This is a genomic window from Bradyrhizobium sp. SRS-191, from assembly GCF_024586915.1.
GTDB lineage: Bacteria > Pseudomonadota > Alphaproteobacteria > Rhizobiales > Xanthobacteraceae > Bradyrhizobium.
In genome coordinates this window covers 1-57523 of sequence record NZ_JANBVS010000009.1, presented here as the reverse complement: position 1 = coordinate 57523, position 57523 = coordinate 1, and the positions used below count along the sequence as shown (strand labels likewise).

At 66.6% G+C, this 57523-nt stretch carries 47 protein-coding genes; 18 read left to right on the top strand and 29 right to left on the bottom strand.

Annotated elements, in window-relative coordinates; all coding sequences use genetic code 11:
- Positions 1-207: 207 nt before the first annotated feature.
- From NLR35_RS17755 to NLR35_RS17730, 6 genes are all read right to left on the bottom strand, one after another.
- Complete coding sequence (locus NLR35_RS17755; RefSeq protein ID WP_257167819.1) at positions 208-1509, bottom strand: AAA-associated domain-containing protein; 1302 nt, start codon at positions 1507-1509, stop codon at positions 208-210.
- 15 nt (positions 1510-1524) lie between these two features.
- Complete coding sequence (locus NLR35_RS17750; RefSeq protein ID WP_257167818.1) at positions 1525-3258, bottom strand: ABC transporter permease subunit; 1734 nt, start codon at positions 3256-3258, stop codon at positions 1525-1527.
- Positions 3259-4338: 1080 nt separating this feature from the next.
- A complete protein-coding gene (locus NLR35_RS17745; RefSeq protein ID WP_257167817.1) occupies positions 4339-5649 on the bottom strand; it encodes a hemolysin family protein in 1311 nt (436 codons plus the stop codon).
- A 349-nt stretch (positions 5650-5998) separates the two neighbouring features.
- The gene (locus tag NLR35_RS17740; RefSeq protein WP_257167816.1) at positions 5999-7981 is read right to left on the bottom strand and encodes a carbohydrate porin; all 1983 of its coding nucleotides are present in this window, start codon (positions 7979-7981) and stop codon (positions 5999-6001) included.
- 352 nt (positions 7982-8333) lie between these two features.
- Positions 8334-8612, bottom strand: coding sequence for a hypothetical protein (locus NLR35_RS17735; protein ID WP_257167815.1), 279 nt, complete (start codon positions 8610-8612; stop codon positions 8334-8336).
- Positions 8613-8757: 145 nt separating this feature from the next.
- Positions 8758-9573 (bottom strand): creatininase family protein, encoded by an 816-nt coding sequence (locus NLR35_RS17730; RefSeq protein ID WP_257167814.1) that lies wholly within the window; start codon positions 9571-9573, stop codon positions 8758-8760.
- Between the two features lie 91 nt (positions 9574-9664).
- Here NLR35_RS17730 and NLR35_RS17725 point away from each other — a divergent pair, with 91 nt between their 5' ends.
- The 8 genes from NLR35_RS17725 to NLR35_RS17690 all read left to right on the top strand — a co-directional run bounded on the left by NLR35_RS17725 (position 9665) and on the right by NLR35_RS17690 (position 18032).
- Entirely contained in the window at positions 9665-10696 is a 1032-nt protein-coding gene (locus NLR35_RS17725; protein WP_257167813.1) for an ABC transporter substrate-binding protein, read from the top strand.
- 25 nt (positions 10697-10721) lie between these two features.
- The gene (locus NLR35_RS17720) at positions 10722-11519 is read left to right on the top strand and encodes an ABC transporter ATP-binding protein (protein ID WP_257167812.1); all 798 of its coding nucleotides are present in this window, start codon (positions 10722-10724) and stop codon (positions 11517-11519) included.
- Positions 11516-12331 carry an ABC transporter permease gene (locus tag NLR35_RS17715; RefSeq protein WP_257167811.1) on the top strand — a complete coding sequence of 272 codons (816 nt, stop codon included), beginning with the start codon at positions 11516-11518 and terminating at the stop codon, positions 12329-12331. The genes NLR35_RS17720 and NLR35_RS17715 overlap by 4 nt, the downstream gene beginning before the upstream one ends.
- The gene (locus tag NLR35_RS17710) at positions 12331-13314 is read left to right on the top strand and encodes a 2-hydroxyacid dehydrogenase (protein ID WP_257167810.1); all 984 of its coding nucleotides are present in this window, start codon (positions 12331-12333) and stop codon (positions 13312-13314) included. Before NLR35_RS17715 ends, NLR35_RS17710 begins: the two co-directional genes overlap by 1 nt.
- An 89-nt stretch (positions 13315-13403) precedes the next feature.
- Positions 13404-14003: a protease inhibitor Inh/omp19 family protein gene (locus NLR35_RS17705; RefSeq protein ID WP_257168019.1), complete on the top strand. Its 600-nt coding sequence runs from the start codon at positions 13404-13406 to the stop codon at positions 14001-14003.
- A 139-nt stretch (positions 14004-14142) separates the two neighbouring features.
- Positions 14143-15795, top strand: coding sequence for a PAS-domain containing protein (locus tag NLR35_RS17700; RefSeq protein WP_257167809.1), 1653 nt, complete (start codon positions 14143-14145; stop codon positions 15793-15795).
- Between the two features lie 148 nt (positions 15796-15943).
- Entirely contained in the window at positions 15944-17596 is a 1653-nt protein-coding gene (locus tag NLR35_RS17695; RefSeq protein WP_257167808.1) for a PAS-domain containing protein, read from the top strand.
- Between the two features lie 106 nt (positions 17597-17702).
- Positions 17703-18032, top strand: coding sequence for a glycine zipper domain-containing protein (locus tag NLR35_RS17690; RefSeq protein ID WP_257167807.1), 330 nt, complete (start codon positions 17703-17705; stop codon positions 18030-18032).
- Here the strand turns inward: NLR35_RS17690 and NLR35_RS17685 are convergent.
- On the bottom strand, positions 18026-19495 hold the full coding sequence (locus NLR35_RS17685; protein ID WP_257167806.1) for a PLP-dependent aminotransferase family protein: 1470 nt from the start codon (positions 19493-19495) through the stop codon (positions 18026-18028). The genes NLR35_RS17690 and NLR35_RS17685 overlap by 7 nt on opposite strands.
- A 97-nt stretch (positions 19496-19592) precedes the next feature.
- Between NLR35_RS17685 and NLR35_RS17680 the strand changes: the two genes are divergently transcribed.
- Positions 19593-20453, top strand: coding sequence for a DMT family transporter (locus NLR35_RS17680; RefSeq protein ID WP_257167805.1), 861 nt, complete (start codon positions 19593-19595; stop codon positions 20451-20453).
- Between the two features lie 4 nt (positions 20454-20457).
- Here the strand turns inward: NLR35_RS17680 and NLR35_RS17675 are convergent, their stop codons facing one another.
- A complete protein-coding gene (locus tag NLR35_RS17675; RefSeq protein WP_257167804.1) occupies positions 20458-21171 on the bottom strand; it encodes a hypothetical protein in 714 nt (237 codons plus the stop codon).
- Between the two features lie 75 nt (positions 21172-21246).
- On the bottom strand, positions 21247-22920 hold the full coding sequence (locus NLR35_RS17670) for a PAS domain-containing methyl-accepting chemotaxis protein (protein WP_257167803.1): 1674 nt from the start codon (positions 22918-22920) through the stop codon (positions 21247-21249).
- 429 nt (positions 22921-23349) lie between these two features.
- On the opposite strand from NLR35_RS17670, the gene NLR35_RS17665 reads away from it, so the two are divergent.
- A complete protein-coding gene (locus tag NLR35_RS17665) occupies positions 23350-23958 on the top strand; it encodes a Crp/Fnr family transcriptional regulator (RefSeq protein ID WP_257167802.1) in 609 nt (202 codons plus the stop codon).
- A 43-nt stretch (positions 23959-24001) separates the two neighbouring features.
- Here NLR35_RS17665 and radC read toward each other — a convergent pair whose 3' ends face one another.
- The 3 genes from radC to NLR35_RS17650 form a co-directional block, all read right to left on the bottom strand.
- On the bottom strand, positions 24002-24715 hold the full coding sequence (gene radC / locus NLR35_RS17660) for a DNA repair protein RadC (protein ID WP_257168018.1): 714 nt from the start codon (positions 24713-24715) through the stop codon (positions 24002-24004).
- A gap of 62 nt (positions 24716-24777) precedes the next feature.
- On the bottom strand, positions 24778-25326 hold the full coding sequence (locus tag NLR35_RS17655) for an MAPEG family protein (protein WP_257167801.1): 549 nt from the start codon (positions 25324-25326) through the stop codon (positions 24778-24780).
- Between the two features lie 44 nt (positions 25327-25370).
- Positions 25371-26924 carry an alpha/beta hydrolase gene (locus tag NLR35_RS17650; protein WP_257167800.1) on the bottom strand — a complete coding sequence of 518 codons (1554 nt, stop codon included), beginning with the start codon at positions 26922-26924 and terminating at the stop codon, positions 25371-25373.
- 194 nt (positions 26925-27118) lie between these two features.
- Here NLR35_RS17650 and mddA point away from each other — a divergent pair, with 194 nt between their 5' ends.
- Together mddA and NLR35_RS17640 are read left to right on the top strand one after the other, a co-directional pair.
- Positions 27119-27898 (top strand): methanethiol S-methyltransferase, encoded by a 780-nt coding sequence (gene mddA, locus NLR35_RS17645; RefSeq protein ID WP_257167799.1) that lies wholly within the window; start codon positions 27119-27121, stop codon positions 27896-27898.
- Positions 27899-28114: 216 nt separating this feature from the next.
- Complete coding sequence (locus tag NLR35_RS17640; protein WP_257167798.1) at positions 28115-29305, top strand: MFS transporter; 1191 nt, start codon at positions 28115-28117, stop codon at positions 29303-29305.
- On the opposite strand, the gene NLR35_RS17635 is transcribed toward NLR35_RS17640, so the two are convergent.
- Together NLR35_RS17635 and map are read right to left on the bottom strand one after the other, a co-directional pair.
- On the bottom strand, positions 29306-30109 hold the full coding sequence (locus NLR35_RS17635; RefSeq protein ID WP_257167797.1) for an intradiol ring-cleavage dioxygenase: 804 nt from the start codon (positions 30107-30109) through the stop codon (positions 29306-29308). It lies immediately after the preceding gene.
- A 93-nt stretch (positions 30110-30202) separates the two neighbouring features.
- Positions 30203-31027 (bottom strand): type I methionyl aminopeptidase, encoded by an 825-nt coding sequence (map, locus tag NLR35_RS17630; RefSeq protein WP_006613595.1) that lies wholly within the window; start codon positions 31025-31027, stop codon positions 30203-30205.
- Positions 31028-31448: 421 nt separating this feature from the next.
- Here map and NLR35_RS17625 point away from each other — a divergent pair, with 421 nt between their 5' ends.
- The gene (locus NLR35_RS17625; RefSeq protein ID WP_257167796.1) at positions 31449-32168 is read left to right on the top strand and encodes a response regulator transcription factor; all 720 of its coding nucleotides are present in this window, start codon (positions 31449-31451) and stop codon (positions 32166-32168) included.
- Between the two features lie 70 nt (positions 32169-32238).
- Here NLR35_RS17625 and NLR35_RS17620 read toward each other — a convergent pair whose 3' ends face one another.
- The 4 genes from NLR35_RS17620 to NLR35_RS17605 form a co-directional block, all read right to left on the bottom strand.
- Positions 32239-34053 carry a S8 family serine peptidase gene (locus NLR35_RS17620; protein ID WP_257167795.1) on the bottom strand — a complete coding sequence of 605 codons (1815 nt, stop codon included), beginning with the start codon at positions 34051-34053 and terminating at the stop codon, positions 32239-32241.
- Between the two features lie 57 nt (positions 34054-34110).
- On the bottom strand, positions 34111-34368 hold the full coding sequence (locus NLR35_RS17615; RefSeq protein WP_257167794.1) for a hypothetical protein: 258 nt from the start codon (positions 34366-34368) through the stop codon (positions 34111-34113).
- A 116-nt stretch (positions 34369-34484) separates the two neighbouring features.
- The gene (locus NLR35_RS17610) at positions 34485-36092 is read right to left on the bottom strand and encodes a hypothetical protein (RefSeq protein ID WP_257167793.1); all 1608 of its coding nucleotides are present in this window, start codon (positions 36090-36092) and stop codon (positions 34485-34487) included.
- 268 nt (positions 36093-36360) lie between these two features.
- Positions 36361-37677 carry a mechanosensitive ion channel family protein gene (locus NLR35_RS17605; protein WP_257167792.1) on the bottom strand — a complete coding sequence of 439 codons (1317 nt, stop codon included), beginning with the start codon at positions 37675-37677 and terminating at the stop codon, positions 36361-36363.
- A 208-nt stretch (positions 37678-37885) separates the two neighbouring features.
- Between NLR35_RS17605 and NLR35_RS17600 the strand changes: the two genes are divergently transcribed.
- Entirely contained in the window at positions 37886-39679 is a 1794-nt protein-coding gene (locus NLR35_RS17600) for a potassium/proton antiporter (RefSeq protein WP_257167791.1), read from the top strand.
- A 283-nt stretch (positions 39680-39962) separates the two neighbouring features.
- On the opposite strand, the gene NLR35_RS17595 is transcribed toward NLR35_RS17600, so the two are convergent.
- Entirely contained in the window at positions 39963-40475 is a 513-nt protein-coding gene (locus tag NLR35_RS17595) for a hypothetical protein (RefSeq protein ID WP_257167790.1), read from the bottom strand.
- 182 nt (positions 40476-40657) lie between these two features.
- Entirely contained in the window at positions 40658-41599 is a 942-nt protein-coding gene (mepA, locus tag NLR35_RS17590) for a penicillin-insensitive murein endopeptidase (RefSeq protein WP_257167789.1), read from the bottom strand.
- A 410-nt stretch (positions 41600-42009) separates the two neighbouring features.
- Between mepA and NLR35_RS17585 the strand changes: the two genes are divergently transcribed.
- Positions 42010-44238, top strand: coding sequence for an EAL domain-containing protein (locus NLR35_RS17585; RefSeq protein WP_257167788.1), 2229 nt, complete (start codon positions 42010-42012; stop codon positions 44236-44238).
- A 112-nt stretch (positions 44239-44350) separates the two neighbouring features.
- On the opposite strand, the gene ftrA is transcribed toward NLR35_RS17585, so the two are convergent.
- Positions 44351-45334: a transcriptional regulator FtrA gene (gene ftrA, locus NLR35_RS17580; RefSeq protein WP_257167787.1), complete on the bottom strand. Its 984-nt coding sequence runs from the start codon at positions 45332-45334 to the stop codon at positions 44351-44353.
- 99 nt (positions 45335-45433) lie between these two features.
- Here ftrA and NLR35_RS17575 point away from each other — a divergent pair, with 99 nt between their 5' ends.
- Complete coding sequence (locus NLR35_RS17575) at positions 45434-45835, top strand: rhodanese-like domain-containing protein (protein WP_257167786.1); 402 nt, start codon at positions 45434-45436, stop codon at positions 45833-45835.
- A 61-nt stretch (positions 45836-45896) separates the two neighbouring features.
- On the opposite strand, the gene NLR35_RS17570 is transcribed toward NLR35_RS17575, so the two are convergent.
- The 3 genes from NLR35_RS17570 to lepA form a co-directional block, all read right to left on the bottom strand.
- Positions 45897-46358 (bottom strand): DUF1801 domain-containing protein, encoded by a 462-nt coding sequence (locus tag NLR35_RS17570; protein ID WP_257167785.1) that lies wholly within the window; start codon positions 46356-46358, stop codon positions 45897-45899.
- Between the two features lie 115 nt (positions 46359-46473).
- On the bottom strand, positions 46474-48441 hold the full coding sequence (locus NLR35_RS17565) for a methyl-accepting chemotaxis protein (protein ID WP_257167784.1): 1968 nt from the start codon (positions 48439-48441) through the stop codon (positions 46474-46476).
- Positions 48442-48595: 154 nt separating this feature from the next.
- Positions 48596-50407: a translation elongation factor 4 gene (lepA, locus tag NLR35_RS17560; protein WP_257167783.1), complete on the bottom strand. Its 1812-nt coding sequence runs from the start codon at positions 50405-50407 to the stop codon at positions 48596-48598.
- A 116-nt stretch (positions 50408-50523) separates the two neighbouring features.
- On the opposite strand from lepA, the gene NLR35_RS17555 reads away from it, so the two are divergent.
- The gene (locus tag NLR35_RS17555; RefSeq protein WP_257167782.1) at positions 50524-52128 is read left to right on the top strand and encodes a glycosyltransferase family 39 protein; all 1605 of its coding nucleotides are present in this window, start codon (positions 50524-50526) and stop codon (positions 52126-52128) included.
- 225 nt (positions 52129-52353) lie between these two features.
- On the opposite strand, the gene NLR35_RS17550 is transcribed toward NLR35_RS17555, so the two are convergent.
- From NLR35_RS17550 to NLR35_RS17530, 5 genes are all read right to left on the bottom strand, one after another.
- The gene (locus NLR35_RS17550) at positions 52354-52683 is read right to left on the bottom strand and encodes an HPr family phosphocarrier protein (RefSeq protein ID WP_257167781.1); all 330 of its coding nucleotides are present in this window, start codon (positions 52681-52683) and stop codon (positions 52354-52356) included.
- Positions 52680-53081, bottom strand: a complete 402-nt coding sequence (locus tag NLR35_RS17545) for a PTS sugar transporter subunit IIA (RefSeq protein WP_006611446.1) — start codon at positions 53079-53081, stop codon at positions 52680-52682. The genes NLR35_RS17550 and NLR35_RS17545 overlap by 4 nt, the downstream gene beginning before the upstream one ends.
- A gap of 203 nt (positions 53082-53284) precedes the next feature.
- Positions 53285-53737 carry an HPr kinase/phosphatase C-terminal domain-containing protein gene (locus NLR35_RS17540; protein ID WP_257167780.1) on the bottom strand — a complete coding sequence of 151 codons (453 nt, stop codon included), beginning with the start codon at positions 53735-53737 and terminating at the stop codon, positions 53285-53287.
- Positions 53734-55542, bottom strand: a complete 1809-nt coding sequence (locus tag NLR35_RS17535; RefSeq protein ID WP_257167778.1) for a sensor histidine kinase — start codon at positions 55540-55542, stop codon at positions 53734-53736. The genes NLR35_RS17540 and NLR35_RS17535 overlap by 4 nt, the downstream gene beginning before the upstream one ends.
- 226 nt (positions 55543-55768) lie before the next feature.
- On the bottom strand, positions 55769-56470 hold the full coding sequence (locus tag NLR35_RS17530; RefSeq protein ID WP_006611449.1) for a response regulator transcription factor: 702 nt from the start codon (positions 56468-56470) through the stop codon (positions 55769-55771).
- Between the two features lie 217 nt (positions 56471-56687).
- On the opposite strand from NLR35_RS17530, the gene NLR35_RS17525 reads away from it, so the two are divergent.
- Positions 56688-57416, top strand: a complete 729-nt coding sequence (locus NLR35_RS17525; RefSeq protein WP_257168017.1) for a HugZ family protein — start codon at positions 56688-56690, stop codon at positions 57414-57416.
- The last annotated feature ends 107 nt before the right edge of the window (positions 57417-57523 follow it).

Below are 57523 nucleotides of genomic sequence, written 5' to 3'. Positions count from 1 at the left end.
AGTTGGTACGCCGCGTCCGCACCCTCAGTGTCATCCCCGCGCACGCGGGGATCCATAACCACAGGCATCAGTTCGTTACGCTGAAGGTTCAACGCGCCGCCTGCCTCAAGCGAGATCACGCGGTATGGGTCCCGGGTCGGCGTCCGCCAACGCTTCGCGTTGCCGGGCTTGCCCGGGACGACAGCGGAGGGCGGGGCGGTCAGTGAACTAATGCGGGTTCTCCAGGCTGAAGGTCTCGGACTGCTCGTCGTAGGAGAACAGCTCGGCGTAGCGGCCCCAGGAGACGATGGTGTGCAGCGTCTCGTCGGCGTAGTGCTCGGACATGTAGTCCTCAAGCTCGATGCGGAAGCGCGCGGCTGGCGCTGCGTGCGAGGGGCGGTCGTCGAGCACGCGGCGGATCAGGCCCATCAGCGGCACGTTCTCAATCAGATGCTGCGCAAACAGCTTCTTGCGCTCGTCGGTCTCCTGATGGGCGAACCTCCGTCCGTCCTCGGTCAAGGTCAGGTCGCCTTCGCTGAGATGCGCGAAGCGCAGCAGTTGCAGCGCCTCCGCCAACGGAAAGATCTCGTCGACCTCGAGCTGCAGATGGCCAGCCAGCACCGGAAGGTCGGCATGCCCGTTATACGGTTCGCCGGCGAGCGTCTCGATCAGGCCTGAGATCGAGTTGGAGGAGACGTGGCTGAGCACCATGCCGACGCCGGCGCTCGCGGTGCTCGGCAGCTTCGGCTCCGGCCGCTGCGTCATGCGCGCATAGAGGCTGTCGACGAGCTGGCGGAACGCGGGATCGAGCCGGTTGCGCGGATGGGCTAAGTCGATCTTGAACTCGGCGGCGACGCGGCCCGGATTGGACGAGAACACCAGGACGCGGTCGCACATCAGCACCGCCTCCTCGATGTTGTGCGTCACCATCAGCACCGACTTGATCGGCAGCCGGCCATCCGTCCAGAGGTCGACGAGGTCGGTGCGCAAGGTCTCCGCGGTGAGGACATCGAGCGCCGAGAACGGCTCGTCCATCAGCAGCAGGTCGGGATGCACCACCAGCGCGCGGGCGAAGCCGACGCGCTGGCGCATGCCACCGGAGAGCTCCTTGGGAAAAGCGGATTCGAAGCCGTCGAGGCCGATCAGGTCGATCGCCGCGAGCGCGCGCTTACGCCGCTCGGCGGCCTCGATGCCCAGCGCCTCCAGGCCGAGCTCGACGTTCTGCAGCACGGTCAGCCAGGGAAACAGCGCGAATGACTGGAACACCATGGCGACGCCAACAGGCGGGCCGGCGATGATCTCGCCGCGACACTTCGCTTCGCCCGACGATGGCGCCACCAGCCCGGCGATGATCCGCAGCAACGTCGACTTGCCGGAGCCCGAACGTCCCAGCAGGCCGACGATCTCGCCGGCGCGGATGGTGAGGTCGACCTTCTCCAGCACGACGAGATCCTCGCCGCTGCCCTTGGGAAACATCCGGCTGACGCTCTTGATCTCGATCAGCGAGGTGTCCTTGACCTGGTCGCGCATGATGATCTCTCCCGGTCAGCCGAGCCGCAGCCGGCGTTCGCCGAAGGCATAGAGCGGCCGCCACAGCAGCCGGTTGAACAGAGTGACGAGGATGCACATCACGGCAATGCCGAGCACGACGCGGGGGAAATCGCCGCGCTCCGTTGCTCCTGCGATGTAGGCGCCGAGGCCCGAGGCGGTCAGATGGGTGTCGCCCCAGCTCGCGACCTCGGCGACGATCGCCGCGTTCCACGAGCCGCCGGACGCGGTGATGGCACCGGTGATGTAATAGGGGAAGACGCCGGGCAGCACGACCTTGAACCACCAGCGCCAGCCTTTGAGATGCAGGCTCGCCGCCGCCTCGCGCAGGTCGGTCGGGAAGGCGCTGGCGCCGGCGATGACGTTGAACAGGATGTACCACTGCGTGCCCAGGATCATCAGCGGGCTGAGCCAGACATTGGCGTCGAGGCCGTAGCGCACGATCAGCACGACGAACACGGGGAAGGCGAGGTTGGCCGGGAAGGCGGCGAGGAATTGCGCGAGCGGCTGGATGCGCTCGGCGAGCTTCGGCCGCAGCCCGATCCAGACGCCGACCGGCACCCAGATCAACGAGGCCAGCGTGATCAGCACGACGACGCGGAGGAGCGTGATCAGGCCGTAGCCGATTGCGCTGAGCACGTCTGATGGTGCCAGGGTCGCCGAGAGATAGAGGTAGGTCTTCCAGCCGGCATAGGCGCAGCCGAGGATGACCACCGCGAGCCAGAGGCCGTCGACGAGCTGCGACGGCGGCGCATGACGCACCGGGCCGCTCCAGGCCTTGGGCCAGTTGATCCGCAGGTTGGAGAACGAGCGGTTGATCGCCGCGAACGGGATCGAAATCGACCGCAGGGCGCGCGTGCGCCGGAACAGGTCGAGCATCCACGAACCAGGCGGATCGCCCGACGCGGTCTGCTCGAAGCGGAATTTGTCGGCCCAGGCGACGATCGGGCGGAACAGCAGCTGGTCATAGGCGGTGATCACCAGCAGCATGGTCAGCAGCGCCGCGCCGATGGCGGCGAGATCCTTCTGCTGGATCGCCAGCGCCACATAGGAGCCGATGCCCGGCAAAGTGACCGTGGTGTTGCCGACGGTGATCGCTTCCGACGCGACGACGAAGAACCAGCCGCCGGACATCGACATCATCGCATTCCAGATCAGGCCGGGCATCGCATAGGGCACGTCGAGCCGCCAGAAGCGCTGCCAGCCGGAGAGGTGGAAGCTGCGCGTTGCCTCCTCCAGGTCCTTCGGCACGTTGCGCATCGACTGGTACATGCTGAAGGTCATGTTCCAGGCCTGGCTGGTGAAGATCGCGAACACGCAGGCGAGCTCGGCGCCCAGCACCTTGCCCGGGAACAGGTTCATGAAGAACACGACGGTGAAGGTCAGGAAGCCGAGGATCGGCACCGATTGCAGGATGTCGAGCAGCGGGATCAGCACGATCTCGGCGCGGCGGCTCTTGGCCGCGAGCGCGGCGTAGACGAAGGTGAAGACGAGCGAGCAGGCGATCGCGAGCAGCATGCGCAAGGTGGTGCGCAGCGCGTAGAGCGGCAGGTTGGACGGATCGAGCGACACCGGCGCGGTGTCGAGGGCCGACAGCGGCAGCGTGGTCTGCTCGCCGCCATAGACGATCAGCACCATCGCGCCGACCACGATGATGAGCGCCACGACGTCCCAGACGTTGGGGCGCACGGCCTCGCGCAGCACGGTCGTCCGGAGGTCCTGAAGCATCATTCGCGTGTCTCGTCTCGTCGGCCGCAGCCGTTGGCTGCGGACGGGTCCTCGTCATGGCCTTGAGGGCTGGTCGCGCCGGCTGCCGGCCGGCCGAATCCGCACCCTAAGTGCCCTCTGTGATGGTTTGATTTCAAGCGCCGACGGCCGGGAATTCCGGTCGCAACCCGGCCTATCAAAGGATACGCAAGCCGCGTCTTCACGTTCCCGCGACATGTGATGTCCGGGGTGTGCCTGTCGGTGGCCCTCGGGACTTGTGAGGGCGCAGGGAGAGCCGGACCTCGACTGAGGCCCGTGGCCCGCCTGCGAGAAAAATTGCAGGCGGCAGGTACCACAGGTTCAGCCGGACAGACCCGGCCCTCCCTGCGCGATCGGTTTTAACGGCTTATACGTGCTCTCCCCGGTGCACCGGCTCCTGGCCACCGTGGCGACGACGCGCGTCACGCGCGCTGCCGCGGACCTCAGCATCGGGAGGTCAGGACCACACGATTTCGCCGTCCGTGACGCCGGCGCTCGTCCAGCGCCGCCATCCCGTCCATCGCATTGCCGGCCCAACGTTCGTGACGACGCGTACGCCCCTCATCAGGACCGGAATGGGGGAAGGATAGAGCAGGAGTTATGATTTTCGGAAGTGATTTATTTTTGGCGGGGGATCTTGAAATGGGGCTTCTTGTTGGGCGCGCAACGGAAATGAGTGTTTTGGCGCAGGCTGTATGAGGGCTGCATCAGCCCTCAGCCGCCGTGTTGGAGATCGGCACTCCGCCCGACGGGCGAATCGGCCATCGAAAAGTTGTTGGTGGCACGCGACCCGCGGCGTGCATGGTGCAACCTCTCCCCGCCCTTTGCGGGGAGAGGTCGGATTGCGCAGCAATCCGGGTGAGGGGCATGCCACAAGCGGAGCCGCATTGGCGCTCCATCGGACGTGCAGGCCGGTGCTGATAGCGGCACTACCCGTGAGGTTGCCCCTCACCCCGACCCTCTCCCCGTGAAGAACGGGGAGAGGGAGCGCACCGTTCGTGCGGCGAATGGCCGTGGTCTCTTGCGACAGGGGGCAGCATTGTTGCTACTACCTTGGCACCCTAACTACCCCACATTCGGCTCGCCACCTTCGGGCGCGAGCTTGGTGGCCAGGATCTTGTCGATGCGGCGGCCGTCGAGGTCGATGATTTCGAAGCGCCAGCCTTCGAGCTCGAAGCTCTGGCCGACGTCGGGGACGCTGCCGAAGTGTTGCAGCACGAGGCCGGCGACGGTGTGGTAGCCGCGATGCGGCGGGACCTCGATGGCCAGCACGTCCGCGAACTCGTCGAGCGGCATCCAGCCGGAGACCAGCAGAGAGCCGTCGTCACGGCGCACGCAGGCCGGCTCCGGCGGACCTTCCTCCGATGAGAACGCGCCGACGATCGATTCGAGAATATCCGCCGCGGTCACGACGCCTTCGAAGGCGCCGTACTCGTCGTGCACGAGGCCCATATGCACCGGCGCCACTTTGAGGATCGCGATGACGTCGCGGGCGTCGACGGTGGAAGGAATGATCGGCACCTCGCGGACCAGGCCGCGCAGGTCCGGCGTCTCGTCGCGCAAGTAAGCCGCCAGCAGGTCCTTGGCCTGCAGCACGCCGATCGGGCGGTCGCGCTCGCCGTCGGACACCGGCAGACGCGAATGCGGGCTCTTGGCGAGCAGCTCCCGGATCGCCTTGGGATCATCGTTGAGATCGACGACGTCGACCTCCGGGCGCGGGGTCATGATGGCGCCGACCGGGCGGTCGCCGAGCCGCATCACGCCGGCGATCATCTCCTTCTCGCCGGGCTCGAGCACGCCAGCGGTCTCGGCCTCGCGGACCAGGTGATGGATCTCTGCTTCCGACACCTTTTCCTCGGCATTGCCGGAGCGGCCGAGCAGCGCCAGGATCAATTTGCCGGACACATCCAGCAGTACGACGAGCGGTAGCGACACTTTGGCCAGCAGCTGCATTGCCGGAGCGACGCGCACCGCGATCGCCTCGGGATCACGCAAGGCCACCTGCTTCGGCACGAGCTCGCCGACGATCAGGGTGGCATAGGTGATGATGGTGACGACCAGACCGACGCCGACGATGTCCGCGACCGAGGCCGACATGCCGAGCTCCAGCAGCCATTGCGTCAGGCGCTGGCCGAGCGTGGCGCCCGAAAACGCGCCTGAGAGCACGCCGACCAGGGTGATGCCGATCTGGACCGTCGACAAGAACCGGCCGGGATCGGCCGCCAGCGCCAATGCGCGGCGCGCGCCGCCGACACCCTTTTCGGCCAGCAGCGCCAGCCGGGCGGGCCGCGACGACACGATGGCGAGCTCGGACATCGACAACAGCCCGTTGACGACGATGAGGACGACGATGATCGAGAGTTCGACGGAGAGCATTGCGACCTGATGTGGCGCCCGGATGGGCGGGAATGGACACAGGTCCTAGCATATGGGGAGGGTAGCCGCCCATTGCCGTGTTGCGGTGCGCGCATGGCGGTTACGGTCGGATTGCTGGTCAATCTGGACCGCAGCGGCGCGTCATTCTCCGCGGTCGTCCCGGCCTCGAGCCGGGACCACCCGTAGCCACCGGCCCTGATGAGGCAGGCAACTGGCAGCGACGTTCCCTCGAGTGCGTCCGCGGTATGGGTCCCGGCTCAAGGCCGGGACGACACCGATTATGTTGCGCCAGTCGTGGCCACCACCGGCGTCCTGACCGGGGCGCAGTGCGCGTGCGACCTGACGTCCCTCAGAAATCGCCGTGCAGCCGGCCCGAGAAGATCGACACTGGGCCGCGGTCGGCGTTGTAGGCGGGGTTGTTGACGAACTGATAGTCCGCCGTGAACGTCAGGTATTTGTTGATCGAATAGGCGTAGTAGGCCTCGATGATGCTCTCGCGGCGATAGTTCAGCGCGCCGTCGCCGATCAGCGGGCCGAGCCCGCCGGCCGCGAGGAAGGCGCGGTGGTCGCCCGAGAGGCCGTTGGTTACGCCGGCAAGGCCGATCGTGTCGTCGGGGCGGCCCCAGCGATTGCCCTTGATCGAGGCGCCGAGCGACAGGCTGTTGTCGATGTCGGTGAACGCCATGATCTCGGTCTTGCCGTCGTTCCAGCTCCAGCGGCCGAACAGGCCGAGCTCATCCGACAGTGCCTGGTCGAAAGAGACGACGTAGCCATATTTGCTGCGGCCGCGGCGGGTCTGGGGGATGTCGGCATTCAGCGCGGGATTGTCGAGCGTCTCGCGATAGCTGCCGGAGAAGGTGTTGTTGAAGAAGCCGATGGTGCGCAGATGGCCGGGCTGCGAGAACAGCTGATAGCGCGTCTCCAACTCGATGACGTAGCTGCCGCGCTTGAAGAGGTTCATGTCGAAATTGTTCGAGTTCGAGGTGGCGTCGACCAGGAAATAGCCGGTGCGCAGCGCCCAGTTCTTCTGGTTCAATTCGGCGGTCGCGCCATAGGTCAGGCCGAGCTTGTCGGCGGCGTAGTCGAAGGCGCCCGGCGCCCAGATCGACCAGTTCATGAAGTCCTTGCGCGCGTCCTTGGCGTAGGCATTGCCGTCGAACACGTCGAGCACGGGGAACTTGCCGATCTGGAACGTCAGACGCGAGATGTCCTGCTTGCCGGAGAGCTGCAACTGGCCGCTGCCGAGCTGCTCCTGTTCGCCGCCGAAGCCGAAGGTCTGGCGCAGGAACAGCCGCGACGTGTTGTAGTGCGGGTAGGGGAAGTCGGACTTTTGCGCCTCGCCATTGGAGAAGCCGCCGAGACCGACGGTGTTGCTGAGGCCGAAGCCCTGCAGCAGCTCGGGATTGTAGTAGACCTCGCCGCCGTCCCACAGCCGCGCATTGATGAACAGGCTGTTGCTCCAGGTCTCCTGGAATTGACGCGCCGGCGTCAGGCTGTTGGTGCCGGTGTAGGCGGCGCGGAATGCCGGGTAGCCCTGGCCGATGACGGTGGCCTGGCCGTGGATTTCCCAGCGGTCCGACTCCGTGTCGGACGGATCGTTCTTGAGCTTGAGCTCGGGACCGTCAGCGAAATCGAGCTTGCGGTTGAGCCCGACGCGCAAGGTCTGGAAGTCGAGTGCGGAGGTGTAGCTGGCGCCGTTGGAGAAGTTGACGCCGCCATTCTCGAAGCGGTTGTAGAGATACTCCAGCCGCCAGCTCCAGTGCGGCGCAAAGCCGCGCTCGATACCGGCGCCCACCACCCAGCCAAGCCGCGTCGTGAGCAGCTTCTCGTTGCCGGCCGCCGTGGTGTTGATGAAGCGTCCGCCGGTCCAGGCGAGGCCGCCGGTGGCATAGACCAGCCAGTCGCCCCGGGCGTAGCCGACGCGGCCGCGCGCCGTGGCGACGTAGTCCCACAGCTCGGACACGTTGGAGCCGGGCGTGCCGAGCATCGCGACGGTGTGGTTGGAAGTCAGATAGTTCGGGAAGCTGAAGTCGCCTTCCAGGCCCAGCAGCAGGCCGGAGCGGGTGACCCAGTTGTAGCCGGCCTGCACGCCGCCGGTGAGCCCGCTGAAGGGGCTGCCGGCGCTGACGCTGCCGCTCGGATCGGTCAGGGTCGCCTGGGCGTGATCGCGGGTGTAGCCGGCATGGCCGCCGACATAGAGCCCGGTCCAGTCGAACACGGTCTGCGCCACCCGGGCCTTGACCGGCAGGTCAGCGGCCGTAGCGGGCGCCGCCAGCGCGACGATCATGGCGCCGGCCAGGATCATCTCCGGGGTGCAGTTCGAGCGGATCATGGCGGCAGTTTCCCCAAGGCAGAAGCACACGACACAAGCAACGTCACACCTGATTGCCCGCGCACAGTCACGAGAAGATTACGGAGGTGCCGAACTTCGATCGGAAATGTGGACGAGCTGCGGTAATTTGAGGATGATTTATATTGCGATTAAGTCGCAACAGCAAGATTGCCAGGGTCGGTGCGCATGTTCGTCATGAGGTGTGATATTCATGCAACAAACAGCCCGCCCGGGATGCCGGACGGGCTGTGGAGACGCGGATTGCGACGGTCGGACCGCCGCGGCGGCGAAGAGCGAGGCTGCCGTTCAGCGCGGCGGGCGTGGGCCGGCCGGCCGAGGCGAAGGCCAGGCATCAATACCCGCAGGCTCGGACACGGCCGACATACTGGCCGTAGATGTCGTATTGCGGCACCCAGCGGCAATAGCGATAGCCGCCGCCGTAGGAATAGCCGTCATTGCTGGCGGCGATGGCGCTGCCGACGACCGCGGCCCCGATGAGGCCGGCGCCGACGCCCCAGCCCCAGTGATGATGGTAGCCGCCGGCGGCGGCCGGCGTGGAGGTCGTGGCGACGCTGCCGGTGACGGCGAGCGCAGTCAGTGCAATGGCGGCAATCTTGCTCTTGATCGACATGTGAAGGCTCCTGTTGTGCGTTGGGGCGGCCGGTCCCGGCCGCTTGCCCAATTGGACGGAGCCTTTTCGAAAGCGGTTCGAATCGCCCCGGCGCGGTCCAGGGGTGCTTCGAATTTGTTAGTTGGTGCAGAGGCTTGCCGCCGAATCAAAGGCCTGGTAGCGGGCCTGCGCGCAGCGTGTTCACGTCGAAGTTATCGACATCCTCCAGCAGCGCACAGAAGGCGCGTGCGCCGTGGTCGAGCACGCGCTCGCCTTTCTCGGCCGAGGCCTGCGTGGCATCGCCGACGGCGCCGCTCGCGTTGAGATCCTGCGTCTGCCAGGCCAGCGGCGCGGGGCGCTGCGTCGACAGCACGCGATAAGTCTGCTCCATCGCGACCGCCGATGATGTGAAATCGGCGACGGCGTCGGTGCGCACCAGCGCGGGATGCCGGGCCAGCATGATCGAGGTCTCGACCGCGCCGCCATGAATCCCGTGGCGCAGCTCCTCCGCCGAGAAAAGGCCATCGGGCGCGCCGAAGCGCGACCACGATGTCGTCACCACCAGCATGCGATGCGCGGCGCGCAGATCCTGCGCGACCAGGGTCATCGCGGCGCTGTTGCCGCCATGGCTGGTGACGATCACGAGCTTGCGGATGCCCGCGCGCGCCACGCTGTCGCCGAGCGCGCGCCAGCTCTGCAGCGCGGTTTCGGTCGGCAGGGTGAGCGTGCCCGGAAAATCGATGTGCTCGGTGGAGATCCCGACCGGCTGCACCGGCAGGAAGGTCACCGGCAGGGCCGGCGGCAGCAGCGCGCGGACGCGGGCGAGATAGGCTTCGGCGATGTAGACGTCGGTGCCAAGAGGCAGATGCGGGCCATGCTGCTCGGTGGCGGCCAGCGGCAGCACCGCGATCCAGCTCGCCGCCTCGGACGTTCCCAATGCGGGCCAGCTCAGCTCGGTCCAATCGTGGGGCGGCACGGTCATCGCGCGGGTAGTTTCCTTCGTCCGTCGGGCAGGGTAGTTATCACCGGACGATCTTAACATGTTCAGCCAGAAAGAACCGGGGAGACCAGGCATGGCGCAATCGCTTCTGTCGCGAACGTTAATGGCGGCATGGCTGGTCATCGGCGGGACTTTGGGGGCGATGGTGGGGACCGCCCAGGCCCAGACCCTGGACAAGGTCTCGTTCGGCACCAATTGGGTGGCCGAGGCCGAGCATGGCGGCTTCTTCCAGGCGGTCGCCGACGGCACCTATAAGCGCTACGGGCTGGACGTGACGATCGTGCCCGGGGGCCCGAACGAGAACAACCGGATGCTGCTGATCTCCGGCAAGATCGAGTTCTTCATGGCGGCGAATACGCTGATGGCGTTCGATGCGGTCGCCAACAACGTGCCGGTGGTGTCGATCGCCGCGATGTTCCAGAAGGACCCGCAGGTGTTCCTGACGCATCCGGAGTCCAAGGTCACCAAGCTCGAGGAGCTGAAGCCGCTGACGATGTTCGTCTCCAAGGAGGGCATCTCCAGCTACTATCAATGGCTGAAGTCCGAATACGGCTTCTCCGAGAAGAACGTCCGGCCCTACACCTTCAACCCGCAGCCTTTCATCGCCACGCCGCAGAGCGCGATGCAAGGCTATGTCACCTCGGAGCCGTTCGCGGTCGAGCGCGCCGCCGGCTTCAAGCCCGGCGTCATCCTGCTCGCCGACAACGGCTTCAACACCTATTCGACCCTGATCGAGACCCGGCGCGACCTGATCGAGAGCAAGCCGGACCTGGTGCAGCGCTTCGTCGATGCCTCGATCATCGGCTGGTACACCTACATCTACGGCGACAACTCCGCGGGCAATGCGCTGATCAAGAAGATGAACCCGGAGATGACCGATGATCTCCTGGCCTATTCGGTCGCCAAGATGAAGGAGTACGGCATCGTCGATTCCGGCGACAGCGTCGAGAAGGGTATCGGCGCGATGACCGAGGAGCGCATCACCAGCTTCTTCGACAAGATGGTGCGCGCGGGCGTCGTCAAGCCGACGATCGATTATCGCAAGTCCTACACGCTGCGCTTCGTCAACAAGGGCGTCGGCGTGGATCTGCGGCCGCAGAAGTAGGTCGCGTGATCGAACTGTCCCGCAGATGAGTTCGCCCCCTTCGTCCGTGCGCGCCGCGGATGTCGCGATGCAGCTGCGCGCCGTCACCAAGGTCTACGAGTCCGGCGTCGCCGCACTGGGGCCGATCGATCTGTCGATCGGCAAGGGAGAGTTCGTGTCGCTGCTCGGTCCCTCCGGCTGCGGCAAGTCGACGGCATTGCGGCTGATCGCGGGGCTCGCCAGCCCGAGCAGCGGCACGGTCGAGATCGCAGCCTCGTCGATGACGCATCCCGGCCATCGCATCGGCTTCGTGTTTCAGGAGCCGACCCTGATGCCCTGGACCAGTGTGCGCGACAATGTCGGCCTGCCGCTGAAGCTTGCGCATGTGCCGACTGCCGAGGCGCGGCCGCGCATCGATGCGGCGCTGGCGCAGGTCGGGCTCGCCGATTTCGCGGACGCGTTTCCGCGCGAGCTCTCCGGCGGCATGAAGATGCGGGCGTCGCTGGCGCGCGCGCTGGTGACGCGGCCGGACATCCTGCTGATGGACGAGCCGTTCGCAGCGCTCGACGAGATCACGCGCTTTCGCCTCAACAACGATCTGCTGGCGCTGTGGCGCAGCCTCGACATGACCGTCCTGTTCGTCACGCATTCGGTGTTCGAGTCGGTCTATCTGTCGCAGCGTGTGCTGGTGATGACGGCGCGCCCCGGCCGGCTCAGCGCCGAGATTCGAATCGAGACCGACGCGCGCGATGACGCGTTCCGCGCTTCGGCCGATTATGCCGCGTATTGCCGCCGCGTGTCGGATGCGCTGGCGCCGGCCTATACCGGAGTGCATGCGCTGTGAGCGAGGGGCGTGAGCGAAGCGCTTTGATCTCCGGCGCGCGGCTGGCCAGCCTGGCGTTTCCGGCCGTCGTCTTCATCGCCGCGATGGCGGCGTGGGAGCTGGTGGTGCGCATCAACGGCATCCAGCCTTATGTGCTGCCGGGCCCGCTGCTGGTGTTGAGGACGCTGATCGCCGACTGGGACATCCTGGCGCAGTCGCTGCTGACGACCCTGATCACGACACTCGAAGGCTTCATCGCGGCCGCGCTCGGCGGCATCGCGCTGGCGCTGTTGTTCAACCAGTCCCGCTGGCTGGAATGGGCGCTGTTTCCCTACGCCGTGGTGCTGCAGGTGACACCCGTCATCGCGATCGCGCCGCTGCTCCTGATCTACCTGCCGCAGCAGACCGCGGTGGTGACCTGCGCTTGGATCGTCGGTTTCTTTCCGGTGCTGTCGAACACTGCGCTCGGGCTCAACTCGGTCGATCGCAATCTTGCCGGCCTGTTCCAGCTCTACGGCGCCTCGCGCTGGCAGACCTTGCGCCATCTGAAGCTGCCCGCGGCCCTGCCTTACATTCTTGGCGGCCTGCGCATTGCCGGCGGCCTCTCGCTGATCGGCGCTGTCGTCGCGGAGATCGCGGCCGGAAGCGCCGGTGCGGGCTCGGGCCTTGCTTATCGCATCGCGGAATCCGGCTATCGACTCAACATACCTCGCATGTTCGCTGCATTGGTGCTGCTGTCGGTCGCCGGGATTGTCATCTATGGCTTGCTGGCGCTAGTTTCGCACCTCGTTCTGCGGCGCTGGCACGAAAGTGCTCTTGGAAAGGATAACTGATGGCGGCCACTTCGTCTGAGAAGATCGATGTTCTGATCTATGGGCCGCTGCGGCCGATCCTAGAGAAGGGATTCCCGGACAGCTTCAACGTGCACCATGCGACGACGCAGGCCGATCTCGAAGCGCTGCCGGCGGACGTGAAGGGCCGAATCCGCGGCGTCGCGGTGACCTTCCACACCGTGAAGACCGATGCCGCCGTCATGGCGATGCTGCCGAAGCTCGAGATGATCGCAAGCTTCGGCGTCGGCTATGACCATATCGCAGCTGCCCATGCCGGACAGCACGGCATCATCGTCACCAACACGCCGGACGTGCTGACCGAGGAGGTCGCCGACGTCGCGCTCGGCCTGCTGATCGCGACCTGCCGCGAGTTCATCAAGGCCGACCGCTTCGTGCGCTCGGGTGAGTGGGAGTCGAAGCCATATCCGCTCAGCGTCGGCTCGCTGCGTGACCGCACCGTCGGCATGGTCGGCATGGGCCGCATCGGCCAGGCGATCGCGCGCCGCCTCGAAGCCTCGTTGGTCCCCGTCGTCTATCACTCGCGCAACCCTGCCGCGGGCGTGGCCAACAAGCACTATCCCGACCTGCTGCAGATGGCCAAGGACGTCGACACGCTGGTCGTGATCGTGCCCGGCGGCGCCGGCACCAACAAGATCGTCAACGCCGAGGTGCTGAAGGCGCTGGGTCCGCGAGGCGTCGTCGTCAACGTCGCCCGCGGCTCTGTCATCGACGAGGCGGCGCTGGTCGAGGCGCTGAAGTCCGGCACCATTCTCGCGGCCGGCCTCGACGTGTTCGAGAAGGAGCCGGCGGTGCCAGACGCGCTCAAGGCGATGGACAATGTCGTGCTGCTGCCACACATCGGCTCGGCTGCCATCGTAACCCGCAACGCGATGGATCAGCTGGTGGTCGACAACCTCAAGGTCTGGTTTGCCGGCAAGCCGCCGCTGACGCCCGTTCCGGAAACGCCGGTGAAAGGCCGCTGATGAAACGCCTGCTCCCATTGCTGATCGCGCTGTCGTCATTGGCCGTCGCTCCCGCGCTTGCGCAGGATGCCGGCGGCCTGAAGAAGGCGATGATCGGGCAGTGGGAGCTTGCGACCACCGAGCGCAGCAAGACCTGCGTGCTGACCTTGAAGCCCGACGCAGCGCAGCGCGGGATGAAGCTCGAGATGGAGCCTGCCTGCGCCACCGCGCTGCCCTTCACCAAGGACATCGCCGGCTGGAACGTGAAGGGGCTCGACGACATCGTCAGCCTGCAGTCTGCCAATGGCGAGGCGGTGATCGATTTCACCGAGGTCGAGGCCGGCATCTTCGAGGGGCTGCGGCAGGGCGAGGGCGTCTACATCCTGCAGAACCTGGCCGCGGCACGCTCGCTCGCCAAGTCGATGGACCAGATGATCGGCGACTGGGCCATGGTGCGCGGCAACGGCGCCGTGGTCTGCAGCCTGGTGCTGACCAACACAGAAGCCGGCAACGACAATTTCCAGGTGTTCGTGAAGCCGAAATGCGATCCGACCGTCGCAGCCTTCGCGCCGACGCAGTGGCGGCTCGAGCACGGCCAGATGATGCTGATGTCGGCGCGCGGCGAGACCTGGCGGTTCGAGGCCGACGACAATGCGCAATGGCGCCTGGTGCCCGACAGCGCCAATCCGCTGATCATGCTCCGGCAGTAGTTCACTCGAACGCGCGTTTCGGCACAGCTCCTGCCGCATCCAAGTGGTTAATGATTGGTTGCGCGACGGTTCCTGTGACTGGAACTTGTTGTTTACGCATCTTGCGTCTGATGGTTGTACTCCATCGAGGGAGCCGACCATGCGGGAGTGGGTGCGCAGGTTCTACAGGTCGCTGCCGTCGTTCAGCCTCAACGACAAGATCTCGGCCGCCGCCGCGGCCTTTGCCGTGCTGGTGATGCTGTCGACGCTCGGCGCGCTCTCCGCGCTCCGGGAGCACCGGCAGTTCTATGAGCGGCTCGAGCAGCTCGCCTCCGTCTCCCGCAATGTCGACCGCACCAATGCGCTGATTTACGCCGTCGTGATGGAGTCGCGCGGCATCTACATGTCGCTCGACCGCAACGTGGCGCGGCGCTACGCCGATTCGCAGCTCGTGAAGATCGCGCAACTCGCCAAGGTCGTGGAGGAATGGGAGGCGCAGGTCACCGACGAGGACGCGGCGCTGTTCGCCCCGTTCCGCAAGCGGATCGATCAGTTCGTGGCGTTCCGCACCGACATGGCCCGCCGCACGATCTCGATCGGCTCGTCCGCAGCCCGCGAGCTCGGCGACAATGACGAGAATCGCGCCGTCCGCACCGCGCTGAACGAGGATCTCGAGAAGCTGTCGCTGCTGTATGACGACCGGATGCGCGAGCTCGGCGAGGCCGTCGAGACCCGCGGCCTGGTCATGTTCTATCTCGGCGCGCTCGGCGCGCTGATCGTGATGCTGATCGCGGCTGCGGCGCTGGCGTTGCGCTGGGGCGTGCTGATGCCGCTGCTCGACATCGCCCGCGTCACCGACCGCATCGCGGCGGGCCGGATCAAGCTGAAGATCCCGCATGCGCGGCGCGCCGACGAGATCGGCCACGTCGCGCAAGCCGTCGCGACCTATCAGGATGGTGCCTTCCGCCTGCACGAGTTGGAGCAGCATGAGGTCGAGATCGAGCGGCAATACACCGACATCCTGCGCGAGCACGAGCGGCTCGAGCAGGGCGCCATCAGCAGCCAGCAGCGGCTGGACGCGGCGGTCTCCAGCATGGCGCAGGGGATGATCATGATGGACAGCTTCGGCTACGTGCTGATGGTCAACGATCAGTTCCGCAAGCTCTACAACACGCCGGCCTCGATCGCCAAACCCGGTACACATGTGCGCGAGATCCTCGCGCATCGCGCCAAGATCGGCCTGCTCCAGGAAAAGCCGTCGGAATTTCTGGCTGCGCTCCGCCAGCGCATGAAGGAGGGGCGGCCCGAGATCTTCGAGGTCGAGCTCGGCGACGGCCGCATCATCCGCATCTCGGAACGTCCGGTGGCTGGCGGCGGCTGGATCGCCACGCATGAGGATTTCACCGCGCAGCGCCGCGCCGAGCGCAAGCTCGCGCGTGCCGAATACTTCCTGGCCGCGCTGCTCGAGAACATCCCGCAGGCGGTCGTCGCCAAGGATGCGCAGTCGCTGCGCTACGTGTTCGTCAACCGCGCGGCGGAGGAGCTGTTCGGTGTTACTCGGAACGAGATCATCGGCCGTACGCCGCGTGAGCTGTTTTCCGAGCCGAGCGGCTCGCTGCTGGAGGAGGCTGCGCGCGAGCAGCTGGCGGGCCGGGCCGAAGACAAGCCGCGCGCCCACAGCATCGTGACGCCGGGCAACGGTCCGCGCGACATCGTCGTACGCCGGCTTCCGATCGCGGCCGGAACCAGCGAGCCGAAATATCTGCTCAGCATCATGGAGGACCGCACACAGGCCCAGCGCGCCGCCGCGTGATGCCCCGCCGGGATGCCGCCTATCTGGCGTGCGGGCCGAAAGGGCGAGTTTTTTCTAAGTTAATTGCGCTTCTTCTGGGACCGGGATCGATCCCATTCTCCATTTAGAGATTGCTGCTGCGATATGCTCCTGAATTGAGGAGCGAGCCATGATCAAGCCATGGCATGATCTGCAGGCGCGGTTCACCACGTCCAGTGTCAAGGATCGCATCTCCGGCGGCGCAGCCGTCTTCGCGGTGCTCATCGCGCTGCTGATGTCGGGGGCGCTGTATTCGTTCCACGAGCAGCGCCAGCTGACGCAGCTGTTGGGAAATGCCAACAGCGCCAACCGGCAGATCGAGCGCACCAACGCGCTGATCTACGCCGTCGTGATGGAATCGCGCGGCATCTACATGTCGCCCGAGCGCAACGTTGCACGGCGCTACGCCGAATCCCTGCTGCAGAAGTGCGACGAGCTGGTCAAGGCGGTGGATGAGTGGCAGGAGCTGGTGCGCGCCGCGGACGCCGAGCTGTTCGCGCAATTCAAGCGGCGGATCGATCAGTTCGTCGTATTCCGCAGGGAAATGGCGCGGCGGACATTGGCGGTCGGCTCGACTGCCGCCCGCGAGCTCGGCGACAATGACGAGAACCGCGCCGTCCGGACCGCGCTCAACGAGGATCTCGAGCGGCTGGCCCGCGTCTACGAGAACCGCACCCGCAACATCGCGGCGATGGTCGATCAGAGCCGATGGGTCTCACTGACCCTGTTCGCATTCGGCGCGGTGCTCATGGGCTGCACCGGCATTGCCGCGTATCTGCTGCACGGTACGATCGTCAATCCCCTGCTGGAGATCGCGCAGGCCACCGGCAGGATCGCCGGCGGACGGATCAAGCTCGTCATCCCGCATGCCAAGCGGGACGACGAGATCGGGCAGGTGGCGAGGGCGGTCGAAGCCTATCAGGACGCCGCTTCGCGCGTGAGCGAGCTCGAGCTGCAGGGCCAGGAGGTCGAGCGCGAGCATGCGGAGTTTACCCGGGAGCGGGAGCAGCTCGAGGAGCGCGCGCTGACCGGCAAGTGGCGCCTGGAAGCCGCGCTGAAGAACATGGCGCAGGGCCTGATCATGCTCGACAAGACCGGGACGGTGCTGGTCGTCAACGAGCAGTATCGCAACATCTACGGCGTACCGGCGTCCATCGCGAAGCCGGGCGCGACGATGCGCGACATTCTCAGCCACCGCGTCAAGAGCGGTGTGTTCACCGGCGACATCGAGCAGTATCTCGCCGACCTGATGTCGCGGATAAAGGCGCGCAGGCCCTGCATCACCGAGGTCGAGCTCGCCGATGACCACGTCATCCGCATCTCCGAGCGGCCGATGGATGGCGGCGGCTGGGTCGCCACCCATGAGGACTTCACGGTGCATCGGCGCAACGAGCGCATGCTGATGCGCGCCGAATATTTCCTCGCCGTGCTGCTGGAGAACATTCCCCAGGCGGTGCTCGCCACCGACGCGCGCAGCCTGCGCTACGTGTTCGTCAATCGCGCCACCGAGCAACTGCTGGGCGTGAGGCGCGCCGCCATCCTGGGCCGCACGGCGGGCGAAGTGTTTCCAGAGCCGACGGGAGCGCAGCTCGAGAGCCTCGACCGCGAGATGCTGGCGGTGTCGGCCGATCCGGCGCCGCGGGTGCATAGCCTCGCCACGCCGGGCAACGGCGTGCGTGAGATCGTCATGCGCCGGCTACCGGTGATGATCGATGGTGATGAGCCGAAATTCCTGCTCAGCCTGATCGAGGATCGCACGCTCGATCAGCGCGCCGCAGCGTGAGCCGGACCCGGGCGATCCCGCGATGTGGCTGCCTTGACGTCGCCTTGATCTGCATCAAGAACGGGCAGGCCGGGCGGACTAGCGTGCTCGGAACGGAGGCCTGTTCATGACCCGACGTCTGGGGATTTCCTTTGCCACCCGCTTCAGTGCCGCCGCGCTGCTGACGCTCGCGACCATCGCGCCGCTGCATCAGGCGGCCGCGCAGGACGTGCTGGGTGGTGCGCTCCTCGGCGGTGCCGGCGGAGCGATCCTGGGCGGCGCGATCGGCGGCGGCCGCGGGGCTGCGATCGGCGCCGTGATCGGCGCAGGGACGGGCGCTGCGATCGCGGCCGACGGCGAACGCCGGCGTGGCGGCTACTACGCCTATCGCAACGGCTGCTATCTGCAGCGCGGCGACGGCTCCTGGGTCCGCGCGCATCCGCGCTACTGCTATTGAGCCTGTCCTGAATTCATCGCATTGAGCGCCGGCTGCGTTGCAGCCGATCGTCCGATCGCGCGCTCCAATGCCGCGAAGACACGCGGGTCGTCGCAATGCGCGACGTTGAAGCGCATCATCACGTCGGCCGACTGGCTCGCACTGAAGACGTTTCCCGGGGCCAGCACGACATTGTCGGCGAGCGCCTCCTGCGCCACGGTGATCGCGTCGCATCGCTCCGGCAGCCTGCACCACAAATGGTAGCCGCCGCGCGGCATCAGCCACGGCGTGATGCCGAGCCGCTGCAGCCGTGCGGCGATGCGCGGTCTTGCCCGCGCCAGACGCGCGCGCAGCTCCTCGACGTGCTTGCGGTAGCTGCCGCCGGTCAGCACCTGGGCCAAGGCTTCCGCGGCGAATTGTCCGGGACCGCCGAAGCCGGCCGCGATCTGCAGGTCGATCAGCGGTTCGATCCAATCGGCGCGCGCCGCGATGTAGCCGCAGCGGATCGACGCCGACAGCGTCTTGGAGAAGCTGCCGATCAGGATCACGCGCGCGAGGCCGTCGAGCGCGGCGAGCCGCGGCGACGGCTCGGGCTCGAAATCGCCGTAGATGTCGTCCTCGATGACGATCACGTCATGCGCGGCGGCGGCGTTGAGCAGCCGATGCGCCGTCTGCAGCGACAGGGTCGCGCCGGTCGGATTGTGCAGGCCGGAATTGGTGATGTAGAGCCGCGGCCGCTCGGCCGCGAGCACCGCCTCGAATTGCGCGATATCAGGGCCGCTCGAGGTCATGGGAATGCTGACGATCCGCGCCTGGTGCGCGCGCAGCAGCGCCAGGAAATTGAAGTAGCAGGGATCGTCGACCAGCACCGTGTCGCCCGGCCGCAGCAGCATCCGGCAGATCAGGTCGATCGCCTGCGTGCCTGATGACGTCAGCAGGATCTGCTCGCTGAACGCGTCGATGCCGAGGCCGGCGAGGCGGCCCTGCAGCACGCGCCGTAACGCCGCCGAGCCGCGTGCGCTGCCATAGTCGGTCAGCACGCCGCCCTCGCTGCGCGCCAGCGCGCGGACTGCGCGACGCAGCGCGTCCTGCGGCATCCAGTCGGGCGGCAGCCAGCCGCAGCCGGGCATCAGCGTCGCCGGGTCGGCATCGAGCGATTGGCGCGACACCCAGAACGGATCGACGGCGCGCGGGCGGCGCGGTTCGCTCTCTGTCAGCGCCAGCGGCGGCAAGGCGACGTCGGCGACATAGAACCCTGATCCGCGGCGGGCGCGGATGACGCCCTGCGCCGCCAGCCGGTCATAGGCCTCGACCACTGTTGCTGGCGCGACTCCCATCAAGCTTGCGAAGGCGCGGATCGACGGCAGCCTCTGGCCAGGAGCAAGCGTGCGCGTCGCGAGCCGCTGCCGGATGGCGTCGACCACCGCCGCCGTTCTGAGGCCGGCCGGACGTGGCTTTGAGGTCGAAGGGCGCAAGTGTATCATCCAGTATATCAGTACAGTTTCATCAGATTGTATTGTTTTGTCGCTGTCGCGGCAAGGCATCGGGAGCTAATCAGGAGCTGCGACGGAGGGGCCGGACATGAAGGGATCGATTGAGGGCTGGGGCAGCGGCGCCATCGGCATGACCATCTTCAGCGGCTCGCTGCCGGCGACGCGCGCAGCGCTCGATGGCTTCACACCGTTCTTCCTGACCGGCGCGCGTGCCACGCTCGCGGCGCTGCTTGCGGCGCTGTGCCTCGCATGGCTGCGACAGCGGGTGCCGGGGCGGCGCGAGCTGCCGTCGCTGATCATCGTCGCGCTCGGCGTCGTCATCGGCTTTCCGTTGTTGACGGCGCTCGCGCTTCAGCATGTCACCTCGGCGCATGCGATCGTCTTCATCGGCCTGCTGCCGCTCTCGACCGCCTTGTTCGGCGTGCTGCGCGGAGGCGAGCGGCCGCGACCGTTGTTCTGGCTGTTCGCGGGCCTCGGCGCGGCGGCAGTGTCTGGCTTCGCCTTGGCGCAGGACGGCGCGGCCTCGCCGATCGGCGATCTCGCGATGATCGCGGCGATCGTCGTCTGCGGCCTCGGCTATGCCGAAGGCGCCGTGCTGACCCGCCGGCTGGGCGGCTGGCAGGTGATCTCGTGGGCGCTGCTGCTGTCGTTGCCGGTGATGCTGCTGCTGACCTGGTTCACTTGGCCGCCGCTCGGGGCGAGCATCACGATGCCGGCCTGGCTCGGACTGGCCTACGTCTCGGTTTTCAGCATGTTCATCGGTTTCGCCTTCTGGTATCGCGGTCTTGCCCGCGGCGGCACCGCGACGGTCGGGCAGCTGCAACTGCTGCAACCCTTTCTCGGCCTCGGTTTCGCGAGCCTGCTGCTGCACGAGGCGGTGTCCGCAACCATGATCGCGGCCGCCGGCGGCGTCGTGCTGTGCGTCGCGCTGGCGCGGCGCTGGGCGTGAGGCGCTATTTGCGGCGATAGAGGCCGGTGAAGGTGACGCCGGCGCCGCCGCAATCAGTGTTGTCCTCGGCCAGCAGAAAGGCGCCGATGCGATGCAGGCGCACGCGGCACTCGTCGCCGCCGTTCGGCCGCTCGAACGGCGTGGTGCCGTCCTCGACGAAGGCGATGACGCCGCCTTTCGGCTCCACGGTGGCGGCGATGGAGCCGTTGTTGAGATCGCGGCCCGCCGGCACGACCTGGTCGCCCTCGATCTTGAGCCGGCCTCCGCCTGCCGTCTGGATCGTGAGCCGGCCGCCGGGATGCACCCAGGTGCCGGTCCAGTCCGAAAGCTCCGGCGCAGTCATCGGCGCGATGGGCGCGAGCGCCGTTCGCGGCAGCCAGCCGCGCGTCCAGGTCTGGCTCTTCGCGCCCGGCGGCTGGTAGGTGACGCAGGTGAAGTCGCCCCGGGTCCTGCCGACCAGCACCACATCGCCGCTGACGAGGTAGCTCTTCTTGCGGCAGGCATCGGTCGGCGCGGGACAGCTCGCGGCCTTGAAGTCGTCGTCATAGGGACTCTTGACGAAGTTCGCGCGCGGCTGACCGATGACCCTGGCCATCGTCAGCGGCCGCGCATCGTCCCAACCGACGCCGTTGCAATTGGCCGGGTCATCTGCTTCGTAGGCGGCCGCGGCGGTCACCGCGAGAAGGTTCAGGACTAATCCGAGCCAAGCCGCTCGCATTGGGGATCTCCGTGCAGGCCTCACCCGATTGGGTGGGGCCCGACGGGCGATCGGTTCAAGCGCAGGCGGTCCGGCTCAGCCGCCCGCGATCCTGGCGGCCTCCGCCGCGGCGCGCTGCATGCTGTTCGACATCTCGGTCGTCACGGTGCTCTGCTCTTCGACCGCGGCAGCCGTCGAGGTGACGTATTCGCTGACATTGTGGATCGCCTGCTTGATCTCGCCGAGCGCCAGCACCACGCCGCCGGAAATGCTGTTGAGCCCCTCGATCTCCTGGCCGATCTTGTCGGTGGCGTGCTTGGCCTGGTTGGCCAGGCTCTTCACCTCGGATGCGACCACGGCGAAGCCGCGGCCGGCCTCGCCGGCGCGGGCCGATTCGATCGTCGCATTCAGCGCCAGCAGGTTGATCTGCCCGGTGATGTTGTCGATGAGATCGACGATGCCGCTCATCGCCTGCGTCGCGTTGGACAGATTCTGCGCCTGCGTATCGGCGACCCCGACGCGCTCGACCGCGCCCATCGCGGTCTCGCGGGATTTGGTCATGGCCTCGGAGATCTCGCGCACCGAGGCGTTGAGCTCCTCGGCGCCGGCGGCGACCGACTCCATCATGCCGCGGACGCGCTCGTTGCCCATGCGCACCAGCACCTGCCGCGTCACGTCGGTGGCGTATTTGACCACCTTGAAGGGCTTGCCGTTCAGATCCATGATCGGATTGTAGGAGGCCTGGATGTAGACCTCCCGGCCGCCCTTGCCGATGCGCTTGTATTCGGCCGCCTGGTATTCGCCGCGATTGAGCTTGGCCCAGAACTCGCGATAGGCGGCGCCGTCGCGCTCCGACGCATCGACGAACATGCTGTGGTGCTTGCCGCGGATCTCGCCCAGCGAATAACCCAGCGCCTTCAGGAAATTGTCGTTCGCGGTGATGATGGTGCCGTCCATGTTGAACTCGATGACCGCCTGCGCCTTGTCGATCGAGGCGATCTGCCCGGCCAGATCGGCGTTCCGCAGCTTCTCCTTGGTGACGTCGGTCGCGAACTTGACCACGGCGATCGGCTTGCCCTTGTCGTCGAGGATCGGATTGTAGGAGGCGAGGATCCAGACCTCCTTGCCGTTCTTGCCGATGCGCTTGTATTCGGCCGCCTGGTACTCGCCGCGATTGAGGCGTGCCCAGAACTCGCGATAGGCGGCGCTGTCGCGCTCGGCCGGCGCGACGAACATGCTGTGGTGCTTGCCCTGAATGTCCTTCAGCTCGTAGCCCATCACCTTCAGGAAGTTCTCGTTGGCGGTGACGACGGTGCCGTCCATCTTGAACTCGATGACCGCCTGGGAGCGGTCGAGGGCAGCGATCTTGCCGGCCTCCCTGAGGCTCGTCACCTTCTTCGCGGTGATGTCGGTCGCGATCTTGACGACGATGTGCGGCTTGCCGTTGCGGTCGAGCACGGGATTGTAGGACGCCTCGATCCAGACCTCCCGGCCGTCCTTGGCGATCCGCTTGAATTCGGCCGCCTGGAATTCGCCGCGGTTGAGCCTTGCCCAGAATTCGCGATAGCCGGCGGTGTCGCGCTCCTCGGCGGGAACGAACATCGCGTGTTTCTTGCCTTGGATCTCGTCGAGGCGGTAGCCCAACACGTCGAGAAAATTCTTGTTCGCTGTCCGAATGGTGCCGTCCATGTCGAACTCGATCATCGCCGCGGAGCGGCTGATCGCGGCGAGCTTGGCGTCGGCGCCTTCAGTGGTCTTGCGTGCAAACATCAGAGGTGGTCGTCCTCGAGCTGAGCCGTGGTGATGAAGCGGATGATGCTGGAAGCAGGCGCGGTGAAGACGATGCGTGAACCCCGTAAAACACCGGTGTGGTCTGACGTCGCAGCTGTCGACTTGACGGGCGATTCTCATTCGCGTGCGTCTAGCCGCTGCGGTCTCAGGTCAGTAAAAATCAAAGATCTTAAGAATCGAGCGAGTGCACTTAATTTATGTTATTGATGGAGGATAAGGATCCAGTGATCCTGAACTAATAAGTTCGAGAAGAATATTCCGCGTGTCGGGATCATTGACGGAACGAGAGCAATGGCGCTCCCCGAGCAGGCTCGCAGGTGCCTTTCGTGCCCTGCTGAAGGGCTCTGCGATGCCATCATCAAGCCGCGCGAGGGTGAGGCTGACGCCGCGGCCATGGATCAGCGGTTCTTGACGATCGCAGCCGGTCAGCAGATCCCGAAATACGAACGTGCCAATGCGCGGGCGCTGATCCTGTGCAGCGGATGGGCGTTTCGCTATCGCATTCTTCCCGATGGCCGCCGCTCGATCGTCCGGCTCGTTCTTCCCCGCCAATTCGTTTCGACCGATGCGGCGTTCTCGGCGTCGGCCGCGTCGCAGGCCGATACGCCGGCGAAAGCGCTGACGGACATCCAGCTCTGCAGCTATTCGGCGCGCAATCTCCGCGACAGATGTCTGGCGACGCCGCCCTTGATGTCGCTGGTGCTCGACCTGCTGATCGAGGAAATCCGCGACGCCTATGATCTCGCCGCCGCGCTCGGCCGGCGTTCGGCGCACGGACGAATCGCCTTCCTGGTCGTCGCTGCAATGAAGAAGCTGGCGCCCGAAGGGCTCGTCCACGGCCGTCGCTATCCGTTTCCGCTGCGCCAGCAGCACATCGCCGATGCCGTCGGGTTGACCACCGTTCATGTCAGCCGCGTGCTGGCGCAATTGCGCGACAGCGGCCTGATGACGGTGGCGGACGGCGCGGTCACGTTCCACGATCTGGCAGGCTGCGACCGGGCCGCAGCGCGCGGCTGAGGCGAGGCCGTGCGTCGAGGCTGATCGCAACCGCACCGTCGGTTCACATCACCCCGATGCTCTTCAGGCTGGTATGCCCGTTCTTGCCGACGATGATGTGATCATGGACGGTGATGCCGAGCGGCTTGGCGATGTCGACGATGGTCTTGGTCATGCGAATGTCGGCCTGCGACGGCGTCGGGTCACCGGAGGGGTGATTATGCACCAGGATGATCGCGGTGGCCGACAGCTCCAGCGCGCGCTTGATCACCTCGCGGGGATAGACCGGCGTGTGGTCGACGGTGCCGGTCTGCTGCACTTCGTCGGCGATCAGCTGGTTGCGCTTGTCGAGGAACAGCAGCCTGAACTGCTCCTTCTCGGCAAACGCCATGCTGGTGCGGCAATAGGTGATGACGTCCTGCCATGATGCCAGCGCGTGCTTCTGCCGGACCTCGCCCTTGGCGATGCGGTGCGCGGCGGCGCCGATCAGCTTGAGCTGGGTGATCACGGCATCGCCGATCCCGTCGATTTCGCGCAGCCGCGGCTCCGGGGCATGGATCACCTCGGCGAACGATCCGAACGTCTTGATCAGCGCCTTGGCGAGCGGCTTGACGTCGCGCCGCGGCAGCGCCGCGAACAGCGCCATCTCGAGCAGCTCGTAGTCGCTCAGCGCGTCCGGGCCGGCGCTGTGGAAGCGCTCGCGCAATCGCTGGCGATGGCCGAGATAATGCGGCGTCTCGGGCGGCGCGTCGTTCGAAGGAGGAGCTTTGGCGGGCATCGGCGCCAGCATGCCGCGGCCTCGGTATTTTGCAACCTCGAAGTGCGTGATCCTGCGCGCGGCTAAATGACGGCGCGCCCGGTCAGCACCAGGATTAGGCCGATGACGAGAGCGAACGCGGTCGGATAGAAGGTCAGCGCAAAGCCGAAGGCGCGGCCCGCGGCGCCCCGGGCATAGCCGAGCCAGAACAGCAGGCGGCCGAGGCCGAACAGCACGACGAGCGTGACCAGCAGCAGATCGGGCCGCGGCAGCGCCGCTGCCAGGCCGAGATGCACGGTCACTGCGAGCACGACCTGCTCCAGCGTGTTCTGCAGGATGGCGTTGCCGCGCCGGACGGCCTCGCTTGCCGTGGTGGTCGCGCTGCCGGCGATGTCCTGCGCCGAGAAGAAGCGCATTCGCGCGACGTTGCCGTTCGCGGCGAGCAGCCAGACGATCACGAACAGATCGAGCCGCAACGCCATAGCCAGCCGCTCGCCGACCGGCGGCGCGGCACCGCCGCCTTGCCACAGCGCCAGGCCGATAGCGACGATCGCGGTCAGGGCCGCTGCGGCCATGCCGCCGGCGACCTGTCTCTGCTCGCGCCGGAATGCTGCGTCCTCGGTCATGATCATCGCGTCCTCCCGCCCCCCGGACTACAGCGATCTCGCCTGCCGGGCTATCCCGCACGCGCCGGGAGGCCGGCGATGAAGTCCGCGATGCTGGCGAGCATCGGCTGCTGCGCGCCGGCGAACATCCAGTGATCCGCGCCGTCGAGCTCGACGAACCGTGCCTGGCGGATGTGGCTTGCGAGATGCCGGCCGGCCCCGACCAGCACCGCGCGGTCGTCGCGACGATGCAGCACCAAGGTCGGGGCGGACACGCGACCGAGCAGATGCCGGACGTCCGTATCCCTGAACGCCTCGAGCAGGCCCTTGATGGCGCCGGGGCTCGAGGCCGCCCGCAGCAGGCCGGCCCACCAGGCGCGCGCCTGCGGATCGCCGGCGAGGCTCGGCGCGAACGTCTCGATCCCCGCAGGGCCTCCCCAGCTCGTCACCAGCTGCCGCAGCCACATGTCGTATTGGCGTCCCTGCAACGCGTGCGGATAGTCGGGTGTCGCGCTGCCCTTGGCGAGCGAGGCGAACAGGATCAGCCCGGCGACGCGCTCCGGGTGATGGGCCGCGAAGGCGATGCAGGCTGGCCCACCCTCGGAAGCGCCGAGCAGCACGGTGCGGCGGCTGCCGGCGGCGTCCAGCACGGTTGCGATGTCGCTGCTGGTGGCGTCCACGCTCGGGCTGAAGCCGACCCGGTCGGACAGCCCGATGCCGCGCCGGTCGAACAGGATGAGCCGGCCCATCGCGGCGAGCGCGGACAGCAGGGCCCGGCTGCGCGGCTCCTCCCAGACCCGCTCGACATGCGAGACGAAGCCCGGCAGCAGCAGGATGTCCAGCGGTCCCGCGCCGTAGGTCTGATAGGCGAGATGAACGCCTCCGCCGCCGACATAGCGCGTGGCCGGCGGCTCCGCGATACGCGTCGACGCATTCAGCAGTGCGCGGGTTTCCGGCTCGGGTGCCACGCCGAGCTCATCGCGCAGTTGCTGCGTCAGGGCGTCGAGATGGCGCTCGGCGCCCGCGCGGTCGCCTGCGAGGATCAGGCTGCGGATCAGCGCGCGGCCATAGACTTCGCTGAGCGGATCGAGCGCTGTGAGGCGGCGGGCATGCGCCACGGCGGTGGCGTAGTCGCCGGCGGCGCTGCTGTCCTGGACGACGCGCTCCAAGGCCTGGACGGCCCGGCCACGCAAGGCTTCGCGCCGGAAGAACGCCCATTCGTCGAATTGCGGACAGTCGCCGGGCGTGAAGCCGTCGAGGAAGTCGCCGGGATAGAGCCGGCAGGCCAGCGCGAAATCGCCGCGATCGCAGGCCTCTTCGAACTGCCGGGCATCGACCTCCAGCGCGACCGCGTCAGACCAGCGCAACGTCGCACGGTCGGTCGCGAGGACGCCGTCGCCGAGCGCAAGCTGGATCCGGTGCAGCAGGCGGCGCAGCCGGGTCCGCGCGACGTCCTCGGGGCTGTCGGGCCAGAACATCGTCGCGGCGACATCGCGCGCGACGGCGCCTTTGGCCTCGGCGAGGTGGACCAGCAGTGCGAGCCCCTTGCGCAGCGGCAGCGGGCACGGCTGGCCGTCCCGGCGAATCTCCGGAAAGCCGAATGTCCGTACGCTGAACCGAGCCATCGGAATGAGAACCTGCCATGATGCCGTCTGCAGCGACGCCGCCAGGGCGCGCGCCAGAGGGACGCTGAGGGGGACCTTGGGGGGACGCTGGGGGGACGCTCGCCTGCTAGCAGGCGGGCTCGATCCCAGCGCGCGTCTCGGGATGACCGATCCCGTCGCGCCAACGCTGCCGTCCGCACAACCGGGAAGCCGCCATGTTCGCACGTCTCCTCATCCTGTTCTACGCCGCCATGAGCTATGCCGTCTTCCTTGTGTCGTTCGTGTGGGCACTTGGTTTCGTCGGCAATCATGACCTGCTCGCATCCAAGACGATCGACATCGGTCCGCCGTCCGATCCCGTCGATGCTGTCGTCATCAACGGGCTGCTGCTCGGCCTGTTCGCGATCCAGCACAGCGTCATGGCGCGGCCCGGCTTCAAGCGCGTCTGGACGCGGATCATTCCGAAAGCCGCCGAGCGCAGCACCTATGTGCTGCTGTCGAGCCTGATCCTGCTGCTGCTGTTCTGGCAGTGGCGCCCGATGCCGGCGCCCGTCTGGCATGTTCAGGGCGCCGCGGCTGTGCTGCTGACCGGCGTCCAATGGCTCGGCTGGGTGATCGCGCTGTCCTCGACCTACATGATCGATCATTTCGATCTGTTCGGGCTGCGCCAGGCGCTGTCGGCCATGCGCGGCGCGCAACCGCCGGCTCTGCCGTTCAAGACACCGCTGCTGTATCGCCTGGTGCGGCATCCGCTGATGCTCGGCTTCCTGCTGGCGTTCTGGGCGACGCCGGTGATGAGCCTCGGGCATCTGCTGTTCGCTGCGCTCAGCACCGGCTACATTCTGGTCGGGCTGTGGCTCGAGGAGCGCGATCTGGTCGCGCAGTTCGGCGAGACCTATCAGCGCTACCGCCGGCGAGTTCCGATGCTGCTGCCGCGGCTGATCGGCGGCCGGCGAAGCGCGGATGCGGACAGGGAAGTGGGCGAGGTGCGCTAGCTGCGTCGGCTCCTGCGCTTGCCACGTCAGGCGCAGGCCTCAGCGTGAGGCGGGCCGCGCGGCCGACCCATGCCCGCCGAGCCGCCCACGCAGACGTGAATGGGCGTGGTGGATCTCCCGCACCTATGTCAGGCATTGTCGCTGCGACGCAGCATCGCTGCCCCTACCTGACATCCGTGCCCCCAGGGACGTCCGTCCCGCCCCGGGAGATCTCCATTGACCACCGTCACGTCCGAGAGCGCCGACAGCCTCTCGAGCTGGATCACGCTGCTGCTGGCCTTCTCCTGCGGGCTGATCGTCGCCAACATCTATTATGCGCAGCCGCTGATCGGGCCGATCAGCGCCGATCTCGGCCTGCCGCCGCAGCTTGCCGGACTGCTGGTGACCATGAGTCAGATCGGCTATGGCGCGGGGCTCCTGCTGATCGTCCCGCTCGGCGACCTCATCGAGAACCGCAAGCTCGTCATCGCCACCATGGTCGTCGGCGCGGCGGCGCTGGCCTGTGCGGCGCTGGCGACGAGCCCGTCGACCTTCCTGTTCTCGGCGCTGCTCATCGGCATCGGCTCGGTCGCGGTGCAGATCCTGATTCCCTATGCCGGCCACATGGCGCCGGAGGCGATCCGCGGCCGCACCGTCGGCAACGTCTCGACCGGGCTGATGCTCGGCATCATGCTGGCGCGTCCCCTGGCAAGCTTCGTCGCCGCGCATGCCTCGTGGCACGTGATCTATGCGGCATCGGCGCTCGCGATGGTAATCCTGGCGATCGTGCTGCGCCTGGCGCTGCCGCCGCGCGAGCCGGCGGCGCGGCTGAGCTATGGCCAGCTGCTCGGCTCGATGGTCGAGCTCTATCGCGACACGCCGGCGCTGCGCCGCCGGGCGCTGTATCAGGCCGCCTTGTTCAGCTGCTTCAGCGTGTTCTGGACCACGTCGCCGCTGCTGCTCGCAGGGCCGGATTTCCGGATGTCGCAGACCGGCATCGCCGTGTTTGCGCTGGTCGGAGTCGGCGGCGCGATCATGGCGCCGATCGCTGGCCGCATCGCCGATCGCGGCTGGACGCGGCCGGCCTCGGTCGCCGCGATGCTGCTCTGCCTGATCGGCTTTGCGTTGACGCTGCTGTTTCCGCTGGGAACCACCGGCTCGCTCGCAACGCTCGTCATTGCCGCCGTCGCGATCGATTGCGGCGTGCAGCTCAGCCTCATTCTCGGCTATCGCGTGCTGTTCGTGCTCGGCGCCGGGCACCGCAGCCGGCTCAACGGGCTCTACATGACGACGTTCTTCGTGGCCGGTGCGGCCGGCTCCGGGATCGGCGCCTACGCCTATGCGCATGGCGGCTGGATGCTCGCGGCCGCTTTCGGCATCGCGCTGCCGCTGGCGGCGCTCGCCTATTTCGCGACGGAGCCGCGCTGATCAGAACGGGCTGCGTTTCAGTCCGGGCACCAGCGCCGCCAGCCGGTCCTTGATCCATGGCGCGGGCGGCAGCTTTCCGGTGGGCATCTCCACCGGCGGCGCCGGCTTGCGGCTCACGGCCAGCGTCAAGGTCGCGATGTAGCGATCACGTTCCTCCTTGATCGCGCAATACGCCCGGTGATCGGGATCGGCCTCGGTGGCGACGCGGTCGTTGGCGTTGATGACGAGGCGCTGCTGCGGCCGGCCCGTGTAGTCCGGCACGTTGGTGTAGATGAACTCGTTCAGCGCTTCGGGGAAGAAGGTCTGCCCCGTCAGCACCGTGGCGTCATCGACGAACACCCTGAAATGGATATGCGTCGCGCGGCCCGCATACCAGCCGGGATAGATGGTGGTGAAGCCGGCCCATCCCGCGGCATCGGCCAGCTGGGTGCCGCGCAGATAAGTCTTGCCGCTCTGATCGAGCTTGTGATTGTCGCCCTGGCCGGGATAGCCCGAATAGATGCCGCGGGCGTCACAGTGCCAGACATCGACGCGCGCGCCCGATATCGGCGTGCAGGCGCCGGCCTCGATCACGCGCAGCCGCAAGCCGAGCGGCACGCCGGGCCGGCCCTCGGCGATATCGGCGCGCACCAGCCTGGGATCGAGATAATAGGGCCCGGATTCCGATTGCGGCGTCAGGATGCAGGCGTCGTCGGCGGGGGAGGATGCGGCCTGGGTCTCGGCGGCCGGGGCGACGCGCGAACTCAGCAGCGCCGCGCCTGCTGAAAGCAGGCCGATGACGCCGCGGCGGGTTGCGATGGTCACAGACGCCTCCTGCAATCACATGCATGAAGACGGCAGTCGAGCAGCCGGGAATGGCAACAATCAGACGCGGAGACGCGGGCGCCCGCGCCCCGCTCACACCTGCGTCAGCGGCTTCTCGCCATGGCGCTCGGACAGCGTGAAGATCTCGACGCCGTCATTGGTCACGCCGACCGAATGCTCGAACTGCGCCGACAGCGAGCGGTCCCGCGTCACGGCGGTCCAGCCGTCGGACAGGATCTTCACATGCGGCTTGCCGAGATTGATCATCGGCTCGATGGTGAAGAACATGCCCGGCTTGAGCAGCACGCCCTCGCCGGGACGGCCGACATGGATGATGTTCGGCTCGTCGTGGAACAGCCGGCCGAGGCCGTGTCCGCAGAAGTCGCGCACCACGCTCATGCCCTGCGGCTCGACGAAGCTCTGGATGGCGTGGCCGATGTCGCCGGTGGTGGCGCCGGGCTTCACCGCGGCGATGCCGCGCATCATCGATTCGTAGGTCACCTCGATCAGCCGCTCGGCTTTGCGCGAGATCGGGCCGATCGCATACATGCGGCTGGAATCGCCGTACCAGCCGTCGACGATGAAGGTGACGTCGACATTGATGATGTCGCCTTCCTTCAGCGGACGGTCGTTCGGCATGCCGTGGCAGACGACGTGGTTGATCGACGTGCAAGTCGAGTAGCGATAGCCGCGATACATCAAGGTCGCCGGATAGGCGCCGTGGCTGAAGGCGAACTCGCGCACGACATCGTCGATCCGCGAGGTCGGCACGCCCGGTTTGACGATGTCGGTCAGCGCATCGAGGCACTTCGACACCAGGGCGCCGGCCGTGCGCATGCCGGCAAAGCCGCTCGGGCCATGCAGCTTGATCTGGCCGTTCTTGCGCGCAGCGGTGTCGGTGGCTTCGATATAGCTCATGGGCCTGTTTCGTTTCCGAACATGTCGTGGGGTGATCGCCTAATTTAATGATCGTGCGGCCCGGTGCAAGCCGGGTCTGCACGAGCGGGGCCGATCACACGATATGTGCTTGTTCCCACGTGAATCTTCCGAACGTTTTGCGCCGTGTCGCGACACACCTTCAGGGTGCATTTGCAAGTCCAGTGTTGGTTCGTGAGGAGACTGCGCAGATGTACATTCCTGGCAGCATCATACCAGTTTTTCGCCGGCAGCTGCGACCAACCGCGCAGCCGCTCCGACCACGTTCTTGTCACGATTGTGGGGCAAAATTCGCCCAAAGGTTGTTCAATTCCCAGCATCATTTCATCTGCAATCCACCAAGTCTCTGCCGGGGTCACGTCCGGCAGGACCGCTGCAGCCATTTTGCGATTGGGAGTTTCCAATGTCGCGACGCGCCCTCGACCTCGACATCCTGCCGGTTCCATCGCTTGCGGCAGATGTGCCCGAAGCGGTCATGGGCAAGATCCGCATTGTGATCGTCAGCGAAACGCGGGTGTTTCGCGAGGCGCTCGGTGCAAGGCTGGGACAGAATGACCGGCTCGACGTGATCGACACGGTCGATCACCGCGGCGCTCTCGGTCTCGTCGCGCTGGTTCGCCCACATCTGGTTCTGCTGGACGTCGGCGAATGGCATGGTCTGGAGCGCGCGACGGCCCTGCTGCGCGAGCAGCCGGATCTGGAGATCCTCGCCATCGGCGTCCCCGAGATCGCGGCGCCGGCCTTGTCGGCGATCGGCCGCGGCATCGCCGGCTGCGTGCCGCGCGACGGATCGATCGACGACGTCATCGCCGAGGTCGACCGGCTGACGGCCGGCGGCCGCAGCGAGCAGATCTCGATCGTCGTCGAGCCGGAGGTGCAGCCCGATCCGCTCCCGCCGGCCCCGGCGACGAAATCGCGGTTCGGCGAACTGACGCCGCGCGAGTGCGAGATCCTGCAGATGATCGAGGTGGGATTGTCCAACAAGGAGATCGCACGGAATCTTCGGATCGAGGTCGGCACGGTCAAGAACCACGTGCACAACATTCTCGAGAAGCTCAACGTGCGCCGGCGCAACCAGGCGGCCCATCGGCTGCGGGCGCATCACCAGCGGCAAGGCGGCTAGCTGAATCCCCACCAACGGCGATCCGCCGGCGTTGTCGCCGGCGGATCTTTCGCTTCGTTCGCACCTGTCGTCAGATCAGCCCGGCGTTGCGCATCTGCAGGAAGCTCTGCAGCAGCGCCGGATGGATCGTCTGCGGCTGCAGGAAGGCATTGGCGAAGGGCGAGCCCTGAAACGGCACGCCGAAGCTGACATTGCCGAGGGAAGGCGCCGCCGACGCGGTGGCCATGTTGCCGGCCTGCGGCGCTGCGCTGAGACCGGCGACGCGCTGCAGGTCCGGCACGCCGACGCCTTCGCGGGTGGGATCGCCGAGATAGCGCACGCCCGCGCTGGCGAGCAACTGATACAGCTGCGACACGCGCTGCTCGTTGCGGGTCTTGGCCGCATCGCGGAACATCGGGTGATGGGCGAGCAGCAGCGCGGCCATGCCGGTGATGTGCGGCGTCGCCATCGAGGTGCCGTCCCAGGCGGCGTAACCGCCACCGGGCACGGTCGACAGAATGGCGACGCCCGGACCCGCCACCGCGACCTGCGGCCCGAAGCAGGTGAAGCGCGGCGAGAACATCGCGCCGGCAACCATGTTCGGCACGACCGTGCGGGCGTGATAGCTGTCGTCGGGAAACTCACCGAGCTTGCCGATCGCCGACACCGTGAGGACCGAGGGCTGATTGCCGGGGAACTGCACCGGACCGCTGGCATTGCCCGCCGCCACGATGCAGGCGACGCCGTTCTGCCGCGCCTCGATCAGCTTGTGCGCGACGAGCTCGGACTGCTCACTGCTGCCGAGGCTCATGTTGACGACATCGAGGCCGCGCGCGATCGCCTGGTCGAGCGCGTCGATCAGGTCGCTGAAGCGGCCGCCGGGGAACACCTTCAGCGCGTGCACCTCCGCCATCGGCGCGAAACCGCGCACCGCCTTCATCTGGCCTGAGAGGGCCGCGGTGATGATGCCGGCACAATGCGTGCCGTGGGACATCGTGTCCCGGGTCCAGCTCGCGCCGTCCTTGTTGTTGGTGAAGTCCATGCCGCGGGTGACATGGGTGAGCTGCGGATGGCTGCTGTCGCAGCCGGAGTCGATGATCCCGACCTTGACGCCCTGTCCGGTCAGTGACGGATCGATCTGATCGAGCTTCATCAGCTGCTGGCCCCAGCCGACATAGGGCGCCCCAGGGAAGCCCTGGAAGGTCGCCGCGAACGGCTGCAGCTGCAGCGTATTGATGCCGTCGGACAACGCCGGGCGCTCGAACATGCGGTCCCAGTAGTTCGCCATCGGCTTGACGTAGATCGCCTGGATCGTCTCCAGCGGTCCGCCGAACACGGTCACCGTGACCTCGCCCTTGTCGTCGGTCACGCCCTGGCCGGGGAAGCCGAGCCCGTAGACATAGACGGTGGCCTTGGGCAGCGGCTGCCCGTTGGCTCCGGCGACGCGCAGCCGCACGTCGATCCCGATGCCGGGCTGCATCGTCATCGCGTTGTTGAAAGCCATCGACAGATCGTCGGCGTGACGCAGCAGCGCATCGTGCTCGACGATGACGTTCGGCGGCGCGCTGGCCCGCAGCGCCGCGCCACGCGCCGGATCCATCTCGGCGACCACGATCTCCGGCATCCCGCCGCCGCCACCTCCGGCCGACAATGCGCCGAAGCCGCTCGGCTTCACCTGCTTGATGATCTGGACGTCGGGCATGTTGTTGAGGGTCGTCGCGATCGCATCGACCGCCATCGGCTGCACGCCGGGCAGCGGGCGTGCCGCGACCAGGAAGCGCGATCGTCTCGCCTTCACCGTGGGCTCCACCGTCGGCGAAGCCGCATCGGTCTTGTTGGGGGCGGCATTGCCGCGGCCATTGGCGCCTTTTCCGGAAGAATTATCGCTCGCATTGTTGTCGGCCATAGCGTCTCTCTCCTTGGATCTCTGTCGCTTGTTGGATCGGCGCATGGCGTTGACCGGTCAGAACGGACTGAGCTTCGCATTCCGCTCGATGATCAGCGCTGTGCCGAAGCGTGACTTGAGTTGCTCGGCGTCTCGCGACGTCAGATTGACGACCAGGTGCGGTTGGTCGGGACGGCCGCCTCTCGAAACGATCGAGGCGCCGGCGATGGTCTTCAGCGCGTCCTCGAACGCGGTGAGGTGGGATGTATCGGAGGGGCTGCGTCCGGCGACGATGAACTCATCGCTGGAGCCGCCGGTGGCAAGGTTGTCGGTCATGATGGTGTCCTCACTGTCTTCGGTGTGTCCCCTGGGCGACTATCGAGCCGCCCAGGGGACAGTGCAACGGGACACTCGCAACGTCCGAGTGCAGCCTCACGCCGCCCTGCGCGGGCTTAGTGATAGGTCACGCCCTGGTAGGGATAGACAGAGGCGATCGGCACGTTGCCCAAGCCAGTCTGACCCCAACCGGGCTGGCCCCAGCCGGTCTGGCCCCAACCGCCTTGCGCCAGCTGCGGGCCGGCGTCGAACGGCAGGATCCCGCCGAGGATGCCGCCGGCGGTGCTGCCGATCGTGCGGCCGAGATTGCGGTTGCCGAGCGCCTTGCCGATGAGGCCGCCGCCGAGACCGCCGAGCGTGCTGCCGAGGAAGCCGCCCAGAAGGCCCTGCGGAGCAAACTCCGGCGCAGCTTCGAACGGCAGGATGCCTACCGGCTGTTGCTGCACGCCAGCAAATGGCGAACCGCCGTACATGGTGTTTTGCGATTGGAAGATGTTGCTCAACGCGCCCTGCGGCACGAATTGCGGCGCGGCCTCGAACGGCAGGAAGCGCTGGGCAAGCTGTCCGGCGACGCCGCCGATGGTGTTGCCGAGACCACGATTGCCGAAGGCACCGCCGATCGCGCCGCCGAGCGGTGCGCCGACCTGGCCGAGCAGGTTGCCGAAGAAGCCCTGCGGGGCCAACTCCGGCGCAGCCTCGAACGGCAGGAAGCGCTGGGCGAGCTGTCCGGCGACGCCGCCGATGGTGTTGCCGAGGCCACGATTGCCGAAGGCACCGCCGATCGCGCCGCCGAGCGGTGCGCCGACCTGGCCGAGCAGGTTGCCGAAGAAGCCTTGCGGTGCGAACTCGGGGGCGGCTTCGAACGGCAGGAAGCGCTGGGCAAGCTGTCCGGCAAGACCGCCGACGGACTGGCCGAGGCCCTGATTGCCGAAGTAGTTGCCGATGATGCCGCCGGCGGGCGCGCCGATCTGGCCGAGGAAGTTGCCGATCGCGCCCTGCGGCACGAATTGCGGTGCGGCCTCGAACGGCAGGAAGCGCTGCGCGAGCTGTCCGGCGACGCCGCCGATCGTATTGCCGAGACCCTGGTTGCCGAAGGCGCCGCCGATGGCGCCGCCGAGCGGCGCGCCGACCCGACCGAGCAGGTTGCCGAAGAAGCCCTGCGGAGCGAACTCCGGCGCAGCCTCGAACGGCAGGAAGCGCTGCGCGAGCTGTCCGGCGAAGCCGCCGATCGTGTTGCCGAGACCCTGGTTGCCGAAGGCGCCGCCGATCACGCCGCCGAGCGGCGCGCCGACCTGGCCGAGGAAATTGCCGATCGCGCCCTGCGGCACGAACTGCGGCGCGGCCTCGAACGGCAGGAAGCGCTGGGCGAGCTGACCGGCGAGACCGCCGATGGTGTTGCCCATGCCCTGGTTGCCGAAGGCGCCGCCGATCACGCCGCCGAGCGGCGCGCCGACCTGGCCGAGAAAATTACCGATCGCGCCCTGCGGCACGAACTGCGGCGCGGCTTCGAACGGCAGGAAGCGCTGGGCGAGCTGGCCGGCGAGACCGCCGATGGTGTTGCCCATGCCCTGGTTGCCGAACGCGCCGCCGATGACACCGCCGAGCGGCGCCCCGATCTGGCCGAGCAGATTGCCGACGAAGCCTTGTGGCGCCAGCTGCTGCGCAGCAAGCAGTCCGTAAGGCACGCCCGCCTGGAGCGCGCCATTCACCTGTTGTCCGTCCATTGTGTCTTCCTCCTGGGGTCGCCGATCGTTTCGATTTGCTTGCGATCGCGAACCATCGCGCGACAACGACGGGGATCGCTGAGCACGCCGACGATAGAAAGGGCAGGACAGGTGGTGAATGGATCATTCGGTACACGCGGAGGCACAGGCGCTCGCGTCGATACCGTGCACATGGAGCGAGGGCGCTGTGCACCTTCACTCTCCCGTGAACTATGAACTACTTCATATTTGGCGGGTCATGCGTCGATCCGACGCATGCCGTCCTGGATCAGGTCGGAATCTCGACCGTGGACTCGACCGGCAGCGCGCCGCCGCGCACCCGCAGCTCGCGCACCGGGTAGGGCACGCGGATGCCCTCGCGCTTGAACGCGTCCCACAAAGCGAGCATCACCTCGCTCTTGACGCTGTCCATGTAGCTGGGATCGGCGATCCATGTGGTCAGCGAGAACTTCATGCCGGCCTCGGTGAACTCGGTCAGCAGGCAGTTCGGCGCCTTGGATTTCAGCGTGCGCGGTATCTCGGCGGCGATGTCGGTGGCGAGCTTGACGACGACGCGCGGATCGGCGTCGTAGTTGGTGCCGAAGTTCACCTTCACCAGCGTGTTCTTGTCGGTGTAGGTCCAGTTGGTGACCTTCTGGGTGACGAGGTCCTCGTTGGGAATCAGGAACTCGCGGCCGTCGCCGGCGGCGACCGAGATGTAGCGCGTGTTCATCGCGCTGATGCGCCCCGAGCTGTCGCCGATGGTGACGAGATCGCCAGGCTTCACCGATTTGTCGGCGAGCAGGATGATGCCGGCCACGAAATTGGCGACGATGCGCTGCAGGCCGAGACCGATACCGACACCGGCGGCGCCGGAGAAGATCGCCAGCGCCGAGAGGTTGATGCCGACGGCGCTGATCGCGATCGCCACGCCGAGGATCATCAGGCCCATGCGGACCATTTTGATCAGCAGCACCTGGATCGACGGCGTCAGGTCGGTGGAGCGGGTGATCCGGCTCTCGACGAAATTACTGGCAATGTTGGTCAGCCAGAGCACCGCCAGCAGCAGCACGCCGAGCTTGATGACCAGCAGCGGCGTCAGTCGGAGGCCGCCGAGCACGACCGAGACGGAATCGAGCGCATCGACGACGTTGTCGAGCTGGCCGATGATGCTGAGCGCGGCCACCAGCCAGGCCGAGATCGACACGATCTGCACGATGAAGGTGCTGCGGATCACCGAGGTGATCAGCCGGATCACGAGCCAAGCCAGCGCCAGCTTGAGCGCGACGGCGAGCAGATAGGAGCGGCTCGGCCAGGTCCACAGCACCATGCCGGTGCGCGCGATCCGCATCAGGATCACGAATACGACGGTCGTGACGCTCTCCAGCAGCACCCGCAGCAGCTGCCGCAGCGGGCCGGGCCAGCCCATCGCCAGCGAGGTCACGTCGATGCGGGCGCGCACCGCGGCGCTCGCCGCAAAGGCGATGCCGGCACCGCTCAGCACGAGCCCGAGCTGAAGGTAAAACCACGGCGAGGTGACCTCGGCGCCGATCGAGCGGGCCACGGTCTGCAGGAATTCGAGCACGTCTTTTAAATCGAAGTCCATCAGAAGGGTCTCGGAGCGGAACGGAAGCGCGGGCAGGCCTGGTCGGCAGAATTTAGTTCGCTTTTGTCACAGGCGGTTGCCGCGAAATATACCCCGGAGCGGGCAAGGATGGAAAAATGGGCATATCGCCGCGATATGAGCAAATCCGGTTGGCGTGCAAGTGTGGCGACGATAAGGATGTAAAAGTCGGATCCATCAACGTTTTTTCATGACATCCCTCGACGCCGTCAGCATTGCCATCCTCCTTGGCGCGATCCTGGTCATGGCCGGGATCCTCTCCAGCCTGCTGGCGCTGCGCTTCGGCGCGCCGCTGCTGCTGGTGTTCCTGGTGATCGGCATGCTGGCGGGTGATTCCGGCCCTGGTCATATCGAATTTCAGGACGTCCGCACCACCTATCTGGTCGGCTCGGTCGCCCTGGCGCTGATCCTGTTCGACGGCGGTTTGCGCACGCGCTTCCAGAGCATCCGCACCGTGCTGGCGCCCTCGATGGTGCTGGCGACCGCAGGCGTGCTGCTGACCGCGTTCATCACCGCGCCGGTGGCGAAATATACGCTCGACCTCGGCTGGACCGAGGCGATGCTGGTCGGCGCCGTCATCGCCTCGACCGATGCGGCGGCGGTGTTCCTGCTGGTGCATGCGCAGGGCCTGCGGCTGCGGCCGCGCGTCGGCGCGACGCTGGAGGCGGAGTCCGGCAGCAACGACCCGTTCGCCGTGTTCCTGACCCTGATGCTGGTCGAGCTGATCTCGGTCGGCCATGGCAGCGTCGGGCATTTCGTGTTCGAGTTGGTCCGCGAGGCGGTGCTCGGCACGCTGTTCGGCATCGTCGGCGGCAGGCTGGTGGTGATCGGCCTCAACAAGGTCGCGCTGCCGCAAGGCCTGCATGCGCCGTTCGTGACCACGGCTGCGCTGGTCATCTTCGGCGCGGCGCAGATCGCGCATGGTTCCGGGTTCCTAGCGGTCTATCTCGCCGGCCTCATCGTCGGCAACCGGCCGACGCGGGCGCATAACTCCGTGGTCACCTTCCTCGATGCCGCGACCTGGCTCGCCCAGATCGTGATGTTCGTGCTGCTCGGGCTCCTGGTGTCACCGCAGCGGCTGCTCGACAGCCTCTTGCCTGCGATCGCGGTGGCGCTAGTGCTCATGCTGGTGGCGCGTCCCGTGGCCGTGTTCCTCTGTCTCCGCCCGTTCCGCTTCAACTGGCGCGAAAAGGCATTCATCGCCTGGACCGGCCTGCGCGGCGCGGTGGCGATCTTCCTCGCCTCGATCCCGATGCTGGTCGGCCTGTCCAACGCCTATCTGTATTTCGACGTCGCCTTCGTCGTCGTGATCATCTCGCTGCTCGCGCAGGGCTGGACGCTCGGCATCGCCGCGCGCAAGCTTCACGTCGCGCTGCCGCGCACCGATCGCGGCCCGCGCCGCATCGAGCTCGATCTGCCCGGCCAGCTTGAGCAGCAGCTGGTCGGCTATGCGATCCGTCCCAAGAGCCTGTATTTTCGTCGCGGCCTGATCCCGTCCTGGTCCAAGCCGACCCTGGTGATCCGCAACGAGCAGATCCTGTCGCCGGCCGAGGCCGAGCCGGTCGCGCCGGGCGATTATCTCTATTTGCTGGCGCCGCCCGAAAAGGCCGAGTCACTCGACCGCTTCTTCGTCGACATGCCGCCATCGGCCGCGCCTGATCCGCATCTGCTCGGCGACTTCATGGTCTCGGCCGAGCACACGCTCGAGGAGGTCGCCGGCATCTATGGCGTCAAGCTCGGCGAGGGCGAGGACAAGCTGACGCTCGCGGATTACTTCGACATCCATCTCGACAACGCGCCGAAGGAAGGTGCGACGGTGGCGCTCGACACCATCGTGCTGGTCGCCCGCTCGATCTCCGGCGGCCGCGTCAACGTGGTCGGCCTGCGGCTGCCGGAGGACGAAGAAGAAGCTCCGGTGCTGACGCGCAAGGAGCAGGTGCGGCGCAAGCTCGCCAATGTCTGGTCGTCGGTGGCGGGCGTGTGAAAGAGGCCTTTGCCGCCTGCGTTATACTAATTTTGCTTGGCGTTCTTTCGCCGGATCAATTGTTCGACGTCAAAATTTGGGCCTCGGCCCTCATCGAGCGATCGGAGGCCTTTGTCGATGTTGGCGCGACGAGCTTGTAGCTGTTGAACGTGAGTGATGAGCTCGCGGCTGATCCGTTCCTGATCGGCATCGGGGAGCCGTAACAGTACGAGCAAGGTTGCTTCAGAACCTCGTTCATGAGGTCAGCTTGGCCCATCAGCATTCAAATATAAGTAGATTTGTTTCACTCCGCCGGCAGGATCGCAATTGATATCTCCGCCTGCGGCGCGCCGCTGATCTGCAATGTGAAGGGCTGGGCGGCCAGCTCGTATTTCACGGTCTTGCGGATGCCGTCGCAATCGGTGGCGCCGCTGAAGGCGATCGGCTTCAGGATCCTGCCGTCCTGCACGAGGTCGATCCAGGCCGCAGTCGACAGGCTCACGGTGTAGATGCCCGCTCTCGGCGCAGCCGTCAGGCGCGTGACGCCGGCGAAGCTGCCGTCTTTCGGCGCGCGTTCCGGCGGGGTCGGCAACTTCGCCTCGGCAAGCGGGCGCAATGTGAGCAGCACGCCGGAGGCGGGCAGCGCTGCGAGGTCTCCGCCCGAGTCGAGCTTTCGTCGGTCGCTCGCGGTCAGCGCCGCGCGCTCCCGCGCAATGTCCCATTTGAACTTGTCGCAGCCGCTGGGCTCGGCGGCGTGGGCGGCCGTTGTTGCCAACAGGAGGAGGGCGGCAGCCGCGCCGAACGGTCGGATGAGCATGATGACGGACTCGCAATGCACATGCGCTGCGGTTCGGTTGCTCGCAGCGGATCGATGAGGAGGAGGGACCGTCATCCCGATGTGTGATCATCGCGCTTACGGCGCGATGCCGTCAGTCTAGCCCGTCGAGCAGGGCCGGCGCGACCCCCATCTGCGTGCCACCCGCTTCAATTCTTGCCGCTTCAATTCTTGGCATCCGGCGCGTGCAGCACCGCGCGGCAGCTCGGCGGTAGCTGCGCCATCGTGATCGGCTGCGGCGGCGTCGGCGGCTCCTTCGGCGGCGGCGGATGCAGCACCGCGTCGGAGAACCAGTAGTCGAGGTCGCCGCAGCCGTCGCCGCCCTCCTGGTCGGTCTGGCCGTGGCAGTCGGGATTGCCCGGTGGGCACACCATGCGGATGTGGAAGTGATAGTCGTGGCCCCACCATGGCCGCACCTTGGTCAGCCAGCTGCGGTCGCCCTTGGCGTCACGGCACAGTGCCTTCTTGATCGCGGCGTTGACGAAGATGCGCTGCACCGCCGGCTCCTTCGCGGCGGCGCGGATCACGGCGAGATGGCCCTTCGTGAACACGCGCCGATCGACGTCGAGGCGATCGGGGCGCACCATCATGACGGCTGACATCTCCTCGCGCTCGTTGCGGGACAGCCGATGCTCGGGCATCGGCGTCAGCCAGATGTCGGCGTCGAGCCCGATCTGGTGGCTGGCATGCCCGCTCAGCGCCGGGCCGCCGCGCGGCTGGCCGATGTCGCCGACCAGGATGCCGGGCCAGCCTGCGTCCTTGCGGGCATGATCCGCGAGGCGCTTCAGCAGCGCGATCATGTTGGGGTGGCCGAAATTGCGGTTCCTGGACAGCCGCATCACCTGCCAGTCCTCGCCATTGATCGGCATCCGCTCGGCGCCCGCGATGCAGCCGCGGTTATAGGTGCCGATCACCTTGGTCGGTTGCGCCGAGGGCAGGATCCTGCGGGCGAAAAGCTCCTTGGCGGGCGTGCTCGGATCATCCGGATGGGCCAGCGGCGGCAAGGATTTGGGCTCGACGCTTCCCTTGTCCTGGGCGAGGACGGGCGTGGCCACGGCAAGGAGGGCCATGGCCAAAGCGGCGGGCAGAATCAGGCGGACGTGCATCCATTCAGTGTAGCGGCTGCTTGTGGGCAGGAAAGTCCGGGCCTGGTCACATCCCATCCAGCATTTGTGATGTGGGAAAGCCTGGCCGTTAATGCTTGCGTAACCCTGCTCTGGATTTGGGGAACCCGGTGTAACAAGGTTCAATTGCCTGAGTTCGTTCGGTAGATGGACAAAGCCGGAGCGGCAAATACACGGAATGCGTGTCTTTTATGCCGCGTGCCAACCACGTTCACTTACTCCTAGTTGTGGCATGGCTCTCCGTTCATGCGGCGCCTGGTTGGCCGCTCACGCGATGCGCGAGTGTATGTCGTATTTCACGTAACCTTTAGCTGTCGCTCTCCCGCATCAAGATACCATTTTTTCAGACACTTGGCCGAAAACTGCCTTCGAGAAGGAGAGTGAGGCAGGCGATGCGGCCCGTTCGGCCAAACAAAGCAAAGAAGCTCGATCGCGCGCCCCGCGCCCGTGATTCGATTCGCCCGGTCAGGCCCGCCCCGAAGCTGGGTCGGCACAACCAGTGCGCGACGGATGCGGCCGCCGAGGTGGCGAGCACCCGCGCCGAGGCAGAAGCCGCGATCGCCGAGGCGAAGAAGGCGCATGACCGGCTGGTGGAGGCGATCGACCTCCTGCCGGAGGGCATCGTCTTTCTCGATTCCGACGGCCGCTACATTCTCTGGAACAAGAAATACGCCGAGATCTACAACCGCAGCTCCGACCTGTTCGCCTCCGGCGCGCGGCTGCAGGACACGATCCGGGTCGGCGTGGCGCGCGGCGAGTATCCGGAAGCCGCGGGTCGCGAGGAGGAATGGATCGCCGAGCGGCTGGAGAAGCTGTTCCATCCGAGCGGACGCCACGAGCAGAAGCTCTCGGATGGCCGCACCATCCTGATCGAGGAGCGCCTGACCGGCGACGGCGGCATCGTCGGCCTGCGTGTCGACATCACCGAATTGAAGCAGCGCGAGGAGTCGTTTCGGCTGCTGTTCGACGGCAATCCGGTGCCGATGATCGTCTGTGCCCGGGACAACGGGCGGGTGCTCGGCGTCAACGCCGCCGCGGTTCAGCATTACGGCTATAGCCGCACCGCCTTTGAACGGCTCAGCATCCGCAACCTGCAGGCCTATGAGAGCGAGACGCCCTGGGCCGGCGAGGGGCAGTCGAGCGAGGAGAAGGCGGCGCGGACCTGGAAGCATGTCCGAGCCGACGGCACGCTGATCGACCTCGCGATCTATTCGCGCCATCTCGTCCACAACGACCAGCCGGCCGTGCTGCTGGCGCTGATGGACATCACCGAGCGCAAGCGCGCCGAAGCGCGGCTGGCCTTCCTCGCGCAGCATGATGCGCTGACCGGCCTGCCGAGCCGCAGCCTGTTGCGCCAGCAGACCGACGACAAGCTGATCCAGATGCGGCGCGGCTCGGAGAAGATGGCCGTGCTGGTGCTCGGCCTCGATAATTTCAAGTCGATCAACGACACGCTGGGCCATGGTGTCGGCGACCGGCTGCTGCGCGGCGTCGGCAAGCGGCTGCGCTCGATCCTGCGCCAGGAGGACATCGTGGCGCGGCTGAACTCGGACGAGTTCGCGATCGTGCAAGGCGGCCTGGCGCGCCCTGAGGATGCCGCCCAGCTCTGTCGCCGGCTGCTGCAGGCGATCGCCGATCCCTATCTGATCGACGGCAGCTCGGTGACGATCGGCGCGACGATCGGCATCGCGATGGCGCCGAACGATGGCGACGACGCCGAGAAGCTCCTGAAGAACGCCGACATGGCGCTGTCGCGCGCCAAGACCGAGACGCGCGGCTCGTTCAGCTATTTCGAGTCCGGCATGGATGCGCGGGCGCAGAGCCGGCGCAAGATCGAGACCGAATTGCGCGACGCGATCCAGCGCGACGTGCTGCAGCCGCACTACCAGCCGCTGATCGATCTGGTGACCGGGCGCATCACCGGCTTCGAGGCGCTGGTGCGCTGGCCGCATCCGGAGCGCGGCATGATCCCGCCGTCCGAGTTCATTCCGATTGCCGAGGAGACCGGGCTGATCTCAGGGCTCGGCCGCTCGATGCTGCGGCAGGCCTGCAGCGACGCGGCGAAATGGCCGGACGAGGTGCGGGTCGCCGTCAACATGTCGCCGCTGCAATTCCGTGTCGGCAACGTGCTGTCGCTGGTGATGGATGCGCTGAAGCAGTCCGGCCTGCCGGCGAGCCGGCTCGAGCTCGAGATCACCGAGACGCTGGTGCTGGAGAAGAGCGGCCAGGTGCTGGCGACCTTGCATGCGTTGCGCGCGCTCGGCGTGCGCATCTCGATGGATGATTTCGGCACCGGCTATTCCAGCCTCAGCTATCTGCGCAGCTTTCCGTTCGACAAGATCAAGGTCGATCAGTCCTTCATCCGCGACCTCGCCGCCAACCGCGAGGCGCAGGCGATCGTCCGCTCGATCGTCAGCCTCGGCAAGGGTCTCGGCGTCACCATCACCGCCGAGGGCGTCGAGACCGAGGCCGAACTGCGCTGCCTGCGCGCCGAAGGCTGCCACGAGGCCCAGGGCTATCTGTTCAGCCGTCCCCGACCGAACGCCGAGATCGTCGGCCTGCTGCAGGCGCAGCGCGATGCCGCAGACGGCGCGCCATCGGGAAAGGCGATGGTGGCCTGAACGAAGCCCGTCGCGTTCTTCAGGTAGGCTCACCGCTGCCGCGGGATCTCCACCTCTCCCCGTTGGGGAGAGGTGGAGATCGCAGCCGGCAGTTCACTTCAACCGATACGCGTCAGCCTTGTGCCCTGAATCGCATGCGATAGGCCGCAGGTGATGTCCCGACGCTGCGGCGGAAGGCGACGCGGAAGGTTTCGAGCGACTGGTAGCCGCACTGCGCCGAGATGTCGGCGAGCGGCAGTGTGGCGCCTTCGAGGAGCTCGCGCGCCCGCGCCATGCGCTCCTGCTGCAGCCACGCCGCAGGGCCCGATCCCGTGGCCTCGTTGAACCGCCTGAGGAAGGTGCGCTCGCTCATCCGGGCGCGCTTGGCCATCGCAGAGATCGCGATCGGCTGCGACAGCCGTGCGCGCGCCCAATCCATGATGTCGCCGATGGTCCGTCCGGGACGTGCCTGAATGGGCGCAATGACATATTGCGCCTGGCCGCCGTCGCGATGCGGCGGCATCACCAGACGCCGCGCCACGGCGTTGGCGACCTTGGCTCCGAAGTCGCGCCGGACGAGATGCAGGCAGGCGTCGATCCCCGCCGCGCTGCCGGCCGAGGTGATGACATTGCCCTCGTCGACATAGAGCGTGTCGTCCTCGATCCGAATGTCCGGATACAGCCGCTTCAAATCGGGCATGTGCCGCCAATGCGTGGTGGCGCGCTTGCCGTCGAGCAGGCCGGCCGCCGCCAGCACGAACACGCCCGAGCAGATCGACAGGCACCGCGCGCCGCGCGCGGACGCCTGCGCGATGGCGCGCAGCAGCCGCTCCGGCGGACGCTCGTTGCGGTCGCGCCAGCCCGGCACGATGATCGTGCGGGCGTCCTTCAGGCGCGCGAGCGGGGCATCGGCCTCGACGACAATGCCGCCGATCGCGCGGGACCGCCGGCTCTCGGCCGACACGACCTTGAACTGATACCAGGGGAAGTCAAACTCCGGCCGCGGCAGTCCGAACACTTCCACGGCGATGCCGAACTCGAACGTGCACAGCCCGTCATAGGTGATGACGGCGACGAGGCCGGGATCCGGATCGGGATGGCGCGCAGGTCGTGGCATTGGCGGAAACTTACCGGACTTTGTCCGATCCGTCACTTGGGTCGTCCGGCGTCACGCGCGAGACTGGACCAGCTCACGCACCATCGCAGGAGAGATCAAATGACGACCCATGTCACCGAGGTGCCCGCGGCGCCGTCAGCGCAGGCGCTCGCCCATTTCGAGGCGATGCTCTCGTTCGAGACCGATTGCTGGGACGTGCATGAAAGCCTGCGCGCCGCCGATCCGGACTTCATCCTGGTCGACGTCCGCGGCCCGGCCTCGTTCGCCAGGGGGCACATCGCTGGCGCCATCAACATTCCGCACCGGACCATGACCGCGGAGCGGATGGCCGAATTTCCGGCAAAGGTCTTCGTGGTCTACTGCGCCGGTCCGCATTGCAATGGCGCCAACCGTGCGGCGATCCGGCTGGCGCGGCTCGGGCTGCCGGTGAAGATCATGATCGGCGGCATCACCGGCTGGTGCGACGAAGGCTTTGCGCTGACGCCGGGCGGCCCAGCCTGAGGCGGCTTGCGCTGCGCGCGCCTGCGGCCGGGTGGATCGTTCGCGCCATCGTGCGGATGGGTTATGGCGTCTCCACCCGACGCTTGCGGCGGTGATAGGTCAGAGCGAGCCCGATGCAGTGCCGGAGCGCCTGTTCCGGCAGGGCGCCGGAATCGTCGAGCAGGATGCAGCGATTGCCGCCAAAGCTCAGCTCCGGATAGAGCTCACGAAAGGTCGCGATGAGATCGGTCTGGCAATGGACGTAGAGTGCGTAACGGCCGGGCTCCGCCTTGACCTGATCGATCCGGATGGTGCTGCCGCTACCGGTCTCCGCGGTGAGATAGCTCGGCTGGCCCCATTTGAGGGTCTCCTCCAGGGCGCCGACGCCTGGTGTCGTCCTTGCCGTGTCCAGGATCAGTTGCCGCAGCGCCTCCAGTGGCGTGCGAATCCGGTTGGGATAGGCCGCGAACACCGCGGCGACGGCGGCCGGCGCGGCCGGCCGTGCGCTGGGCGGACGTTTGCTGCGAGAAGCCGTCGCCGGCATGGCTGCCTCCGAATGTCGGATCGGAGCAGCCTATCACCGGCGCCTGGAGGCGGCTACGAACACGACCAGGCGGGGCGGACAATTGCGGCGGTCTCGCGGTCCGCCGCCTCCGGCATCACGCGGCCTGCCGCAGGCCGGCGAGGAACGTGTCGACGCTCTTGAACAGCTCGCTGGCCTGGCGGCCGAGATCGCGCGTCGCGGTCATCACGTGATCGGCGAGCTGGCGCGACTGTTCGGCGGCGTCGCTGGCGCCGACGACGTTCTGCGACACCTCGGTGGTGCCGGAGGCGGCCTGCTGGACGCTGCGCGCGATCTCGCGCGTGGCCGAGCCCTGCTGCTCGACGGCGGCGGCGATGGTCGCCGCAATGCCGCTGATCTCCTGGATCGTGCCGCTGATGCCGCCGATGGCGGTGACGCAGTCCGAGGTCGCAGCCTGGATCGAACTGACCTGGCCGGCGATCTCCTCGGTCGCCTTGGCGGTCTGGCCGGCCAGCTCCTTGACCTCGGCCGCAACCACGGCGAAGCCGCGGCCGGCCTCGCCGGCGCGTGCCGCCTCGATCGTGGCGTTCAGGGCCAGCAGGTTGGTCTGGCTCGCGATCGCATCGATCAGCCGCAGCACGTCGCCGATCTTCTCGGCGGCGGCGGCGAGGCTGCTGACCATCTCGGTGGTCTGCCGCGCCTTGATGACGGCGCCATCGGCCACCTTGCTCGAATGCGCGACCTGGCGGCCGATCTCGGTGACGGAGGAGGCGAGCTCCTCGGAGGCGGCGGCGACGGTCGACACGCCGCTCGAGGCTTCCTCGGAGGCCGCCGCAGCCGCAGCCGTGCGTTGCGAGGTGCCGTTGACGCTGACCGTGATCTCCTCGACGACCCGCTCCATGTCGGCCGTCGCCTTGGCCACCGACGAGACCACGCCCTTGACGTCGGCCTCGAAGCGGTCGGCCATCTGCCGCTGCAGGGCCTGCTTGTCGTGCTCGGCCTGAAGCTGGCTCGCCTCCTGCGCCTCGCGCAGGCTGCTGGTCTCGATCATGTTGCGGCGAAACACGTCGACGGCCTGGGCCATGGTGCCGAGCTCGTCCTTGCGCTCGCCCCCGGGGATCGCGACATCGGTGTCGCCGCTCGACAGCCGGTGCATCACGGCGGTGATCGCGACCAGCGGGCGCGAGATGCCGCGCGCGACGAACAGCGCGACCGCGACCGCGAGCAGGAGGATCACCAGCGTGCCGAGGATCAGCTGACGTTGCGCGTTGGCGGCGGCGGCCTCATAGGCGGTGGTGTCCTTGATCACCTCGAGCACGGCGATCGGGTCACCGGCGTAGTTCTTGATCTGGCCGACATAGACGGCGGCCGGCCGGCCGGCCAGCGTGGCGTCGCGCTGGATCGGCGCGCCCTTGAACACGCCGAGCACCTCTTCGGACGTGGCGACGACGTCGTCGCCGAACGTCGAGGACAAACGCTTCGGCTGGCCTTCGTTGATCCAGTAGACCGCGAGATCGATGCCGAAGCGCTGCTTGGCGCGGTCGACGAACTCCTTGCCGAAGGCGGCGCCGACATCGACGGTCGCGATCGCCTTGCCGTCGCGCATGATCGGCGTCATGCCGAAGATGCCGAGCGACAGCCGGCTCTGCTCGACGCCGGCGATCTGCTTGCCGGTCTGGTTGGCCTGGACCACGGTGATGCGGCGCTTGGAGGTGTCGTCGCCGAACACCTTCGGCTCATGCACGCGATAGAAGTTGGTGGCGGGCGGCGCCCACACGTTCACCAGCGGGATGCCCTGCGCCTTCAGCGAGGTCATGGCGCCGCCGAGCAGGGCGCCGAGCGCGTCGCGATCGCCCTTGAGATAGGCGTCGGCGATCGGCGGCAGCGCCGCCAGCGTCGAGCTCACCGCCAGCGCCGCACGGCCCTCATAATCGATGCCGGCGGCCACGCTGTCGAACTGCAGCTTGAGCTGCTGCTCCAGCGCCAGACGGGTCAAGGCGCGCTGCTGGATCACCGAGAAGGTGCCGAGCACGGCGCAGGCGATGGCGACGGTGAGGGAGAGCGCGACGATGAGACGGGCGGAGATCGACCGAAGGCGGGACATTCTGTGCATTCCTTGCTTTGCAGCAAGGGTCTCAGAATACCATTAAGGAAGAGATACCGTACTTTTGCGGAAGTGCTGGTTTCGCGAGGGAATCCGGATTTTCTTCAGCCTATCGTGCTGATGAAACGAGGAGGCGGGGCCACCCCGCCGCGCCTCAGCTGTCCACCTTGAGCGCGGCGATGAAGGCTTCCTGCGGGATGTCGACCTTGCCGAACTGCCGCATCTTCTTCTTGCCTTCCTTCTGCTTCTCCAGAAGCTTCCGCTTACGCGTGATGTCGCCGCCGTAGCACTTCGCGGTGACGTCCTTGCGCAGCGCCCGCACCGTCTCGCGCGCGATCACCTTGCCGCCGATCGCCGCCTGGATCGGGATCTGAAACATGTGCGGCGGGATCAAATCCTTCATCTTCTCGACCATGGCGCGGCCGCGCCCCTCCGCGCGGGTCCGGTGCACCAGCATGGACAGCGCATCGACCGGCTCGTTGTTGACGAGGATCTGCATCTTCACGAGGTCGGCCGGCTTGTAGTCGGTCAGGTGATAGTCGAACGAGGCGTAGCCCTTGGAGACCGACTTCAGCCGGTCGTAGAAGTCGAACACCACCTCGTTGAGCGGCAGGTCGTATTTGACCATCGCGCGGGCGCCCACATAAGTGAGCTCCTTCTGATTGCCGCGGCGGTCCTGGCAGAGCTTGAGCACGCTGCCGAGATATTCGTCCGGGGTCAGGATGGTGGCCTCGATCCACGGCTCCTGGATCTCGGCGATCTTGACCACGTCCGGCATGTCCACGGGATTGTGGATCTCGATCTCCTCGCCGTCGGTCAGCTTCATCTTGTAGATGACGCTCGGTGCCGTCGCGATGAGGTTGAGATCGAACTCGCGGGAGAGCCGCTCCTGGATGATCTCCAGATGCAACAGGCCGAGGAAGCCGCAGCGGAAGCCGAAGCCGAGCGCGGCTGAGGTTTCCATCTCGAACGAGAAGCTGGCGTCGTTGAGCCGGAGCTTGCCCATCGCCGCGCGCAGCGTCTCGAAATCGTCGGCGTCGACCGGGAACAGGCCGCAGAACACGACAGGGATGGCCGGCTTGAAGCCCGGCAGCATCTCCGACACCGGCTTGCGGTCGTCGGTGATGGTGTCGCCGACGCGGGTGTCGGCGACTTCCTTGATCGCGGCGGTGATGAAGCCGACCTCGCCGGGACCGAGCTCGTCGACCTGGGTCATCTTCGGCGTGAAGAAGCCGACGCGCTCGACGTCATAGGCCGCGCCGGTGCCCATCATGCGGATGCGGCTGCCCTTCTTCATGACGCCGTCGACGATGCGCACGAGCACGACGACGCCGAGATAGACGTCGTACCAGCTGTCGACCAGCAGCGCCTTCAGCGTCGCGTCGCGGTCGCCCTTCGGCGGCGGCAGCCGGGTGACGATGGCTTCCAGCACGTCGGGAATCCCCAAGCCGGTCTTGGCCGAGATCATCACCGCGTCGGAGGCGTCGATGCCGATGACGTCCTCGATCTGCTGCTTGATCTTGTCCGGCTCGGCCGCCGGCAGGTCGATCTTGTTGAGGACCGGGACGATCTCGTGGTTGTTGTCGAGCGCCTGGTAGACATTGGCGAGCGTCTGCGCCTCGACGCCCTGGCTGGCGTCGACCACCAGCAGCGAGCCCTCGCAGGCCGCCAGCGACCGCGAGACCTCGTAGGCGAAGTCGACGTGGCCGGGCGTGTCCATCAGGTTGAAGATGTAATCCTTGCCGTCCTTGGCGCGGTACTGCAGGCGCACGGTCTGCGCCTTGATGGTGATGCCGCGCTCGCGCTCGATATCCATCGAATCGAGCACCTGCTCCTTGCCCGCCATCTCGCGGTCCGACAATCCGCCGGTCATCTGGATCAGCCGGTCGGCCAGCGTGGACTTTCCATGGTCGATATGGGCGACGATGGAGAAGTTGCGAATGTTGGGAATGGGGACGGTCGTCATGGGCCGCGCAAATAGCATCTCACGCCCCCAACCAGCAACCATATTGCTGAATTTCCAGGGCCTTTCTTCACGCCAAGCTGATTCCCTGTGCGTCGAAAACAGGCTACCGAGGGCGGATGTCGAGTACCTCTCTGCCGCATCAGGCGGTCCGCCCGCGCAACCGCCTCGGACCGCAGCGTTTGGCCGCATGGCTGGTGGCGCGCGCCACCGACCCCGCGACCTCGTTCTGGGTCGTGATCGGCTTCGTTCTCGTCCATGTGGTGCTGTGGACGGCGATCCTGACCAATCTGAAGGCGGCCCAGGACGTCCATATGGACGTTGCCGAGGCCTATGCCTGGGGCAGCCGCTTCCTGCTCGGCTATGGCAAGCATCCGCCGCTGTCGGGCTGGATCGCCGGGCTGTGGTTCTCGGTGTTTCCGATCAAGGACTGGGCAACCTATGCGCTTGCGATGGCGATGGCCGGCAGCGGGCTGGTCATCGTCTGGTTCGCGAGCCTGAAGGTGGTCGACCGCCGCCGGGCGTTCTTCGTCGTCGTGATGGTGGCGCTGTACCCGATCTTCAATTTCAAGGGCTTCAAGTACAACGCCGACCTGGTGCAGCTGCTGACCCTGCCGCTGGTCGTGCTGGCGTATCTGAACGCCTTCGAGAAGCGCAGCGCCGTCTCCGGCATCTGGCTCGGCCTCGCCGGCGCGGCGGCGCTGATGACCAAATATTGGGTGCTGACCATGATCGGCGCCATCGGTCTCGCCGCGCTGCTGCATCCCGAGCGCATGCGCTTCCTGGCCTCGCCGGCGCCGTGGGTCGCGATCGTCACCATGTTCCTGGCGATGGTTCCACACCTGGTGTGGCTGTGGCGGGTCGACTTCGTCCCGCTCACCTATGCCGGAGACGTCTATTCGCTGTCGGATCGCGGCCGCGCCGCCGGGCTCGTGCTCGGCTATGTCGGGCACAATCTCGCGCTGCTCGCTTTGCCGGTGGCCTTGGCCGCGCTCGTGCTCACCTGGCCGCCGCGCTTCGCCTTCCACAATTGGCGGCGCGGTCCCAATCCCGGGGTGAATCGCAGCCAGGCGCTCAATGTCTGGCTGGTGCAGGCGGTGGTCGCGGTCGGGCCTCCGCTCGGCGGCCTCGCTTTCACGATCTACATGAAGACCGATTGGGGCATCTCGCTGTTCTTCCTGGTGCCGCTGGCGCTGGTTTCGATCCCGGCGCTGCGGCTGCGGCGGACCATGCTGCCGCGGCTTGCCGCGGTCTGGCTGGTGCTGTCGCTGCTGACGCTGGTCGCCTCGCCCTGGATCGCCCGGCGCGAGATGGCGGCCAACCCGAACGGCGTCACCGGCTACGGCGCGCGGTCGCAACTCGCGCAGCAGCTGACCCAGGCCTGGCACGCCCGATTCGGCTCGCCCTGGAAACACGTCGCCGGCTATTCCGAGATGGACACGCCGATGACGTTCTACAGCCCCGACCATCCGCGGCCGTTCACCGTGCCCTATACGGCGGAGGAGACCTGGGGCTCCGGCCTGAGCACGCTGGAGGACCTCAAGCGCGACGGCTTCATCGGCGTCTGCGACACGACCGACAACCGGATCGCGGCCTGCGAGGCCTGGATGGCCAAGGAAGCGCCCAAAGCCGAGCCCGTCGTGATGACCACCCAGCGCTTCTTCCACGGCCTGGCAGGCCCTGCAATCGTTTGGAAGGTGTATATCCAGGGGCCGGGGAGATAGCTGCGGTCTGCGCGACGGCTCTTGCGCCAAGATGTAGCGACAGCGGCGGTGCGCTCCCTCGCCCCGTTCTTACGGGGAGAGGGCTGGGGTGAGGGGCAGCCGCGCGGGGAGTATATGTGGTGAGACCTGTACCCCCTCACCCGGATTGCATCTGGCGATGCAATCCGACCTCTCAGCGCGAGCGAAGCTCTTCGCGCCCCCGCAGGCGGGGAGAGGTGAAGAGGCTCACACCCCTTCTTCGTGGAACTTGTCGTTCACCAGGTCGGTGATCGCCTGCAGCGCGGCTTCGGCCTCGGGGCCTGTCGCCGACACCAGGATCTTGGTGCCCGGCGCCGCCGCAAGCATCATCAGGCCCATGATCGAGCGGCCGCCGACGGTCTCGCCGCCGCGCGTGACCCAGACCTCGGCCTGGAACTTCTCGACCATCTGGACGAACTTGGCGGATGCCCGCGCATGCAGGCCGCGCTTGTTGGTGATCAGGAGCTCCCGCGAGATCGCGCCGGCAGGCACGGCCGGTCCGGCGATATTGTCCTGCGGCGCGTCGTCGTCGCTCATTTGCCGGCAAGCACCCGGCTGGCGATGGTGACGTACTTGCGTCCCGCCTCCTGCGCCATGGCGATGGCGTCGGGCAGAGAGCGCTCCTCGCGCACCTTGGCGAGCTTCACCAGCATGGGCAGATTGATGCCCGCGAGCACTTCGACCTTGGGCCGGCTCATGCAGGAGATGGCGAGGTTCGACGGCGTGCCGCCGAACATGTCGGTGAGGATGGCGACGCCGTCGCCGGTGTCCACGCGGTTCACGGCTTCGATGATGTCGCTGCGACAGAGATCGGAATCATCGTCGGCGCCAATCGTGACCGCTTCTATTTGCTTTTGAGGACCCATGACGTGTTCGAGCGCCGCCCTGAACTCGTCGGCGAGGCGCCCATGGGTCACCAGTACCAGGCCAATCATCGGATACTCCTCGCGGGCGCCTTGGGTGCACCGCACGAACGCGCCACTTTGACCATCCGGAGCCCCCGCGCAAGAGGGCATGTTCGCGATTCTCCCGGATTTAGAGGTAGGGGCGGGGAGCTGGCGACGGTCTATCGGGTCGCGATAGTGGGGGTGATATGGTTACCAATTCGCTCCACACAATCGGCCGAAAGATTACCGGGTCATGAACTCTCGGTCGTGGTTAGCGCGGCCACAACCAGCGGCAGGGGCTCGTACCCCCTGCCGACCGGAATTCGCGGCAATTCAATACCGTTTTCGTGCCAACGCAGCGCCTCGCGGGACGGCAGCCGCGCCGCATCCTCGGCCATCAAATCGACAATGAGACCAATCGGCGCCCCGGACACGTGGTCGCAGGAGCGGATGCCGAGCCCGCGAATCTCGATCAGGCCGGCCAGCGACGGGGCAGGGCTGACCCATATTTCTCCGCTGCGTGTGGCGAGATGAACACGGTCGTCACCCACCAGAACGGCCGGCGGGATCTGCCCGCTGCGCCCGGCGAGAATCAGGTCGAACGCCAGGCGCGATTTTCCGGAGCCTGAGGGGCCGCGGATCAGCACGGCCTTTGTCCCGACCTTGACGGCAGAGGCATGGATGCTGGCCGTGGCGGCGCTCACGACGCCGGAAGCCGGACGATGAAGCGCGCGCCGGCCGCGGTCGGATGGCCTTCGTCATCGACTGGGCCCGGCCGGTTCTCGGCCCAGATCCGCCCGCCATGGGCGTCGATGATCTGCTTGGAGATCGACAGGCCCAGGCCGGAATTCTGGCCAAAGCCCTGGTGCGGCCGGTCGGTGTAGAAGCGCTCGAAGATGCGCTGCAGGGCGTCCTCGCGGATGCCTGGGCCGTCATCGTCCACGGTGATCTCGATTTCGGAACGCACGCGCCGGCAGGTGATGCGCACCTTGCCGCCGGCGGCCGAGAACGACTGCGCATTCGACAGCAGGTTCGAGATCACCTGGCCGAGCCGCGAATCATGGCCCGGCACCGAGAAGGTGTCGTTGACCCCGCGGCCTTCGAAGCGGACCTCGACGGCGACGTCGGTGCCGTTTTTCTTGGTCTCGTTGGCGACCGAGGTCAGCGTGTTCAGGAGTCGCCGCAGGTCGACCAGCGTCATGTCCTGGCGCTGCAGCTCGGCATCGAGCCGGCTGGCATCGGAAATGTCCGAGATCAGCCGGTCCAGCCGCTTCACGTCGTGCTCGATGACGGCAAGCAGGCGGGCGCGGCTGTTGTCGTTGCGCGCCAGCGGCAGCGTCTCGACCGCCGAGCGCAGCGATGTCAGCGGGTTCTTCAATTCGTGTGCGACGTCGGCGGCGAACATCTCGATCGCCTCGATCCGGGCATAGAGCGCATCGGTCATGTCGCGCAGCGCGCCTGAGAGATGGCCGATCTCGTCGCGGCGGCGGGTGAAGTCGGGGATCTCGACGCGGGTCTTGATGCGGCGGCGGACGCGCTCGGCGCTGTCGGCGAGCCTTCGCACCGGACCTGCGATGGTGCTGGCGAGCAGCAGCGACAGCACGATCATGACGGCGGAGGCGACGCCGCCGACCTTCAGAATCGCGAGACGCTCGGCGGTGACCATCTGGTCGATGTCGTCGCCCTGTGTCGACAGCATCAGCGCGCCGTGGATGGTGCGCGAGCGCTGCACCGACACCGCCACCGAGACGATGACCTCGCCGCGCGAGTTGACGCGCACCATGCTGCGCTTCTGGCCCTTCAGCGCGTCGGCCACCTCCTCGTAGCCGTTGCCGTTCTCCGGGCCGTATTCGCGGTACAGCGGCAGGTCGCCGCGATTGAGCCAGGTGCGCACCGAAATCAGCGCGCGCTCGACGAATCCCGGCTTCTCGCTCGACGGCGGCGGCAGGTCGAAGCGCAGCACGTTCTCGAGGTTGCGGCTGTCGAGCAGGAGCCCGCCGTTCGGATCGTAGATCCGCGCCCGCGTCTTGGTCGGCGAGATCAGCGTGCGCAGCACCGGCGCGACGCGCTCGGGGTTGATCGGGAAGTCGAGCGGCGAATATTCGTCCGGCGCGCCGTAGCTCTCGCCCGGCTTGAGATCGAGCAGCCGCTCGGGATCGATCGTGATGGTGTTGGTCTGCACCGTCGCGGAGGCCGCGATGGCGCCGGCGATGATTTCGGCCTGGACCAGGAGACTCTGCGCGCGCGCATCGATCAGGCCCGCGCGGAACTGCGAGAGATACAGAATGCTCGCAACCAGAGCGAGTAGGCCGGCGATGTTCAGCGAGACGATGCGCCGGGTCAGGCTCGAAAACGACAGCGCGAACAGGAACTGTCCGGCGCGGCGCAGCCAGCTCACCGGACGTTGCCAGCCGGAGACCTGCGGGGTCTCGTCGGCCATCTCGGCGGCAGTCAACGCCGCAGAATCGTCGGCGTTCAAGGCTTGGTCAGACTGCGTGCGATCGAGCAATGTGAGTGCTCCGATTCCGGATTTTGCAAGGTTCGGTTTGCAAGGTTCGGCAAGGGCCGTGCGGCGGTCTCGCGCGAGACCTCAACCTTCAACTTGCCGCACCAATTCGCCGCAACAATGGCCCCGTTCCGGCATCTGCGCTCCAATAACCGCGCAGGCGTAGTCTATCCAATCCAGGCCGCGACGTCAGCGCGCAATTTCGCATGACGTCGCTTCTAGCAATGCTTCAGGTTTCCTTGAAGCGATAGCCGACGCCGTAGAGGGTCTCGATCATCTCGAACTCCTCGTCGACCATCTTGAACTTCTTGCGCAGCCGTTTGATGTGGCTGTCGATGGTGCGGTCGTCGACATAGACCTGGTCGTCATAGGCCGCGTCCATCAGGGCGTTGCGGCTCTTGACCACGCCCGGACGCTGCGCCAGCGCCTGCAGGATCAGGAATTCGGTGACGGTCAGGGTGACCGGCTCGTTCTTCCAGGTGCAGGTGTGCCGCTCCGGATCCATGCGCAGCAGGCCGCGATCCAGCGCCTTGGCGTCGTTCTCCTTCGGCAGCGCCGTCGGATCCTTCGGCTGCGAGCGGCGCAGCACGGCCTTGACGCGCTCGACCAGGAGGCGTTGTGAGAACGGTTTGCGGATGAAGTCGTCGGCGCCCATCTTCAGGCCGAACAGCTCGTCGATCTCCTCGTCCTTGGAGGTGAGGAAGATCACCGGCAGGTCGGACTTCTGGCGCAGCCGCCGCAACGTTTCCATGCCGTCCATGCGCGGCATCTTGATGTCGAGGATGGCGAGGTCCGGCTGGCTCGTCCGGAAGCCGTCGAGGGCCGATGCGCCATCGGTGTAGGTCATGATCCGGTAACCCTCGGCCTCTAGCGCGATGGAGACGGATGTCAGAATGTTACGGTCGTCATCGACCAAGGCGATTGTGGGCATGAGCCTGCTTTCAGAGTCTGGTTACGCCGAGACTTCGAGAATCAAGATAAGGGCCGCGTATTTGGGCTTCGAACATGGTCAACGAGCAATGCAAGCTGGGCTGAAGTGTGACCGAGTTCCACAAATACCATGGCAAAGTCTTGTGTCGTGCCCAGGTTTGTGGCCCGTTTAGCCGAAAAAAGGCCTTCATTGCAACCGGATGGACGAGGGAAAGACGATGTCTGCGAGCTTTAACCCTAACCGCGTGACCGCGTCCCTGCTGCGACGAAGCCGGCAAGGCGCGCTCGCGACGCTGATGACGGGTTCGGGCGATCCCTACTGTTCCCTCGTCAACGTCGCGACGGCCTTTGACGGTGCGCCGATCATCCTGATCTCGCGATTAGCAGTGCATACGAAAAACGTTCTCGCCGATTCGCGCGTGTCGCTGATGCTCGATGAACGCGCGCCGGGCGATCCGCTCGAAGGTGCTCGGATCATGCTGTCAGGCAGGGCCGAACAAGCAACTGATGAGAACAGGGAGAGCTTGCGTCGCCGGTATCTCAATGCGCATCCGTCGGCGAGCGACTATGCCGATTTTGCCGACTTCTCGTTCTTCGTCATTCGTCCGGCAGGCGCGCATCTCGTCGCAGGATTCGGTCGCATCGTCGATCTCAAGCCCGAGCAGTTTCTGACCGACATCTCCGACGCCTCCGAGCTGCTCTCGGCCGAGCAGGGCGACATCGAACACATGAACGAAGATCATCGCGACGCGCTCGGTCTCTACGCGACGAAGCTGCTCGGTGCCGGGCCGGCGGAGTGGCGATGCAGCGGCTGCGATCCCGACGGGCTCGATCTGATGGCCGACGGCAAGACGTTGCGACTCGATTTTCCGGAGCGCGTCACCACGCCGGGAGGATTGCGCAAGATGCTCATGCGGCTCGCCGACGAAGCGAGAGCGAAGGACTGAGAGTCAATTCGAAGGACTAATGTTAGTTCGACTGTAGATCGATCGCATTGCATCAGCCGCATCTCGGGCGCTGCGCTCCCTCTCCCCGTTCTTCACGGGGAGAGGGT

Bases quoted from the DNA above. Each gene is read 5' to 3' on its own strand.
- radC (WP_257168018.1), bottom strand. From the start codon at position 24,715: ATGCCCGCCAAAGCTCCTCCTTCGAACGACGCGCCGCCCGAGACGCCG.
- mddA (WP_257167799.1), top strand. From the start codon at position 27,119: ATGTTCGCACGTCTCCTCATCCTGTTCTACGCCGCCATGAGCTATGCC.
- NLR35_RS17675 (WP_257167804.1), bottom strand. From the start codon at position 21,171: ATGCGAGCGGCTTGGCTCGGATTAGTCCTGAACCTTCTCGCGGTGACC.
- NLR35_RS17530 (WP_006611449.1), bottom strand. From the start codon at position 56,470: ATGCCCACAATCGCCTTGGTCGATGACGACCGTAACATTCTGACATCC.
- NLR35_RS17680 (WP_257167805.1), top strand. From the start codon at position 19,593: ATGAAGGGATCGATTGAGGGCTGGGGCAGCGGCGCCATCGGCATGACC.
- NLR35_RS17720 (WP_257167812.1), top strand. From the start codon at position 10,722: ATGAGTTCGCCCCCTTCGTCCGTGCGCGCCGCGGATGTCGCGATGCAG.
- NLR35_RS17735 (WP_257167815.1), bottom strand. From the start codon at position 8,612: ATGTCGATCAAGAGCAAGATTGCCGCCATTGCACTGACTGCGCTCGCC.
- NLR35_RS17550 (WP_257167781.1), bottom strand. From the start codon at position 52,683: ATGAGCGACGACGACGCGCCGCAGGACAATATCGCCGGACCGGCCGTG.
- NLR35_RS17650 (WP_257167800.1), bottom strand. From the start codon at position 26,924: ATGGCTCGGTTCAGCGTACGGACATTCGGCTTTCCGGAGATTCGCCGG.
- mepA (WP_257167789.1), bottom strand. From the start codon at position 41,599: ATGCACGTCCGCCTGATTCTGCCCGCCGCTTTGGCCATGGCCCTCCTT.
- ftrA (WP_257167787.1), bottom strand. From the start codon at position 45,334: ATGCCACGACCTGCGCGCCATCCCGATCCGGATCCCGGCCTCGTCGCC.
- map (WP_006613595.1), bottom strand. From the start codon at position 31,027: ATGAGCTATATCGAAGCCACCGACACCGCTGCGCGCAAGAACGGCCAG.
- NLR35_RS17565 (WP_257167784.1), bottom strand. From the start codon at position 48,441: ATGTCCCGCCTTCGGTCGATCTCCGCCCGTCTCATCGTCGCGCTCTCC.
- NLR35_RS17710 (WP_257167810.1), top strand. From the start codon at position 12,331: ATGGCGGCCACTTCGTCTGAGAAGATCGATGTTCTGATCTATGGGCCG.
- NLR35_RS17740 (WP_257167816.1), bottom strand. From the start codon at position 7,981: ATGATCCGCTCGAACTGCACCCCGGAGATGATCCTGGCCGGCGCCATG.
- NLR35_RS17620 (WP_257167795.1), bottom strand. From the start codon at position 34,053: ATGGCCGACAACAATGCGAGCGATAATTCTTCCGGAAAAGGCGCCAAT.
- NLR35_RS17595 (WP_257167790.1), bottom strand. From the start codon at position 40,475: ATGCTCATCCGACCGTTCGGCGCGGCTGCCGCCCTCCTCCTGTTGGCA.
- NLR35_RS17555 (WP_257167782.1), top strand. From the start codon at position 50,524: ATGTCGAGTACCTCTCTGCCGCATCAGGCGGTCCGCCCGCGCAACCGC.
- NLR35_RS17730 (WP_257167814.1), bottom strand. From the start codon at position 9,573: ATGACCGTGCCGCCCCACGATTGGACCGAGCTGAGCTGGCCCGCATTG.
- NLR35_RS17610 (WP_257167793.1), bottom strand. From the start codon at position 36,092: ATGGACGGACAACAGGTGAATGGCGCGCTCCAGGCGGGCGTGCCTTAC.
- NLR35_RS17705 (WP_257168019.1), top strand. From the start codon at position 13,404: ATGATCGGGCAGTGGGAGCTTGCGACCACCGAGCGCAGCAAGACCTGC.
- NLR35_RS17585 (WP_257167788.1), top strand. From the start codon at position 42,010: ATGCGGCCCGTTCGGCCAAACAAAGCAAAGAAGCTCGATCGCGCGCCC.
- lepA (WP_257167783.1), bottom strand. From the start codon at position 50,407: ATGACGACCGTCCCCATTCCCAACATTCGCAACTTCTCCATCGTCGCC.
- NLR35_RS17745 (WP_257167817.1), bottom strand. From the start codon at position 5,649: ATGCTCTCCGTCGAACTCTCGATCATCGTCGTCCTCATCGTCGTCAAC.
- NLR35_RS17525 (WP_257168017.1), top strand. From the start codon at position 56,688: ATGTCTGCGAGCTTTAACCCTAACCGCGTGACCGCGTCCCTGCTGCGA.
- NLR35_RS17755 (WP_257167819.1), bottom strand. From the start codon at position 1,509: ATGCGCGACCAGGTCAAGGACACCTCGCTGATCGAGATCAAGAGCGTC.
- NLR35_RS17600 (WP_257167791.1), top strand. From the start codon at position 37,886: ATGACATCCCTCGACGCCGTCAGCATTGCCATCCTCCTTGGCGCGATC.
- NLR35_RS17690 (WP_257167807.1), top strand. From the start codon at position 17,703: ATGACCCGACGTCTGGGGATTTCCTTTGCCACCCGCTTCAGTGCCGCC.
- NLR35_RS17625 (WP_257167796.1), top strand. From the start codon at position 31,449: ATGTCGCGACGCGCCCTCGACCTCGACATCCTGCCGGTTCCATCGCTT.
- NLR35_RS17570 (WP_257167785.1), bottom strand. From the start codon at position 46,358: ATGCCGGCGACGGCTTCTCGCAGCAAACGTCCGCCCAGCGCACGGCCG.
- NLR35_RS17700 (WP_257167809.1), top strand. From the start codon at position 14,143: ATGCGGGAGTGGGTGCGCAGGTTCTACAGGTCGCTGCCGTCGTTCAGC.
- NLR35_RS17575 (WP_257167786.1), top strand. From the start codon at position 45,434: ATGACGACCCATGTCACCGAGGTGCCCGCGGCGCCGTCAGCGCAGGCG.
- NLR35_RS17655 (WP_257167801.1), bottom strand. From the start codon at position 25,326: ATGATCATGACCGAGGACGCAGCATTCCGGCGCGAGCAGAGACAGGTC.
- NLR35_RS17750 (WP_257167818.1), bottom strand. From the start codon at position 3,258: ATGATGCTTCAGGACCTCCGGACGACCGTGCTGCGCGAGGCCGTGCGC.
- NLR35_RS17695 (WP_257167808.1), top strand. From the start codon at position 15,944: ATGATCAAGCCATGGCATGATCTGCAGGCGCGGTTCACCACGTCCAGT.
- NLR35_RS17545 (WP_006611446.1), bottom strand. From the start codon at position 53,081: ATGATTGGCCTGGTACTGGTGACCCATGGGCGCCTCGCCGACGAGTTC.
- NLR35_RS17725 (WP_257167813.1), top strand. From the start codon at position 9,665: ATGGCGCAATCGCTTCTGTCGCGAACGTTAATGGCGGCATGGCTGGTC.
- NLR35_RS17605 (WP_257167792.1), bottom strand. From the start codon at position 37,677: ATGGACTTCGATTTAAAAGACGTGCTCGAATTCCTGCAGACCGTGGCC.
- NLR35_RS17615 (WP_257167794.1), bottom strand. From the start codon at position 34,368: ATGACCGACAACCTTGCCACCGGCGGCTCCAGCGATGAGTTCATCGTC.
- NLR35_RS17685 (WP_257167806.1), bottom strand. From the start codon at position 19,495: ATGATACACTTGCGCCCTTCGACCTCAAAGCCACGTCCGGCCGGCCTC.
- NLR35_RS17670 (WP_257167803.1), bottom strand. From the start codon at position 22,920: ATGTTTGCACGCAAGACCACTGAAGGCGCCGACGCCAAGCTCGCCGCG.